Here is a 56,381-nt window from a genome sequence, read left to right as displayed (position 1 = left end):
GGCGCCGGCTATATGTCGGTCCGTGGGGACCATGTGGAGATCTATAAGGGGTTCATGGTGTGGGATGACTTCATCCGCGCGGTCCGGCGCGAGCAATTCACCGCCGCCGACCCGGTGGTTTACCATTGCCGCATCTCCACCCAGGCGGGCGTGGGGCCCGAGATGACCCACCCATTCCCGCTGACTTCTCACATGGAGGACTGTAAATTATTGGACGTGTCCTGTCCTGTGGGCGTGGCTCATAACGGCGTGATCCGGCTGACCAGCGATTGGACGGACCGGGAGTACAGCGACACCGCCCACTATATCACGGAGTTTCTGCGGTTCTTCCTGCGCAGCCGGGAGGACCTGGATGACCCGGCGGTCCTGGAGGCCATCCGGCGCACTACAAATAGCCGGTGGGCCTTCCTGGACCGTGACGGGACCATCGCCACGGTGGGGGAGTTCATCAATGACCGGGGCCTGCTGTTCTCCAACGGGACATTCCGGGAGCAGCGGACGCCACGCAGCGCAAGCCGCAATAATTCCATGGTACAGTGTAGTTTTTCGGACTGACATGATCGAATAATTCCATGAAGGGGTGTAAAAATATGAAGAGAAGCGAATACATCAAAGCGGCGCTGACCTGGGCTGCGGTGTTGGTCCTGGCCGCCGGCGCGGAGGGCTGGGCCACTCTGATCCTCGGCTGACCATAAACCATAACAGAACAGAAAAAGCGGTGGTCATCAGATGAAGATGACCACCGCTTTCATATGCCACATTCTCGGCACAGTATAGCACTTTCCCTATTGATATTACTAGATTTTAATTTACGAATTTCTTAGAATGGCGGCTCGGGCCCTCCCGCCGCTGTATGGGGTCCGCTTCCTTCTTGCGAAAACCCGGCGGCTGGGTTACACTGTAAAGGGAAAAGGAGGCGGGAGCATGGACCACCAATACTACATGGGGCTGGCCCTGGAGCTGGCCCGGCAGGCGGCGGCGGAGGGGGACGTGCCCGTGGGCTGCGTCATCGTGAAGGACGGCCAGGTCATCGGCCGGGGCCGGAACCGCCGGGAGGAGCGGGGGGACGCCACCGCCCACGCGGAGCTGGAGGCCATCCGGGACGCCTGCGCCCGGACAGGAAGCTGGCGGCTCCACGGCTGCACCCTGTACGTCACTCTGGAGCCCTGCCCCATGTGCGCCGGGGGCATCATCAACGCCCGCATCGACGCCATCCGCTACGGGGCCCGGGATGAGAAGGCCGGGTGCTGCGCCTCGGTGCTCAACCTCTTTGAGGAGCGGTTCAACCACCGCCCCCGGATCTACCAGGGGCCGCTGGAGCAGGAGTGCGAGGCCGTCCTCCAGGACTTTTTTGAGTCCCTGCGGGGAAAACCGGACTGGGCGCCGCCGTCAAAGCCGCCAAAAAAGATTTAAATCTTTTGTAACATTTGGAGTTAACTTTTTTAATAACCCTTGGGTATACTCATACTCGCAAGGCAAGAACATCTTTTCATTCTATCCTCCAATTTTTGAAAGACTGGCGGTCCTCCCGCCGGTCTTTCTCTCTTTTCCGCCGTCCCGGAGGGTGCGGGGGCCGGGCCAAATTTCCCGCGCGCCCCAAAGATTTAAAACTTATGTAACAATTCCGGTTGGATTTTTTAATAACTCTCCTTTATCATAAAATCTGCAAGAGACAGTTCGTTTCATTTTAATCCTCTTTTTCAACAACAAGACCCGGACGCTTTGGAGCTGGCGTCCGGGTCTCGTTGTTTGATTGGGGCCGGCGGTTTTCCGCGGCCCTCTTTTATTGCTCTTCCTTCATGGCCAGCAGGGTCCGGGCCACGTTGTCCGCCCACAGCCGCGCCCCGGCGATGGCCTCAGACAGGGTATTTCCGTGGCCCCCTACCTCCACCAGGAGGGAGCCGGGGGAAAGCTGCTGGTTATAGCGGCTGTTGCGCAGGACGATGGGCCGGGCCAGACTGCTGTACCCCCGGACCAGCCCCTGCTGGAGCTTCACCGCGAAGGCCAGATTGTCCTTCCAGCGGGGGTGCTCCGCCCCGGAGCCGCTGCTGCCCACCACCAGCATCACCTGGGCCACCTTGTTCCCAGCCTCCTCGCTGACCAGCTTGTAGACCTCTCCGTTACTCCCCACCAGGGCGTCCCGGTGGACGTCCAGCACAATCCGGATGGTAGGGTACTGCTCCAGCCACTGCTCCACCGCCGCCTTGGAGCGGTCATAGGCCCCGTTGTAGGCGGGGTAATCAAAGAGAGTGGTGTCGTGGACCACCTGGAAGCCGTGGGCCCGGAACACGGTGGCTATCTCCTCCCCCACCTTCACCACATTGTGGGTGCAGTCGGTGGTCCGGTAGGGGTCGCTCTCCTCGTAAAAGTCCCCGTCGGTCTGGGAGTAGGCCTCGCTGCCGTGGGTGTGGACGATGAGGATCTGGGGCCCCTCCCCCAGGGGCACGTCCACGGCGCCCTGGGACAGCACCGAGGCATCCAGGTCCAGGTCAGTACGGTTATACAGGTACACGCCCTCGCCCCAGAGGTACTTGCCCTCCTGCTTCCCCCGGGCGGTCATCTCCACGACGCCGTCCTCCTCGGCCTGGGGCTGGAGGTCGGGCTCTTCCTGGTCGTCTCCGTCCCCGTCGTGGGCCTCCTCTCCGGGCAGCTCCTGGCTCCCGCCCCCCTCCGCCCGCAGGCGGAGGACCTCCTCCTCCCCGGCGGCCAACGGGGCCGACTGGGCCAAGATCAGCCGCCCCCAGCCCTCCAGGGCCCGGGGCTTCTCCTCCGCCCCGCCCAGCTGCCGGGCCAGCAGGGCTGTCTGCAGTCCGGCCGGCTCCTCCAGCCTGTCCCTCAGCCAGGCCGGGTCCACCAGGCGGCTCCCGCCCCACAGGGCCGTCAGCACCAGCCCTAAGGCCACTCCCCGGCGCAGGGCCGTGAGATACAGCCGCTCTCCCCTCATGGTACCACCCCTTGTCCCGCGCATGCTTGTACCCACATCCTATGCGGGGAACAGGGCGGTTATGACCGGAGTCCGCACCGGCGGCTTTGCCGCGGACAGAAAAAATGCCTGACCGGGTCCGGTCAGGCATTTTTTCTCTTAAAGTTACCGCTCCTCGCGGAAGTAGTTCAGGCCCAGGGAGGCGGGCAGGCCGGAGCCCTCCCGTTTCCGCACCGAAGTGGCCACCAGGACCACGGCAGTGATGACGAAGGGCAGCGCCTGATACACCTGGGTGGGGATGGCGGCCAGCCAGCCCAGGGTGCCGGGGAAGGCGGCGGCCAGGCTGGAGCCAGACACCCGCAGGGTGTTGAAGAAGCCGAAGACGAAGGTGCCCAGGATAGCCAGGGCGGGGTTCCAGTTGGCGAAGATGACCAGGGCCACCGCGATCCAGCCGTAGCCGTTGATCCAGCAGGTGCTGTTGAAGGAGCCGGACATATTCAGGGCCATATAGTAGCCGCCGATGCCCATGATGCCGCAGCCCAGCATGGTGTGGACGTACTTATACCGCTTCACGTTGATGCCCACCGAGTCGGCGGCGCCGGGGTTTTCGCCCACAGCCCGCAGCCGCAGGCCGGGGGTGGTGCGGTTGAGATACCACCACATGGCCAGGGCCACCGCCACGGCCAGATAGACCATCACATTGTGGCTGAACAGGCCCCGGCCGATGACGGGGATTTGGGACAGGCCGGGGATGGCCAGGTCGGCAAAGCCGTTTTTGATGTTGGCGTAGTCGTTCATGGCGGGCCAGGCCACCGCTTTCAGGCCGTTGCCCACGAAGAAGTAGACGCCCAGGCCGAAGGTGGTCAGGGTCAAGCCGGTGATGTTCTGGTTGGCCTGGAGGGAGACGGTGAGGGCGGCGAAGAGCAGGCCGCACAGGGCTCCGAACAGGAAGGCGGTGAGGATGCCCACTGCCATGCTGTTGGTATAGCAGCCGATGATGTAGCCGAAGATGGCGCCCACGGCCATGATGCCCTCCACGCCCAGGTTCAGGCTGCCGGATTTCTCCACCACGATCTCGCCCACGGTGCCGTAGAGCAGGGGGATGTTATAGACCACGATGTTGTGAACAAAGGTGGTGACCACCCCTAATTGATTCATTTCCATCAGTTTTTGCCTCCCTTCTGGACAGGGACCACCCGGAAACGGGTATAGAAATCGGCGGCCAGCACCAGGAACAGAATGGCGCCCTGGAGCATGTTGGCAAAGCTGGAGTCCACCTGGGAGAAGGTGGCCGCGGCGATGGTGGAGCCGTAGCGCAGCATGGAGATGAGGGCGGACACCAGGAAAATGACGGCGGTGTTCATCTGGGACAGCCAGGCCACGATGATGCCCGTCCAGCCCACGTCGTCGGTGATGGCGGTGGACAGGATGCCGGCGGTGCCCACCTTGAAGGCGGCGGCCAGACCGATGAGGCAGGCGGAGAGAAAGACGGTGCGCAGCACGATGGTGTTCACCTTCATGCCCGCGTAGTGGGCGGTGCCGGCGCTGTCGCCCACCACGGCGATCTCATAGCCATGCTTGGTGTACTTGAGGTAGATAAAGACCAGCACCCCGATGACCAGGGTGAAGATAACGCATACGTTCAGGCTGAACTTGCCCACCAAGGGGATCTTGGGGAAGGATACGATATCGGCGAAGCTGGCGAAGATGGGACGCACCGACTTGGGGTCCAGATAGAAGTTCCAGTCCGCCTTGGTCTCCCCCAGGAAGGTGATAAAGTACAGGGCGATATAGTTGAGCATCAGGGTCATCAGCGTCTCATTGGTGCCGAACTTCACCTTCAGCACCGCCACAAAGGCGCCGTACAGCCCGGCGCACAGCATGGCGGCCAGACACATGAGCACCAGGGTGACCGCTCCGGGCAGGGAGGGCCCCAGCTTGAAGGCCACGGTGGCGGCGGCCACGGCGCCCAGGATGAACTGGCCCTCGCCGCCGATGTTCCAGAAGCGCATCTTGAAGGCCAGGGACAGGGCCACCGAGGTCAGGGCCAGGGGGACGAACACCTTCAGGTAGTTCTCAAAGGTCTTGTAGGCGATCTTGTTGCCCACCATGCCCATGGTGAACATCCGGTAGTAGTAGGCGGCCGGGTCGACCCCCATGGCCAGCAGCACCAGGGCGCCCAGCCCCAGGGCGGCGGCCACCGCCAGCACATAGAGGCACAGCTTTTTCCACAGGGGACAGTTGTCCCGCTTTACCACATGAAATCTCACGGCTGCTCCTCCTCCCCTTCCCGCTGCTCCAGCTCCCGGAGCTCCTCGTCGGTGATGTTGGTGTCCTTGGCGTAACCGGCGGGCTTGTCCTCATACTTGTTGGTCAGGTCCAGGGCGCCGGTCATCATCAGGCCCAGCTCCTCCTTGGAGGTCTTGTGGGCGTGGACCACGCCCATGACCTTGCCGTGGCACAGCACCATGATCTTGTCGCACAGGGCCAGCATCACGTCCAGGTCCTCGCCCACGAAGAGGATGCCCACCCCGGCCTCCTTCTGCTGGTTGAGGATGTTGTAAATGGCGTAGGAGGAGTTGATGTCCAGGCCCCGCACCGGGTAGGCGGTGACGATGACGTTGGGGCCGGCCTTGATCTCCCGGCCCAGCAGCACCTTCTGGACGTTGCCGCCGGACAGGCGGCGCACCGGGGTCTCGGTGGAGGGGGTGACCACCTCCAGCTCCTCAATGACCCGCTGGGCGTCCTCCCGGCCGCCCTTCCGGTCCACGAAGGGGCCCCTGGCCTCGGAGTAGTTCTTCAGGATCATGTTGTCCGTGATGGACAGGGAGGGCGCCAGGCCCATGCCCAGCCGGTCCTCGGGGATGAAGGACATGGAGATGCCTTTCTCCAGGATGGCCTTGGGGGACAGGCCCACAATGTTGTCCCCCTTGTGGATCATCAGGCCGGACTGGATGGGCCGCAGGCCGGCGATGGCCTCGCACAGCTCCTTCTGGCCGCAGCCGGCGATGCCCGCCACGCCCAGGATCTCGCCCCCGCGGATGTAGAAATTCACATGGTCGATGGCTACGGCGCCCTCGTCGTTTTTGATGGTCAGGTCCCGGATCTCCAGCAGGGGCCGGGTCTTCTCCACCACCGGGCGGTCGATGTTCAGGTCCACCTTCCGGCCCACCATCCACTCGGTGAGCTCCTGCTCGTTGGTATCGGCGGTGTTGACGGTGGTGATATACTCCCCTTTCCGGAGGATGGCCACCCGGTCGGAGATCTCCATCACCTCGTTGAGCTTGTGGGTGATGATGATGATGGAGTGGCCGTTCTCCTTCATACGGCGTAGGACCTCAAAGAGCTTTTCGATCTCCTGGACGGTGAGCACCGCGGTGGGCTCGTCCAGGATGATGACCTTGGCTCCGTAATACAGCACCTTGATGATCTCCAGGGTCTGCTTCTCAGAGACGGCCATGTTCCGGACCTTCTTCTTGGGGTCGATGTCAAAGCCGAACTTTTTGACCATCTCCCCGATCTCGGCATAGCGGTCCCCCTTCAGGGTCAGCCCCGCCTTCTCTCGGCCCATCCAGATGTTGTCGGCGGCGGAGAACACGTCCACCAGCTTGAAGTGCTGGTGGACCATGCCGATGCCCAGCCTCTTAGCGTCCTCCGGGGAGTCGATGGACACGGTTTTTCCGTCCACCCGGATCTCGCCCTTGTCCGGCTTGTAGATGCCCGAGAGCATGTTCATCAGGGTGGTCTTGCCCGAACCGTTCTCCCCCAGCAGAGCCAGGATCTCCCCCTGCCGCAGGGTCAGGTCCACGTCCTTGTTGGCCACCACGCTGCCGAAGGTCTTGGTGACGCCCCGCATCTCGATGGCGTATTGTTCTGGCATGGCGTTCTCTCCTTTTCTCCAAAATCCAGTGGGGGCGGTCGCCGCCGCCCGCCTATGGCGCAATGGGCGGCCATTGGCCGCCCCTGTGTTCCGGTTTGGTCCTTCCTCTCCGGGCCGGGTCCGCCCGGTCCAGGGAGCAAAAACCAAACCGGGCCGGCCGGATGACCAGCCGGCCCGGTGATGCTCGGGTCTCGCGCGTGGATAAGGGGGCAGGGCCTTAGGCCTCCTCTACGCCCTCCACATAGTAGTTCATGGAGCCGGTGATGACGCCGTCCTCCACGGAGGGGCCGCCGGCGGCCACGATCTCAGCGCCGGTGTTGTCCACCAGGGCCTCGTCGGCCTTCTCCACGGTGGCCGCGCCGTCAGCCACGGTGATGTGCAGCTTCACGCCGGTGAACACATCCCAGTCGCCAGAGACGATGAGCTCCTTGACCTGGTCGATGGCGTCCTGGGTGCCGGCGGCGACAGTGGCCTCGTTCAGGGGGGACACGTCCACGAAGCCCTCCTTCAGGCCGCCGTAGTAAGCGCCGCCGCCCATGGCGGTGACGAAGTTGGAGGCGTCGCCGCAGTTCATGGCGGCCTCAATGGCGGTGTGGTAGTAGACGTTCCAGTTCCAGATGGCGGCGGTCAGGTGGGCGTTGGGAGCGTCGGGGGTCATGTCGGAGTTGTAGCCGCAGCCGAACACGCCGGCGTCCTGAGCGGCGATCTGGGGCTGGGCGGAGTCACAGTGCTGGGAGATGACGCCGCAGTTGTAGCTGTCGATCAGCTCCTTGGCAAAGGCGGACTCGTTGACCTCGTCGCCCCAGGCGCCCAGTTTCTTCACATAGACCTTGGCGTCGGGGTTGACGGACTGGACGCCCAGGGCAAAGCCGTTGATGCCGGAGCAGGTCTCGGCGTACTCGGTGCCGTAGGCGGCCACATAGCCGATGTTATTGTTGCCGGTCTCCAGGGACTTCAGACCGGCGGCGATGCCGGCCAGGTAACGGGCCTGGTAGGCGCGGCCGAAGTAGTTGTTGAAGTTGGTGTCGTTGGACATATAGCCGGTGGCGTGGGAGAACACCACGTCGGTGTACTCCTCGGCGGCCTCGGCCATGGCGTCGATATAGCCGAAGGAGATGCCGAAGATGATGTTGGCGCCCTCACCCACCAGGGTGTCGATGGCGGCCAGCACCTGCTCCTTGTCCTCAGGCACCTCGTCCACGATGACCAGCTGGGTGGCGGGGTCCATACCCAGCTCCTTCATGGCGGTGGTGATGCCGTTGTGGTGGGCAAAGGTGTAACCGGCGGTGTCGTTCTTGCTGTTGATATAGATGGCGCCCACCTTGAATTCGGCGGCGTCGGCGGTGCTGGCGGAAGCGGCGCTCCCGGCGGAACCGGCGCTGGCGGCAGAACCGGCGGAAGCGCTGGACTTGTCTCCGCCGCCGCAGGCGGCCAGGGACAGCACCATGGCCATGGCCATGACCATTGCAAGGATCTTCTTCATAACTTGCTTGTCCTCCTTAGTTTTGTTGGGTTTGATCTTTTCATTCCTTGGGATCGTTTCCCTCTTATATTAAAACCGAATTTTTCGGCTTTAATCCTCCACAAATTCCACGCTCGTCGTCGCGAGCTACGTATCACTCACCTCGCCGTATACGGCAAGGCTCGCTCACTCCGCTGCTCCTCCTCTTCACGGCAAACCCGCTTCGCTGGGCTTTGCCGTGAGGGCGGGCCTCCGGCCCGCTTTAGTCCTCCGCGAACTCCACGCCGTTCTCCTCAGACATGGACTTGATCCGGGCCAGCGATTCCACCCGGACGCCCCTGGCCCGGATGCGGTCGCCGCCGGGCTGGAAGGCCTTCTCGATGACGATGCCCGCGCCCACCAGGGTGGCTCCGGCCTGGTGCACGATGTCCATCAGGCCCTCCAGGGCCGCGCCGTTGGCCAGAAAGTCGTCGATGATAAGCACCCGGTCCTCCGGGCCCAGGAACTTCTTGGACACGATGACGTCATAGACCTTCCCGTGGGTAAAGGACTCCACCTTGGTGGTGTATACCTCCCCGGCGATGTTCTTGCTCTGGCTCTTCTTGGCAAAGACCACCGGGCAGCGGAAGGACTGGGCCGCGACGCAGGCGATGCCGATCCCGGAGGCCTCGATGGTCAGGATCTTGTTCACTCCACATCCCGCGAAGCGCCGCTGAAATTCCTTGCCGATCTCCTCAAAGAGGGCCACGTCCATCTGGTGGTTGAGGAAGCTGTCCACCTTCAATACGTCGGTTCCCTTCACGGTGCCGTCCTGGCGGATACGCTGCTTGAGCAGTTCCATGTTTTTCTCCGTCCTTCCGCAAAAATGACAATGGCCCGGAGCAATCGGGCCACGCTGTCTGATCCTATTCCCCCGCCAAAACCACGGGGCTTGGCGGGAGCGGCGGTCTCAGCGGGCCGCCCTTCTCAGCGCCTGTGCGCTGAAACGTCTTCCGGGAAATATACCGGGCGCTTTCCACAGGGGAAAACGGGCCTTATCCCGTTTCCGCAGCATACCGCCCTGGAATGACACGCATCCATTCTACAAAAAATTCCCCGGCCCTGCAATCCCTTTTTCAAAAAATTTTCCCGGTTTTTCTCCATATTTTTCCTCCTTTTCTGTCTGTTTCCTGCACCGCCTTTTTTGCCCCCGCCGGGGAGCGGTTTTTTCGCGCCGCCCCCCGGGAAACTGCGGGCGAAGATGCGTTTGAGGCGGAATATGGCTTGCAGCTTTTTTCTCCCCGGATTATAATGTACTTACTGATCAAATCGGAAGGAGTATCCCATGTCTGAATATATCGTGAACCTTCTCCCCATCCATGGGGAGGAAAAGGAAGAATTTGAAGCCATCGCCCCCGACGCTGTCCACGTCTACGCCGGTCGCAGAACGATCACTGACCAGCAGCTGGCCCAGGCCACCATCATCCTGGGCTGGCCTCGCCCCAAGGACCTGCACAAGGCGGTCCGCCTCAAGTGGCTGCAGACCATGTGGGCGGGCACCGATGAATACGAGGCCCCTGGCATTCTGCCGGAAGGGGTCATTATGACCTCCTCCAGCGGGTCCAACCGGATCAGCGTGGCGGAGCACATGCTGGCCTGTGTGATGGCCCTGTGCCGCCGCCTGCCCACCTACCGGGACAGCCAACAGGCCCACCGCTGGACGGACGAGGGCGTGATGAAGACCATCCACGGCGGTACCGTGCTGGTGCTGGGCGCCGGGAATATCGGCTCCACCTTCGCCGGAATGTGCAAAAACCTGGGGGCCCGGACCATCGGCCTGAAGCGGACAGTCAGCGGCCCCCTCCCCGGTTTTGACCAGGTCTACACCATGGACAAGCTGGAGGAGCTGCTGCCCCAGGCCGACGTGGTGGCCCTGTCCCTGCCCCACTCCCCCACTACCGCCGGGCTGATGAACGAGGCGCGGCTGCGGCTGATGAAGGATGACGCCATCCTCATCAACGCCGGCCGGGGATCGGCGGTGGACCAGGAGGCCCTGGTCCGGGTCATGGGCGAGGGCAAGCTGTGGGGCGCGGCCCTGGACGTGACGGTGCCCGAGCCCCTGCCTGAGGACAGCCCCCTGTGGGACATCCCCAACCTGCTCATCACCCCCCATGTGGCCGGCGGAATGCGCCTGGAGATCACCCGGAAGGAGTGCATCCGGATCGCTCAGGACAACCTGCGCCGCTATCTGGCCGGAGAGCCGCTGAAAAACCGGGTGCGGTAACATGAAGCAAGGCCCCGGCGGTTTCAAACCGCCGGGGCCATTCTCAATATAATCAGAACTCCGCGTTGCCCACCGTTCTGGGGTGCAGCTCCACGTCCCGGATATTGCTGATGCCGGTGAGGTACATGACCATCCGCTCGAAGCCCAGGCCGTAGCCGGCGTGGCGGCAGGAGCCGTACCGGCGCAGGTCGCAGTACCACCAGTAGTCCTCGGGCTTCATGCCCAGCTCCTTGATCCGGGTCTCCAGCACGTCGATGCGCTCCTCACGCTGGGAGCCGCCGATGATCTCGCCGATACCGGGAACCAGGCAGTCGGCGGCGGCCACGGTCTTTCCGTCGTCGTTGAGGCGCATGTAGAAGGCCTTGATCTCCTTGGGGTAGTCGGTGACAAACACCGGGCGCTTGAATACCTGCTCGGTGAGATAGCGCTCGTGCTCAGTCTGGAGGTCGGTGCCCCACTCCACCTTGTAGTCAAACTTGTCGTTGACCTTCTTCAGGATCTCCACCGCCTCGGTGTAGCTCACCCGGCCGAAGTCGGAGCCGGCCACATGCTCCAGCCGCGCCTTCAGGCCCTTGTCCACGAAGGAGTTGAAGAAGTTGATCTCGTCGGGACACTTCTCCAGCACATAGTTGATGATATACTTGATCATGGCCTCGGCGGTGTCCATGTAGTCGTTCAGGTCGGCGAAGGCCATCTCCGGCTCGATCATCCAGAACTCGGCGGCGTGGCGGGCGGTGTTGGAGTTCTCGGCCCGGAAGGTGGGACCGAAGGTGTACACATTGCCGAAGGCCATGGCGAAGTTTTCGGCGTTGAGCTGGCCGGATACCGTCAGGCTGGTCTTCTTGCCGAAGAAGTCCTTGGAGTAGTCCACCTGGCCGTCCTCGGTCTTGGGGACGTTGTTCAGGTCCAGGGTGGTCACCTGGAACATTTCGCCGGCGCCCTCGCAGTCAGAGCCGGTGATGAGGGGGGTATTGATATAGACAAAGCCCCGGTCCTGGAAGAAGCAGTGGATGGCGTGGGCGGCGGTGGAGCGGACCCGGAAGGCGGCGGAAAACAGGTTGGTCCGGGGGCGCAGGTGCTGGATGGTACGCAGGAACTCCACGCTGTGGCGCTTCTTCTGCAGGGGGTAGTCGGGGGCGGACACGCCCTCCACGGCGATGGAGGCAGCCTTCACCTCCAGGGGCTGCTTGGCCTCCGGGGTCAGGACCACCTGGCCCTTGACGATGAGGGCGGCGCCCACGTTCTGGGAGGCGATCTCCTTGTAGTTGTCCAGGACGGCCGCGTCCATGACCACCTGGAGGTTCTTGAAGCAGGAGCCGTCGTTGAGCTCGATAAAGCCGAAGGTCTTCATATCCCGGATGGTCCGGGCCCAGCCGCAGACGGTGACGGTCTGTCCGCCCAGGGCCTCCTGGTCGGCAAAGATGGCGGCGATGGTGGTGCGTTCCATAGTATATATCCTCTCCGTATCTTGAAATGATTGGGGTCCCGGTCAGGCTCCGGGTCCCCGGCGCATTTTCAGTGAATGATATTATAATGCCTTTTTTCTTTTTTTACAAGGGCGGCGGGGGATTTCCCTTGGTTTTTCCGGAAAACGCCTCGGAAGTTCTTCCTTTTTCCGGTCTTTGGCCGGACTCCGGGCCGCAAAACGGCCGCGCCTGAGGGCGCGGCCGTTTTCTTTCTTCTGTTTGGTTCAGATCTGGTGTCAGGCGGCAGGACCGGTCCCGGCTCACTTCACCGCGCCGCTGGTCCGGGCGGCCTTCCGGTCCTCCAGCTTGGAGACGATGACAGCACAGGCGGCGTCGCCGGTGATGTTCACCGTGGTGCGGCCCATGTCGAAGATGCGGTCGATGCCCGCCACCAGGGCGATGCCCTCCACGGGGATATTGACGCTCTGGAGCACCATGGCCAGCATGACCATGCCCGCGCCGGGAACGCCGGCGGTGCCGATGGAGGCCAGGGTGGCGGTGAGGACGATGGTGGCCATCTGGCCGATGGTCAGGTCAATGCCGTAGCAGGAGGCGATAAACACGGCGCAGACGCCCTGGTAGATGGCGGTGCCGTCCATGTTGATGGTGGCGCCCAGGGGCAGGACGAAGGAGGCCACCTCACGCCGGGCGCCCAGGCGCTCGGAGCACTCCAGGGTGAAGGGCAGGGTGCCCACCGAGGAGGCGGAGGAGAAGGCCATCATCATGGCGGGGGCCATGCCCTTGAAGAAGGCCGCGGGGGACACGCCTCCCAGAGCCTTCACGGTGCTGGAATAGACGATCAGGGCGTGGACGATGTAGCCCACATAGGCCACCAGCAGCACCATGGCCAGCTTGCCCAGCACTTCCGGGCCGTTCTCCGCCACCACGGGGCAGATCAGGCAGGCCACGCCGACGGGAGACAGCTTGATGATCAGGTCCATGATCTTCATGGACACCTCGTTGAAGCTGTCCACCACCTGGGCGGCCACCAGGCCCTTCTCCCCGGCCAGCAGGATGCCGAAGCCCAGCAGCAGGGAGATGACGATGACCTGGAGCATGGTGGCGTTGGCCAGGGGGGCAATGATATTGGAGGGGAAGATGTTGACAATGGTGTTCATCAGGCTCTGTCCCTCAGGGGGTGTGTACTCCAGTCCGGAGGTGGACAGGGCGGTGAACAGGTGCATGGCTTTGGCGGCGCTGGACAGGATCAGGGCCAGGATGACGGCGAAGGCGGTGGTGCACATGTAATAGATCACGGTCTTTCCGCCCACGGAGCCCACCCGGCTGATGTCCTGCATGGAGATGACGCCGGAGGCGATGGAGAACAGGACGATGGGCACCACGATGAACTTCAGCAGGTTCAGGAAAATGGTGCCCCAGGGTTTGATATAGCTCTTGGCAATGCCCACGCCGTTGGGCACCGCCATCAGGATCAGTCCGGCGGCAACACCCACTACCAGGCCCACAAAGATCCACATGGCCAGAGGCATCTTCTTCGATTTCATACGCTCTCTCCTTTCTCATGCTCCCCGCCTTAGGCCGGCCGGGAGAGACAACAAAACGGCCTCGGCCCGCCCTCCCGGCTGGACCGCTGACCGCGGGCGCTTGGGGCGTCCTTGCCCCGGGTTTGTTTCCTTTTCCGTCTGGCCCCATTATACTGTATTTTTCCATTTCTTACAAGGGGAGAAGCTGTATTTTTCAATTTATGGGCGATTTTGTCTAATTTTCTGCCTGTCCTCCCGTTCTTTTGGGCAATTGGGTTTGAAATCTGTCAAAATATTTTGACTGTCTCCGGTATTTCGACCTTTTATTTTCCATAATATGGTAAACTATAGGTGTAGCGCAACGGAAGGAGGCGGCGTTCATGGGGCTGCTGAATAAAAAAGGGATCTTTGACACGGGAAAAGTGCTCTTTCTTCCTGTAGACGCCATTGTGCCCAACCCCGACCAGCCCCGGAAGCGGTTCTCCCAGCCGGAGCTGGAGGAGCTGGCCGCCTCCATTCAAGCCCTTGGGGTGCTCCAGCCCCTGACGGTCCGCCGCCGAAACGGGGGCTGGGAGCTGGTGGCCGGGGAGCGCCGCCTCCGGGCGGCCCGTCTGGCCGGGTTGTCCCAGGTCCCCTGCCTGTCCATCCAGGCGGACAGCCAGTCCTCCTCCCTGCTGGCCCTGGTGGAGAACCTGCAGCGCCGGGATCTGGATTTTCTGGAGGAGGCCCAGGCCCTGCGTACCCTGATCGACACGTACCACCTCTCCCAGGATGAGGCGGCCCGCCGTCTGGGCAAGAGCCAGTCTGCCGTGGCCAACAAGCTGCGGCTACTGAAGCTGCCCCCCGATGTTCTCACCCTGCTGCGGGACGGGGGCTGCACCGAGCGCCACGCCCGGGCCCTGCTGCGGCTGGAGGACCCGGAGGCCCAGCGCGCCGCCGCCCGCCAGGTCACCGAGGGCTCCCTCACGGTGGCCCAGACGGAGGCCCTGGTGGAGTCCCTCCTCTCCGCCCAGCCGAAGCCGGAAAAGCGCCGCCCCACCTTTATTGTAAAGGATGTCCGCTTGTTCCTGAACACCCTCACCCGGGGGCTGGACCTGATGCGGTCCGCCGGGGTGAACGCCCAGTGCCGCCGGGAGGACACCGACGACGCCATCCTGCTCACCATCCAGATCCCCCGCCGGGCCGCCCCCTGACCCCACTGCTTTTCTCTCTTTGCTCCGCGCGTCTCGACTGGGACGCGCGGTTTTTTATCTGAGTCGGCCCCCGCTTCCCACATCTTTCCTTTCGGCAGCGCCACGTCCCTGCCGCCGCGGTTTCACGTGAAACATTTCTATCCTCCTTGTTCCACCTTAAAATAAGAAAAAACCGTGAAAACGGTTGAAATGCACAGCGGTGGTTGATATAATAATTTTCTGCCAAGCCCCGCGGGGACAGGCACAGAATTATCAAGGAGGCGCCCCATGGCCAGGATCATTGCCGTTGTCAACCAAAAAGGCGGGGTAGGCAAGACCACCACCACCGTAAACCTCACCGCCGCCCTCCATGGACTGGGCAAGCGGGTATTGCTGTGCGATTTCGACCCCCAGGCCAACGCCACCTCGGGCATGGGTGTGGACAAGAACGCCGCCTCCCCCAACGTCTACGACGTGCTCATCAACGACGCCGACCCCAAAAAAGCGGTAGTCTCCACCAAATACGGCGACGTGCTGCCCTCCAACAAGGCTCTGGCCGGCGCAGGCATCGAGATGATTGGGATCGAAGACCGGGAAAAGCTGCTGCAGCAGGCCCTGGACCAGCTCTCCCCCAACTATGATTACATCTTCATCGACTGCCCCCCCTCTCTGGAGCTGCTCACCGTCAACGCCCTGTGCGCCGCCGGGTCCCTGCTGGTACCTGTCCAGTGTGAGTATTACGCTTTGGAGGGGCTCAGCGACCTGCTGGCCACCGTCCGGCTGGTGAAGCGGAAGCTGAATCCCCGTCTGACTCTGGAGGGCGTGCTGCTGACCATGTTTGACAGCCGCACCAACCTGTCGCTCCAGGTGGCGGAGGAGGTCAAGCGCTTCTTCCCCGGCCAGGTCTACGCCACGGTGATCCCCCGGAACGTCCGGCTCTCCGAGGCCCCCAGCCACGGCAAGCCGGTGTCGGCTTACGACCCCTATTCCCGGGGCGCCGAGGCCTACGCCGCCCTGGCCAGCGAGATCGCCTCCATCCACAATAAAAACTAAGCCGCTTTCCCCTCCCCTGCCGCCCGTAGGGCAGTGCCCAACCCGGAGTCCAGCGCAGCGGGTCCGGTTTGGAGAGGAGGCGTGACGAAATGAGTGAGCTCTGCCCGCCAGGGCGGAGCGAACGATACGCAGTCCACGCCGGCGAGGTTTCACGTGAAACATCCGGCGGTCCTGCCTCACCGGCATATCTCTTACCTCATATTTTTTATCTCAAAAGGGGTGCAACATGGCAAAACGAAAAACAGAACTGGGTCTGGGCCGGGGGCTCAACGCCCTGCTGGGCGACCCGGACCTGCAGCCCCAGGGCGAGGGCGCCGTCTCCCTGCCCATCTTCCAGGTGGAGCCGGGGCTGAACCAGCCCCGGAAGCGGTTTGACCAGGACGCTTTGGACGACCTGACCGAGTCTATCCGCATCCACGGTATCATCCAGCCCCTGACCGTCCGCCGGCTGGCCACGGGCTACTACCAGATCATCGCCGGCGAGCGGCGCTGGCGGGCCGCCAAGGCCGCCGGGCTCAGCGAGGTCCCCGCCGTCATCATCGAGGCCGACGACCGGAAGGTGATGGAACTGGCCCTGATTGAAAACCTCCAGCGGGAGGACCTGAATCCCGCCGAGGAGGCCCGGGGCTACCAGACCCTGATGGAGGAATACGGCCTGACCCAGGAGCAGGTGGCCCAGCGGATGGGCAAATCCCGCCCCGCCGTCACCAACACCCTGCGGCTGCTGGCCCTGCCCGAGGATCTGCTGGTCCTGATGGAGGAGGGCCAGCTGTCCGCGGGACACGCCCGCGCCGTTCTGGCCCTCCCCTCCCCAGCCCTCCAGCGGGAGGCGGCCAAGCGGATCATAGACGGACAGCTCTCCGTGCGCCAGACCGAGGCCCTGGTCAAGGCCCTCCAGAAGGAGAAAAAGGACAAGCCCCAGCCCGACGGCCCCGACCTGTCCCTTTACCTGGGGGAGCTGGAAAAAGACCTGTCCGGCCGCCTGGGCCGCAAGGTCAAGATCGCCCACAAGGGCAAAAAGGGCCGCATTGAGCTGGAATACTACAACGACCAGGACCTGGAAGGGCTGCTGGCCCTGCTCCAGAGCCTGAACGGAGGGGAGGTGTCCAGCCATGAGTGAGGAAAAGCAGACCTCCCCCGCTCCCCAGGCCGAGTCCGCGCCCCAGGAGGAGCCCGTTTCCCGGGAGAACAGCCATCCCCAGCGCCGCTCCTCCCGCAGCCAGCAGAAGCGCCGCCAGCGGTCGGTTTTCCAGTATATCACCATCCTGTTCGCCGCGGCCTTCGTCCTGCTGCTGTTCACCTTCATCATGGAGCGCCGCCAGAACCAGCTGCTCCAGCAGGAGAATCAGGAGCAGATCGACAACCTTCAGCAGTCCGTCACCGCCGTCCAGTCTCTGGACAACCTGTACAAAGAGAACGAAGAACTGCGGGACCAGGTAGCCAGCCTGGAGCAGCAGCTCCAGACCGCCGCCCAGGACCTGCAGTCGGAGAAGACCACCCTGCTTCAGAAGGTGGAGGGCCAGGAGAAATCCCTCCAGGCCATGGATTGGTTCTGGCAGATCGACGAGGCCTACGCCAAGGGCCGCTACTCCCTGTGCCGCAGCCTGATCCAAAACCTCCAGAGCGCCGGTCTGGTGGAGTATCTGCCCAAAGAGAGCACCACCGAAAATGACCGCTTCTCCCCCTACGACCGATACCAGGAGATCTATGAGAACCTGTATTGATAGCCCCGCGTTTCCCCAAACATCCCAAACCATTCAATATCATTAAGGAGAGAATACAACCATGCTGGATATCAGATTTGTCCGGGAGAACCCCGAGATCGTCAAGGAGAACATCAAGAAGAAGTTCCAGGACGCCAAGCTGCCCCTGGTGGACGAGGTGCTGGCTCTGGACGAGGAGAACCGCGCCGCCCAGACCCGGGCCAACGAGCTGCGCTCCGCCCGCAACACCCTGTCCAAGCAGGTGGGCATGCTCATGGGCCAGGCCAAAAAGGACCCCTCCAAGCTGGCCGAGGCCGAGGCCGTCAAGGCCCAGGTGAAGGCCAACGCCGACGAGCTGGCCGCCCTGGAGGCTAAGGAGACCGAGCTGGCCGCCCGCATCCGCAAGATCATGCTCACCATCCCCAACATCATCGATCCCTCCGTCCCCATCGGTCCCGACGACTCCGCCAACGTGGAAGTGGAGCGCTTCGGCGAGCCCAAGGTGCCCGATTTTGAGATCCCCTACCATACCGAGATCATGGAGTCCTTCAACGGCATCGACATGGATGCCGCCGGCCGTGTCTCCGGCAACGGCTTCTATTACCTGCTGGGCGACATCGCACGCCTCCACGAGGCGGTGCTGGCCTACGCCCGGGATTTCATGATCAACAAGGGCTTCACCTTCTGCATCCCCCCCTTCATGATCCACGGCAACGTGGTGGAGGGCGTCATGTCCCAGACCGACATGGAGGCCATGATGTACAAGATCGAGGGCGAGGACCTGTACCTCATCGGCACCTCCGAGCACTCCATGATCGGCAAATTCATCGACCAGATCATCCCCGAGGCCTCCCTGCCCCAGACCCTTACCTCCTACTCCCCCTGCTTCCGCAAGGAGAAGGGCGCCCACGGCATCGAAGAGCGGGGCGTCTACCGCATCCACCAGTTCGAGAAGCAGGAGATGATCGTGGTCTGCAAGCCCGAGGACTCCATGGACTGGTACGAGAAGATGTGGCGGTACTCCGTGGAGCTGTTCCGCTCCATGGACATCCCTGTCCGCCAGCTGGAGTGCTGCTCCGGCGACCTGGCCGACCTGAAGGTCAAGTCCTGCGACATCGAGGCCTGGTCCCCCCGCCAGCAGAAGTACTTTGAGGTCTGCTCCTGCTCCAACCTGGGCGACGCCCAGGCCCGCCGCCTGAAGATGCGGGTCAAGGGCGAGAAGGGCACCTACCTGCCCCACACCCTGAACAACACCGTGGTGGCGCCTCCCCGTATGCTCATCGCCTTCCTGGAGAACAACCTCCAGGCCGACGGCTCCGTGGTCATCCCCGAGGTGCTGTGGCCCTACATGGGCGGTACCAAGGTGCTGACTCCCAAGAAGTGATCCCGAAGAGATCACTCTTATTCGGTGGCCCAGCGCAAGTGTCTGCCGATAACATTTAGTAATCTTTATTTAGAATTATACGATTCGTTATATCCGTTTTCAGCCGTTTTCAGGCCCCCCGGACCATCTCAGGGTCATTTCACCTCCTGAAAACGGCTCCAGAACGGTCTAAGTCTTGAAAGCCTTTTACCCCAAGGCTTTTGGGACTCATCATCCGAACGGAGACTGCCATGTCCACCGGCTAACAAAAAACGGAACAGCCCTGGCTGAATGTGACCTTCTGCGCCATGGTACTGTGGGGCCGTTGCTCTGCTCCCCATCACCCACCCGGACCATAGCAGCTGACAACCCCTGTTCGTCTATCTGCTCACCCCCCTGGGCCGCGTCCTGTGGCGGTGGTTGCACCGTCAGATCCAAACATCTCTTTCCAAAGGAAAAAGGAGGCAAACATCAAATGAAAAAGTTCATGGAAGAATTCAAGACCTTTGCCATGCGGGGCAACGTGATCGACATGGCTGTCGGCGTTGTCATCGGCGGCGCTTTCGGCAAGATCACCACCTCCATCGTCAACGACATCATTATGCCCCTGATCTCCATGCTCACCGGCGGCATCAATTTCAGCAGCTGGAAGCTGGTACTGAAGCAGGCCGTCCTGGACGCCCAGGGCGCCGTGGTCAGCGAGGAAGTGGCCGTCAACTTCGGCAACACCATCGCCGTCATTCTGGACTTTATCATCATCGCCTTCGCCGTGTTCTGCATGGTAAAGGCCCTGAACAACCTCCACCGCAAGAAAGAGGAGGAGGCCCCCGCCGAGGAGCCCGCTCCTCCCGAGCCCTCCGCCGAGGAGAAGCTGCTCATGGAGATCCGCGATTTGCTGAAGGAGAAGCAGTAAATGTCCGAGGACAAACGCCCCAAAGACCAGCCGGAGGAGGACAAGGGCTACACCCCCGCCTCCCCCGTCAAGCGGACCCTGGCCTGGATCGCCCTGGTCTATGTGCTGATTTTCCTGGCGCTGACCACCTATTTCTACTTCACTGGGACCATGCTGGGCAATCTGGCCCCCCTGCTCACCGTCCCCGGGCTGGTGGGGCTGGGCGTTCTGGTGATCGTCAGCCGGGTAACCACCGGCTCCCCCAGCCGGACAGCCGCCATCGTGCTGGCCCTGGCGTGCTTCTGCCTGGCCGCCTTCACCCTGCCCATCGGTATTCTGGGGCTGCTGTCCAACTTCGGAGGATAACGACATGAGAGACATCATCACCGCCGGCCTGGACGCTCTGGGGCTGACTTCCCAGGTCCCCGGCAATTCCCCGGAGCTGCTGGAAGAATATGGCCGGCTCCTGCTGGAAAAAAACCAGGTCATGAACCTGACCGCCATCACCCAGCCCGACCAGGTGGCCCGGCTCCACATGCTGGACTGCGCCGCCCTGTTGAACTGCGCCGATTTTCAAGGGAAGACCCTCATCGACGTGGGCACCGGGGCGGGCTTTCCCGGCCTGCCCCTGAAAATTCTGGTGCCCTCCCTGGAGGTTACCCTGCTGGACTCCCTGAACAAGCGGCTGGACTGGCTGGACGAGGTGTGCTCCTCCCTGTCCCTGACGGGCATCCGCACCCTCCACGCCCGGGCCGAGGAGCAGGCCCAGGTGAAGGGCTTCCGGGACTCCTTTGACTTGGCCACCGCCCGGGCCGTGGCCGACCTGCGGCTGCTGGCGGAGCTGTGCCTGCCCTATGTCAAGGTGGGCGGCCTGTTTCTGGCCATGAAATCGGTGGACAGCGACGGGGAGATCGAAGGAGCCGCCCGGGCCGTCAAGATGATGGGGGGCCGGGTCCGGGACCGGGTGGATTACACCATCCCCGGCAGCGGCGTCACCCACCGGATCGTGGTTATTGAAAAGGTGGCCCCAACCTTGAAGGGTTATCCCCGGCGGTGGGCAAAAATTCAAAAAGATCCCTTATGATCCCCCATTCTTTGCATTATTCTGCTAAATTGTTAAATTTTCTCAAAAGTTTGGACCAAAACCATTGACGCGACTGAGATTTGTGGTACACTTTAACTTGGTGAGATGGGAGGATATTCCATGGGAACCATTATTACAGTCACCTCCGGAAAGGGAGGAACCGGAAAAACCTCCATCACCGGCGGCGTTGCCGCCTCACTGGCCCTGATGGGCCGGAGCGTACTGTGCATCGATATGGACATTGGGCTGCGCAATCTGGACATCTCGTTGGGGCTCAACGACCGGGCTCTGATGGATTTCTCCGACGTGGCTCTGGGTCGCTGCCCCCTGGCCCGGGCGGCAGTATCCCACCCCGACCTGAAGGGCCTGTCCCTGCTGACCGCCCCCCTGTCCCTCCCCGCCAGCCTGACCGCCGACAAGGTCCGCGCCCTGCTGCGCACCGCCGGCGGCATGTATGACTATGTGCTCATCGACTCTCCCGCCGGTCTTGGCACCGGCTTCCGACTGGCCACCTGCGGGGCCGACCGGGTACTGGTGGTGGCCACCAATGACGCCTCGTCCCTTCGGGACGCCCAGCGGACGGTGGCGGAGCTGGATCACATCCGCCAGGTGCATTTGGTCATGAACCGCATCCAGCCCAGACTGCTGCGCAAGCTGCGCACCACCATCGATGACGCCATGAACACCGCCGGCCTGCCCCTCATCGGCGTGGTCCCCGAGGACCCCCAGGTCATCCTGTGCGCCAACCAGGGGCTGCCTCTGACCAGCCGGGGCCACCGGGGCGCTGCCCTTGCCTGCTGGAACATCGCCCAGCGGCTGGAAGGCCGCCAGGTCCCCATTATGCGCATCCGCTAATACCCTCCGCTTCATTACATCATAAGGAGGTACCGCCGCCATGAACATCGCAATCATGAGCCACACCAAAAAACAAGATCTGATGGTGCAGTTCTGCACCGCGTACTGCGGTATTCTGTCCAAACACTCCGTCTGCGCCACCAACGCCACCGGCCGCATGGTGGCTGACGCCACCGGCCTGTCCGTCCAGCTTTTCCTCTCCCATGAACACGGCGGCATCGAGCAGATCGGCCAGCGCATCATTTACAACGAGATCGACATGGTTCTGTTCTTCAACTCCCCCCTGGACAACGAGATGGACAAGGACATTTTGTATATCTCCCGCCTGTGCGACCAGCACTCCGTCCCCATGGCCACCAATGTGGCCACCGCTGAGCTGCTGATCCACGGCCTGGCCCGGGGCGACCTGGACTGGCGGGAGGGCATGAACCCCAACCGGGTCCCCTTCGCCCTGTAAGGCTTGACTTTTTCCCGAAAATGGGGTAGTATCACACCATTCCCCGTGATGACGGCGCATTAGTACCCGGAACGCCCTCCGACAGAGAGGGGCCCCACGGTTGAGAGGGCCCCAGGACCCGGCCCCGGTGAAGACAGCGCTACCAGCGGACCCGGAGACGGGTGCGGTCCCCTTCCCGCAACAGAAGGCGAAAGGGGCGGACCCGGAAGCCGCCCGAAATTGGGTGGCACCACGAAGCGCGGTTCGCGCTCTCGTCCCAATCATGGGATGAGAGCGCGCTTTTTTCATCTCTCGGGCAAGCAGTCCTGTCCCACGAGGACACGCCGCCGCGCCACAGTATAAATCTTCTTTCACGGATCGCGTCCCGCCCGGCGGGACCTTCCCATAAATCAAATCTTGGAGAAAGGAGCCTTTATGATGCCCATTCACGAAGTATTGCATCCACGACACCAAACCAGCCAGGAGTATCATACGCACCACCTTCCCCAAGGGGAAGGATAATGAAAACGCGGCTCCCGGAGCCCGGCGCCCCGCGCGCCCATGAACATGAATGACTTCAACAAGAGAAAGGAATTTTGACTTATGGCTAAAGTACAACCCCGTACCCTGTCCGGTTTTATGGAATTGCTCCCTGCCCAGCAGATCCAGTTTGACCGCATGGTCTCTATCATCCGGGAGAGTTACTCCCTTTACGGTTACACCCCCCTGGACACTCCCCTCATCGAGGCCAGCGAGGTCCTGCTGGCCAAGGGCGGCGGCGAGACTGAGAAGCAGATCTACCGCTTCATGAAGGGTGACACCGACCTGTCCCTGCGCTTTGACCTGACCGTTCCCCTGGCCAAGTATGTGGCCCTGAACTATAACAATCTGGCCTTCCCCTTCCGCCGCTTCCAGATCGGCAAGGTCTACCGGGGCGAGCGGGCCCAGCGGGGCCGCTTCCGCGAGTTCTACCAGGCCGACGTGGACGTCATCGGTGACGGCAAGCTGGACATCTCCAACGACGCGGAGATCCCCGCAATCATCTACCGCACCTTCACCGCCCTGGGCCTGAAGCGGTTCCAGATCCGGGTGAACAACCGGAAGATCCTCAACGGCTTCTATTCCATGCTGGACCTGACTCGCAAGTCCAGCGACATCATGCGCACGGTGGACAAGCTGGACAAGATCGGTGAGAAGAGCGTCCGGGACCTGCTCACCTCTGAGGAGATCGGCCTCACCGACCAGCAGGCCGCCGAGATCTTGAAGTTCATCGACATCAAGGGCACCAACGCCGAGGTGCTGGGCGCTCTGGAGAGCTACCGGGGCCGCGACCCCCTGTTTGACGAGGGTCTGGACGAGTTGAACACCGTGGTCCGCCACCTGTCCGCCTTCGGGGTCCCCGAAAGCAACTTCGCCGTGGACCTGACCATCGCCCGGGGCCTGGACTACTACACCGGCACCGTCTACGAGACCACCATGCTGGACCACCCCGAGATCGGCTCCATCTGTTCCGGCGGCCGGTATGATAACCTTGCGGAATATTACACCGATAAACAACTTCCCGGAGTGGGTATTTCCATCGGCCTGACCCGCCTGTTCTTCGTGCTGGAGGACCAGGGCTACCTGAACGCCCAGATGAACACCGCCCCGGTAGACGCCCTGATCCTGCCCATGACCGAGGACATGGCCCCCGCCATCGCCCTGGCCACCCAGCTGCGCAGCGCCGGCATCCGGGCCCAGATCCACGCCGAGCAGAAGAAGTTCAAGCAGAAGATGTCCTACGCCGACAAGCTGGGCGTCCCCTACGTGATCTTCCTGGGCGACGACGAGGTGAAGGAGGGCGTGGCCGCCGTCAAGAACATGCGCACCGGCGAGCAGGTCAAGCTGGCCTATGACCAGGCCGTGGCCCAGATCCAGGCCGGCCTGGAGGAGATCAATCAGGGCACGCCCATTCTGGACAAGGGGGCGGAGGGCTGAGCCTCCCCCCTGCCCAAGTCTGATTCAATACCATTTGTCGAATTTAGTTTCAGTAATACTATTAGGAGTTGATTTTCGTGGATAATCTTCAGGATTTCCACCGCAGTCATTACTGCGGTGACCTGCGCCTCAGTGACGCGGGCAAGACTGTGTCCGTGTGCGGCTGGGTCCAGCGCCAGCGGGACCTGGGCGGACTGATCTTCGTAGACCTGCGGGACCGCACCGGCCTGGTCCAGCTGTCCTTCGACGACAGCACCGACAAGGCCATCTTTGACAAGGCCGCCTCCCTCCGGGGCGAGTACGTCATCGCCGCCACCGGCCTGGTCCGGGAGCGCGAGGCCAAGACCAACAAGATCGCCACCGGCGATATCGAGATCTACGTCACCGAGCTGCGGCTGCTGGCCAAGGCGGAGACGCCCCCCTTCGAGATCGTGGAGAACTCCAAGGCCAACGACATGCTGCGGCTGAAGTACCGCTATCTGGACCTGCGCCGCCCCGAGATGCAGAAGGCCATCGCCACCCGCCACAAGATCACCAAAATTGCCCGGGACTACTTTGACGAGCAGGGCTTCCTGGAAATCGAGACTCCCATTCTCACCAAATCCACTCCCGAGGGCGCCCGGGACTATCTGGTCCCCAGCCGCGTCCACCCCGGCAAGTTCTACGCCCTGCCCCAGTCCCCCCAGCAGTACAAGCAGCTGCTGATGCTGTCCGGCTTTGACCGCTACTTCCAGATCGCCCGGTGCTTCCGGGATGAGGATTTACGCGCCGACCGCCAGCCGGAGTTTACGCAAATTGACCTGGAGATGTCCTTCCTCAACGAGGATGAGATCATGACCATCCAGGAGGGCTTCCTGAAGCGGGTCTTCAAGGAGGTCCTGGATGTGGACATCCAGACCCCCTTCCAGCGGATGCCCTGGCGGGAGGCCATGGACCGCTTCGGCTCCGACAAGCCCGACCTGCGCTTCGGATTTGAGCTGAAGGACATTTCCGACATCGTGAAGGACTGCGGCTTCGGTGTGTTCTCCGGCCCCGTGGCCGCGGGAGGCTCCGTCCGCCTCATCAACATCGAGGGGGGTGCCGCCGCCTTCCCCCGGAAGAAGATCGACAAGCTGGGCGACTTCGCCAAGACCTACCACGCCAAGGGTCTGGCCTGGGCCCGGCTCCACGAGGGGAACATGACCTCCTCCTACGCCAAGTTCCTCACCGAGGAGGAGAACCGCGCCATCCTGGACCGTGCCGGGGCCAAGGACGGGGACCTGGTCCTCATCGTGGGTGACGAGAAGAACACCGTGGTGTGGGCCGCCCTGGGCGCCCTGCGCTGCGAGATCGCCAAGCAGATGGGCCTGCTGGACCCCAAGGACTTCAAGTTCCTGTGGGTCACCGAGTTCCCCATGTTCGAGTGGTCCGAGGAAGAGAACCGCTATATGGCCATGCACCACCCCTTCACCGCCCCCATGGTGGAGGACGAGGACAAGATCTTGACCGACAAGGCCAACTGCCGGGCCCGTGCCTACGACATCGTCCTCAACGGCACCGAGCTGGGCGGCGGCTCCATCCGCATCAACACCCCCGAGATGCAGGAGAAGGCCTTCCAGGCCCTGGGCATCTCCGAGGAGGACATCCAGGAGCGCTTCGGCCACCTGGTCAACGCCTTCAAGTTCGGCGCGCCCCCTCACGGTGGCCTGGCCTACGGTCTGGACCGGCTGTGCATGCTCATGGCCGGCGCCCCCTCCATCCGGGACGTCATCGCCTTCCCCAAGGTCCAGAACGCCTCCGACCTGATGATGGCCTGCCCCGACGTGGTGGACGCTAAGCAGCTGGACGATCTAAGCATCGCAGTCACCCGTATGGAGGAGACCGACCAGGAAGCGGAATAATTACCCATATCAAAAGGGCGCCCGTAAACGGGCGCCCTTTTCCATTAATATCTATAAACTGGTATTTAACGCATGGAGGGTTATGTACTTTACCGTTATGATCATTTGTTTGGCATATTTAATTAAAAACAATACTTGCCAAGCCGCCTAAGAAAAATGCGATGAAAGCGCAAAACACGATCAGATACTTCTTTTTCCGAAGAATCAACACTGCCAGTTGGTCATCATTCAGTTTTGCCTTTTCCAGCAGCGGGCCGTCCAAATCTCCCTTCATCCGAAAACCTGTGAGCCCCACCGATAACGACACCTTGATTGCCGCCGACGGATATTTGTCTAAAAGGTGCTTGTCGCTCAGATTGCTCACAATAATGCCAAAGATAATCGTGGCAATAACCTGCCCGAAAATAATGAACACGTAGATACCGCTTGGAGGTGTCAGCAGCAAGACCAAGATTCCAGCCACAAGGCAAAGAAACTGGAAAACAAAAAAGATATTGTAGGCATTGTTGATTTTCCGCAGCATGATAAACAATCCCTTTCATAAGTCCACCGTAAAGATGATATGATACAAAAACTCTGATTGGAACCATTGTACCATACTACGGAACTGCCCGCAACAAAGCTGTTTGGTGAAATAGCTAAGAATCTCATCCTATATTTGGGACAAAAGGAAGTCCTCCCAGCCCCTTGCAGGACCAACCGGGGTATGGTAACATATTCCTATAAAACACCGCTTGTAAAGGAGCGTATCATCATGAAGCTGGTTCAAATCCGGAAGGACGGCAAGGCCGTTCTCGGTATTCAGACAGAACAGGGCATCATCGACGTCCAGGCGGAGGCCGCCCGCCGGGGAGTGCCCGCCCCTGCCGACATGAGGGAGGCCATCGCCGCCGGGGACGAGGGCCTGGCCCAGCTGGCCGCTCTGGCCGACGGTGCCCAATGCTTCACCGACGCCCCTCTGGCCCCGGTGGTCACGGGCACCGACCGCATCTTCTGCATCGGCCTGAACTACCGGCAGCACGCCAAGGAGTGCAACCTCCCCCTCCCCCCTGCCCCGGTGCTGTTCAACAAGTTTTCCAACGCTCTGGCCGCCCACGGGGACTGCGTGCGGCTGATGCCCGATTACAAAGAGTATGATTATGAGGCGGAATTGGTGGTTGTAATGGGTAAGCCCGCCCGGGACGTGTCTGAGGCGGAAGCCCTCAGCTATGTCTATGGCTACACCTGCGGCAACGACCTGTCCACCCGGGACCTGCAATTCGCCCGGGGTAACCAGTGGGTGCTGTCCAAGACCTTCGACGGCTTTGCCCCCGTGGGCCCCTACCTGGTCCCTGCCGGAGAGCTGGACCCCAACAATCTGGACATCTCCAGCGTAGTCAACGGCGAGACCCGGCAGAACTCCAACACCTCCGACATGATCTTCAACGTCCAGCAGATCATTGCCGACCTGTCCCATCACTTCACCCTACAGCCCGGGGACCTGATCTTCACCGGCACGCCCCAGGGGGTCATGCACGGCTACCCCGCCGACCAGAAAGACTGGCTCAAACCCGGCGACCGGGTGGACGTGACCATCCAGGGCATCGGTACCCTGACCACCACCTTCTGTTAAACAGAATTCCCCCGGACCTCACACCCGGTCCGGGGGAATTCTTTCGTCCTGGCCCTCCCCTGCCCCGGGGGAGCGCCCACAGATCCGCGCAGCCTGATACAGAACACTGTCACAGCACTCCATGATCCCGTCAAATTCCGCCATGCTGGCGGTGAAACGGTCGATCAGCCGGTCCTGCCAGCTGTCCAGCTCTGCTTTCAAAAACGCGACGCTCTGATACAGTTGGCGCAGCTCATTTGTATCCTTCGCCGTGGTCATCATCTCAAGGCAAATTTAGACCGAAACTATCTAAAATGCAATAGAACATTTTGTTCTAGATTATCCTGATTCCGGTGATAACTATGTATTCAAGACTGCTTGATCTCCGGGAAGACCACGACCTGTCCCAGCGGGAATTGGGTGAAGCCATCAACATCCCCCAGCGCTCCTACTCCTATTATGAATGTGGCCAGCACGTGATCCCTCCCGAGGTTCTGTGCCGTCTGGCCGATTATTACGGTACCAGCGTGGACTACCTCCTGGGCCGCACCGATGTGAAAAAACCTTATCCGAAAAAATGACCCGTCTCCGGCTTTCACCGGGACGGGTCGTTTTTATCATTGAGCGGACACGAAATTTTTCACCGAACCGGCCCATGGGGTATGCCGTAAGGTGTCCGTGGGCCTCCGGTAAGGCGGGTGCTTGCCCCCGCCGCTGCTGTAAAAACCGAATGGCTGGCGCTCCTCACCCCAACAGCAGCATGAGAATGGGAATGGTGATAAAGCTGCCCAGGGTGGACAGGCAGGCTCCGGTGGCGGCATAGCGCTCGTCTGCACCGTAGGCCCCGGCCATCACGGTCACCTGGCTGACCACAGGCAGGGCGGATTCCACAATGAACACGTCCCGGGCCAGGCCGGTGATCCCAAACAGCTGGCAGAAGACCAGGCAAATCACCGGGGCGATGCCCAGCCGGACCACCAGCATCAGCGGCAGGCCCCGCATCAGGCGGACATTTTTCAGCCCCAGCTCATAGATGATAAAGCCGCAGTAGATCAGAGCCAGGGGAGAGACGGAGTTGCTGATGTACCCGGCGAACTTCATGATGGGCCCCGGCAGCCGGAGGTCCAGCAGCAGGAGGGCAATGGAGAAGATCACCATAATGATGGGGGGTTTGCTGAACAGGCTTTTCAGTACGCCGCCCACCGTGATCTTTCCGCCGCCCTGATTTCCTGCCCGCTCCATCAGGACGAAGCCGATGGACTGGAGGAAAGTGGTATTCCCGAGGTAGTAGATCATCAGATAGGGCAGACAGGCGTCTCCAAAGAGCTGGGTACTCACCGGGATGCCGATAAACAGGGTATTGGACAGCCCCGCCATCAGCACGAACACGCCCCAGCGCTCCCGGGGCAGCTTCAGCAGGGTAGCCAGCGCCATGGACAGCAGCATGGTGACCCCCACCCCCAGCAGGGCGGACACCAGCATGACCCCCGCCTGGGCCAGCTGGTCGTGGCTCAGGTTGTTCATGAGCCCCACCAGACAGTTACAGGGCACGGCGATGTTGACGATGTACTTGCTGACGAATTTTTTCTCCTGGGCCGTCATCCAGCCCCGAACTCCCATGAAATAGCCCACCGACATCAGCATCAGCAGCACCAGAGACGCTGAAAGGGCGTTGAAAAATCCGGTCAAATCCTCACTTCCTCTTTATGTTCCTGGGAAAATCTAATAAAAAGCTTATTATCGCGGACCGCGCGTCAGGTTTTTATGAGAGGCGGCGGCGCACGCGGGCTTTCAAATCAAGCACTTTATTGGAAAGCAGCATCAATGAGACGGGCCCCGGCGTTTTCTCCCCGCCGGGGCCCGCTTTGACGTTCTTTACTCCTGTCCGCCGGACTGGGGCTTGTCCCCGCCCCCTCTGGGACGGCGGCGGCGGCGGCGGTAGGACTTCTTCTCCCCGCCCTCTTTTGAGGCGGGGGGAGCGTCGGGCACCTCGCCCCCCTCCTGGGGGGCTTTGGGCGGCCGGGCGGGGCGGCGGCGCTCCGGACGGGCCGTCTGGTTCTCCTCCCGGAGCTTCTCCCGCTTCCCGGCGGACTGGTCAGTCTTGGGAGCCTCTCCCTCGGCCTTTGGGCGGCGGCGGTTCCGGTTCCGGCGGCTCCGGGCGGGGCGCTGGGCCTCCTCCTGGGCCTCCTCCGGTTCCTCAGGGGGCTCAGACTGGGTTTTTCCACCCCCAAAGGCGGCGTCCAGCGCGGCGGTCAGAGCCTCCTCCTCGCTCATCTGAACCTCTTTCTCCTCGGGCTGGCGGCGCAGCTTGGCCAGCTCCTCCAGAGGAGGCTCCACATAATCCTCGGGCCGCTTGCCCTTGCCGTTGCGGATGACGCACAGCTCACAGTTGTGGTAGCACTTGGGGGTCTCAGGAGCGGAGTCCAGCCGGACCTGCACCGTCTGGCGCAGGAGGTTGACGCTGGACACAGTACCTGCCCCGTCGGGGGTCTCCACAAAGGAGTCCTGCTTGGGGGCCTTCTTCACCAAATCCTCATAGGCGTCCTGCTCATATTTCAGGCAGCACATCAGCCGGCCGCAGGTGCCGGAGATCTTGGTGGGGTTCAGAGACAGGTTTTGAGTCTTGGCCATTTTGATGGAGACGGGCTGAAACTCGTCCAGGAACTGGGAGCAGCAGAAGGGCCGGCCGCAGATACCCAGGCCGCCCAGCATCTTGGCCTCGTCCCGGACGCCGATCTGGCGCAGCTCGATCCGTGCGTGGATGGTGCTGGCCAGGTCCTTCACCAGGGCCCGGAAGTCCACCCGGCCGTCGGAGGTGAAGAAGAAGAGGACCTTGTTCCCCTCAAAGCTGTACTCCGCCTCCACCAGCTTCATGTCCAGACCGTGCTCGGCGATCTTCTCCTGGCAAATGGCGAAGGCCTTCTTCTCCTTCTCCTTGTTCCGCTCCACCGTCAGCTTGTCCTCCTCGGTGGCCTTCCGGACCACCGGACGGAGGGGGGCGATGAGCTCGATCTCGTCGATCATGGAATTTTCCTGGACGCACTCGCCGTACTCGGTGCCCCTGGAGGTCTCCACGATGACCCCGTCCCCCAGCTGGAACTGCTTCCCATCGGGGTTGAAGTAATATTGCTTTCCGCCGTTTTTGAAGCGGACACTGATGATCTCTACCATATGACTCTCCTTATTCTGTTCAAAGTGAAGAGGCAGGAGTTGAAGCGCCCCTACGGCGAAGCCGGATTGCAGGCGATCTTCCCAAGCGGCCCCCAAACTTCTAATTCTCAAAGAAACATTCCCGCGCACAGCCAGCCAGCCAGTTGGCCGGGATTGGCATTGAGCCGGGCAGCGGTCCGGATCTGCCGGGTCAGCTCCACCGCCCGGAACAGCCGGCGGCGGTCTGACTGTCCCGCCATCCGCTCTGTCAGCTCCCGTTCCAGGGCGTCCAGCAGCTTGGGCAGTTCCTCCCGGCTCTGCTTGTCCAGCACCATAGCCGCCTCAAAAAGCTCCAATTCCGTGCCCTGCTCCAGGGCGCCGGCCAGCTTTTCGGCCTGGTCCTCCCGGACCCGGAGGCTCTCTCCCGTTCCCTCCAGCTGCTCCACCGCCCGGCCCAACAGGCCCTGGCAGTCCAAAGCAGCCCGGCGGAGCTCCTCCTTGGTCTTTTGGGGGTATTTTCTCTCCAGCCATCCCTGGCACTCCTGTACCGGAACAGGGGCCAGGACCAGCTCCTCACACCGGGAGCGCACCGTCTGGAGCAGGCCGCCTCCGTTTTCCGCCAGCAGCAAAAAGGCGGTGTACTGGGGTCCTTCCTCCAGCAGCTTGAGCATGGCGTTCTGGGCCGAGGCGTTCATCTGGTCTGCCCCCTCCAGGAGGTAGACCTTCCGCTCCCCCTCGTTGGGACGGATGTGGGCGTCGGCCCGGAGGGACCTGATCTGATCCACCGTAATGGGCTTCCCCTCCCCCGCCCCGGAGATCACTGTCACATCGGGGTGGATGCCCGCCAACACCTTTTTGCAGGGGGCGCAGCTGCCGCAGGGCCGCTTTGCCGGAGAGGCAGTACAGACCATGGCGGCGGCCAGCAGCCGGGCCAGGGTGTGCCGCCCGGAACCGGCGGGTCCGGAGATGATATAGGCGTGGGACAGGCCGCGGCCCTCCTCCCCGTGGGAGAGCAGCTCCTTCAGGCGGCTGTTTCCCGCCAGGGATGAAAGCTCCATATATTTTCCTCGCTGACGGACCAGATTCCCGGTTATTTTACGGTCCGTATTTCCAACATAGTATTATATCCTATTTGCCGTAAATAAGAAAGTTCTTTTTTTCCGATCCGCTCGCCGGGGGCCACCACCGGCACACCCGGGGGATAGGGCGCCACCTGGACCGCGGAGACCGCCCCCTCACAGTCAGCCAATCTCCGTCCCTCGCTGGGCGCGAACAGGGCCTGCCGGGGCGAGAGCACCCGTTCCGGCAGAGGCGGGGCGGGCAGCGGAGGGCAATCCCCCATTTCTTCCCGCTTTTCCGTCAGTACCTCCTCCAGATGGCGGAAATTCTCCTCGCTGTCCGAGGCGGTGCAGATGAACACCACATGGCCCCCGTCCTCCATCTCCGGATAGATTCCCCGGGCCTCCAGGCCGCGGGCAAAGGTGGGGCCGTTTTTCACCTTGAGGGTAAACCGGCAGGGGTCCAGAGGCAGGACCGCCCCCAAACTGGGATACTTGTCCCGCAGCCCGGCCACCCGGTCTGCCGCCCGGCGGTATTCCCCCGGGTGGTCCAGCAGCCACTGGCGGGCCAGATCCAGGGAGGCCATCATGGGGTAGGAGGGGCTGGAGCTGCCGTATATGGAGGCTGTTCTCCGCACCTGGTCCGGGTCCACCCCGTTGGTGAACAGCAGGGCGGACTGACCCATGGCGGGGAGCGTCTTGTGGGCGGACACCACCACTCCGTCCGCCCCGGTAAAGGCGTCCACAGACAGAAACGGCAGGTGGGCGCCGTGGGCGCCGTCCACAAAAAGTTTTCCACCCCGGGCGTGGATCACCCGGGAAATCCCCGCAATATCAGACAACAAACCGGAATAAGTAGGGGATGTAATACAAACAGTTTTGATTTCCGGGTGGATGTCCAGCATTTTTTCCACATCTTCCGGGAAAAACGGGCCGGTCAGATTGTGCTCCGGCAGCCAGGGACGTTCCAGAAAAACAGGCTCCAGGTCCAGCAGGGCCAGGGCGTTGTACACCGCCCGGTGACAGCCCCGGTCCACCAGCACCTGATCCCCCGGCCGGCAGAACAGGGCCAGTCCCGTGTGGATACCCATGGTGGACCCTCCGGTGAGGAACTGGCAATGCTCAAAACCGAAGACCTCCGCCCACAGCTTCTGGGCGGAATCGAAGGGCTCCCCCGCCTCGTACAGGTTCCCGGTGCCCGGGATCTCCGTCACGTCGATGGCGGACAACCCCGCCAGCTCCGGGGCGGGCAGAGAAGTTCCCTTGTGCCCCGGCATATGGAACCGGGCGGGATTTCGGGCGGCGTATTTCACCAGAACATCGTAAAGGGGAGTGGGCATGGGACACCTCCAAAAATCAGAGTCAGTAAGATATATAATTTTTCGTTGATAGGACAACGGTCTACGCTCTGTGGGGTTCCAATGGGGGTTGCCGCTGAATCAAGCTGACGCAGTGGAGCGGACCGTACAGTCAAGAACCACGCTGCACAGTTAGGAAACGCAGGCGCTGGTGGGCAGTGGCAGTTCAAATCCAAGTTTTCCCCACCCAGGGCCAAAAGCCCGGAAGGTGGGGCAGCAAAACCAGAGGATGGGCGCCGGATGAAACCGCGACAGAACAGAAGTGCGTTCCCCGTAACAGGGGGACCGGGGGAAAGGCGGCATGAAAGCACGGAAAAATTTCTCTCGCTGGAAATTTTTCGTGTTTTCTTTGGCCGCCGTCCCCCGGAGATTTTTTGGGTACTTTTTCATCTCTGCAAAAGTACCTCGCCCGGGGGCGAAACATCCCTATCTCCCGTCCCGCCCGCAGGCGAAGTGTTCAAGTGCACAAATTTCTCCCAGTATTTGGTGCACCTGGAAAGGCAAGGGCAGAGCCCTTGCCCTACATGACCTGGACTTTAAGTACATGGGCCACGAAAGAAAAAATCGTGGCTTGATAAAACCTGATGTGCAGGGAACCACTTTGCGGCGGGGGCAAGCCTCCGCCCTACCCGGAATTATCCGGGCGTGTAACCAAAAATTGAACCCTCACAGCTTATCAGTCACACAAAGAAAAGGCGGCGGGAGGAACTTCCTCCCGCCGCTGATCCGTGATTCTTATTTCTGACCGGGAGCATAAGCCACCACGGTACGGCGGTTGGGCTCCACACCGGTGGAGTAGGTGGTGACGTTGGGATAATCCTGGAGCGAGGTATGGATCACATGGCGCTCATAGGCGTTCATGGGCTCCAGGGTCATATTCTTGCGGTACTTGACCACCTTGCCCGCCACCTTGACGGCCAGGCGCTGGAGGGACTCCTCCCGCTTTGCCCGGTAGCCCTCAGCGTCCACATGGATGCGGACCCGCTTGGACTGGCCGTGGTTGACGGAGTAGTTGGTCAGCTGCTGGATCGCGTCCAGGGTCTCGCCCCGGCGGCCAATGATGGCGCCCAGCCCCTTGCCCTGGAGGATGACCTTATAGCCCCCCTCATCGGTGACAAAGATCTCGGGGGTGGCCTGGACGTCCAGATGCTCCATCAGGCCGGCCAGGAACTGGCTGATCTTCTGGGCCTTCTCGTCGTCAGCGGGGGCGGGGGTCAGGGTGACCTCCTTGGCCGCGGGACGCTGGCTGCCGCCGATCAGCACCTCGTCGCCCTCCTGAAGCTGGGCGGCGCGGGCCTTTCTGGGCTGTTCCCGGCGCTCGGGGCGGGGCTGGTTCTTCTTGGGGGGCTGCCAGCCGGGCTTGGCGGCCAGGATGGTCTCCTCCACCACAGGGGCGGCGGGAGCCGCTTCGGCCTTCTCCACGGGCTTTTCCGCAGGGGCCTCGGTCTTCTTCTCCACAGGAGCGGCGGGGGTGGGAGCCGCCTTGGGGGCAGGCTTTTCCGCCGGCTTCTTGGGTTCCTCCTTGGCAAAGACGTCGATTTTGAACTCGTCGCGGGTCTTGGCCTTGGGGACGCCGTTCTCCTCCTCATAGCTGACCCGCACCTTGGCGGGGTTGCTGCCGAAGCCCAGGAACCCGGACTTGGCCCGCTCGATCACTTCCACGGACACGTCGTCGCGCTCCAGACCAAGCTGGAACAGGGCGGCGGCAATTGCGTCTTCCTCAGAGCGTCCGGTGGTTTCGATCCACTTGATCATGGTCAGACACCCTCCTTGTTCTCATCCTCGTTCACTTCCACCTCGACCTGCTCCACTTCCACTTCGACCTCCTCGGTCTCCACGGGGGCGTCGACAGTCTGGACCGCTTCTTCGGCGGGAGCGGCCTCAACGGCTTCCACAGTCTCGGCAGGCAGCTGGGCGGGGGTTTCCGCCTTCTCCTCCTGCTTCTTTTCCTCGGCAGGAGCGGAGTTGGCCTTCTTCTTGTTCTTCTTCTGCGCCTCGGCTTCAGCCTGGGCGCGGATCAGATCGCTGGGGTCGGTATAAGGGGTGACACCGCCGAACCGGCCGGGGATATAGGAGCGGCCCCGGGCATAGGCACGGATGCCCTCCCGGCTGTCATCCTTGTTGACGCCCTCCTGGTCGGGCTCCACGTCTTTCTTGACGGCGCCCTTCTTTTTCTTGCCCTTGTTCTGCTTTTCTTCCTCGATGCGGCGGGCCTTCTCCAGACGGGCTTCTTCCTTGCGGCGCTTTTCTTCCTCTTTCTCCTCCTGCTCCCGCTTCTCGGCGGCGATGCGGGCGGCCTCATAGTCCTTCTTCAGCATCTTGGAGCAGATGACCTCCTGGGCCATGGTGATCACATACTGGGCGATCCAGTACACACACAGGCCGGCGGGCAGGGTGAAGCCGATCCACAGAGACATGAGGGGCATCATATACATCATCATCTTGTTGGTCTGGTCCATCTGGGCGTTCTGGCTCTGCTTGTTGATCTGGTTGGTGGCCATGGACACCTTCATGGACAGGAAAGAGACGACGGTGGAGATCAGGACCATGAGGAACAGGCCCACGGAATTCCAGGTGATACCGCCCGCCCAGAACTTCCAGTTGGGGATGGCGGACAGGTCCAGACCCAGGAAGGAGAAGTTCATGGCGAACAAGCCGGAACCGGCCTCACCCAGCTTGGACTGGACGCTGGCCATTACGGAAGAGTCGTTGAGGGCCTGCGCCATGGCGATCTGGGGGAAGCCGCCGGTGTTGGCGATGCCGGTGACCTCAGCCACTTGGGCCACCTGGTCAGCATTCAGGCCCATGAAGTAGGTCAGGGGCTCACGGATGATGCCGTACAGAGCGATGAGCACCACCATGGGGATCAGGGACCAGAGACAGCCGCCCATGGGGTTGACTTTCTCCTTCTCGTAGAGCTTCTGGACCTCCAGGTTATAGCGCTCCCGGTCCTTGCCGTACTGCTTCTGCAGCTGCTGCATCTTACCGGAGAGCATGGTGGTCTGGATCATGCTCTTTTTGCTCTTCAGGGTAACAGGGAACAGGATCAGTTTGACCACGACGGCAAACAGGATCAGGGCAATGCCATAGCTGTTAAAAAACTCATAGAAGAACAGCAGCAGCCAGGCAAAGGGTTTCAGGATAATACCCACGTTGTTACCTCCACAATTCAAAATGGGGCGGCAGACCAGCCCTCTCAGGGCACCGGGTCATACTGAACGGACTTCTGCCGGTGGAACGGATGGCACTTCAGCACGCGCCGCAGGGCCAGCCAGCCCCCCTTGAGGGCGCCGTACTTCTCCACCGCCTCCTGGGCATACTGGGAACAGGTGGGAATAAAGCGGCAGCAGGGGGGGCGCAGGGGAGAGATGTTTTTCTGGTAGAACCGGATCAGAGAGAGCAGAACATGTTTCATGGGACACCCTCACTTGGGCGCCAAGATCCCCAGCTTTTTCATCAGCTGGAGAAAGCTGCGCTCCAGGTCGGCATACCGGCCGTAGATGGCCCGGGTCCGAGCCACCACCACGATGTCAAACCCCGGCAGGAACTTCTCCTCATTGGTGCGGTACAGTTCCCGGATGCGGCGGCGGACAAAGTTGCGTTTGACGGCCTTTCCCAGCTTTACGCCGGTGGTGATGCCAAGGCGGCTGTATGGCCGCCGGGTCTGACGGCAGTAGACGGCGAAGTAGGGGGACACCGCGCTCTTTCCCTTGTTGTACAGGCGGCGGAACTCGTGATTTTGTTTCAGAGAAACGGTATATTTCATTCCTTGGCCTCCTGAAAACCGGGTCTGCGGCGAAAAAGATCCGTATGCACACATGGGGCGGGGGAAAAGCTCCCACGCCCCTTCTGCGCGATCTATACCGACTGTGTCCTCTCGTCGTGTCTCAACGATCTGGTCTTGTCCGATCTTCTGACAGAGTAAGGGCCAAAGCCCCTATCCTCAGTGGGTCAGACGAGCGCGGCCCTTGGCGCGGCGGCGAGCCAGCACCTTGCGGCCATTGGCGGTGGCCATGCGCTTGAAGAAGCCATGCTCCTTGGAACGCTGACGCTTCTTGGGCTGATAGGTACGAACCGTAGACATAGGGGACACCTCCTCATCAGATTTCAAGCCGGCTTTTCCGGCCCAACAACAGCCCCTTCGGGCTGCGGTCTGTATCCTTCCGGCCGGTGTTCCGGCCGGTGCTCCCCGGAAAAAGGGCACAAAGTCCCCTTTCCTTTGAGAACGTAATGCTCATTATAGACGATAAAATACCGGAATGTCAACCATCTTTTTCGTCCTTTTCCCCGGAATTTTTTTGTTTTTTCCACCGTTTCAATATCTTGTGTGGTTTCTCTGCGGAACACACAAATTATCCGGCCGGCACATACACATTTAAAATAAAAAATAGGGTAAAATCCTTGCGGTACAGTCCCTTTTTTGGTATAATAAATGGGTGGGAATTTTGCTTTTTCAGCGTTTTGGAAGACGCCTTCTCCCCATTCGGGAGAAGGCGCTTTGAAAGTTTAGACCACGAGAAGGAGGTTCCGGCATGAACCCTGCCGCCGACATATGGACCAAGCTGGTGGAGCTGATGCAGTCGGAGATGACCGCCACCACCATCCATACCTGGTTCGATGACGTGACCCCGGTGGCCCTGGAGGAGGACCGCTTCGTCCTCTACTCCCCCACCCACTTCAAGCGGGACATCATCGCCACCCGGTACGTCCAGTTTATCAAAAAAGCCCTGTATGAGCTGTTTTCCGCTGATTTCGATGTAACCGTCCTCACCGAAGGAGAGCTGGACAGCTATCAGAAGCCAGTCAAGAACAATTTTCTCCCCGGCACCGAGGAATATACCTTCGAGCGCTTCGTGGTGGGTTCCTCTAACAAATTCGCCCACGCCGCCGCCCGGGCAGTGGCCGATAACCCGGGGCAGAGTTACAATCCCCTGTTCATCTACGGGGAATCCGGCCTGGGCAAGACCCATCTGCTCTACGCCATCGCCCACACCATCCACGACACCCATCCCGACTACAAGGTGGTGTACATCAAGGGCGACGCCTTCACCATCGACCTGATCCAGGCCATCCGGGAGGGCCGGAACCAGGAGTTCCGGGAGAAGTACCGGGGGGCCGACGTGTTCCTCATGGACGACGTACAGTTCATCGCCGGCCGTGACTCCACCCAGGAGGAGATGTTCCATACCTTCAACACCCTGTACGAGCTGAAAAAGCAGATCGTCTTCACCTCCGACCGTCCCCCCAAGGAGCTGCTCCGGCTGGACGACCGTCTGAAGACCCGGTTCGAGTGGGGCCTGCTGGCGGATATTCAGCCCCCGGACTATGAGACCCGCATGGCCATCATCAAAAATAAGGCCATCCGCATGGGGGTGGAGCTCCCCGAATTCCTGCTCCAGCTCATCGCGGAGAACATCACCGCCAACGTGCGGCAGATCGAGGGCACCGTCAACAAGATCATGGCCTATCAGGACCTGATGGGAGACACGGTGGACAAGGAGACGGTGGTCCGGGCGGTCAAGGACATGTTCAAGGACAAGTCGGACATCGTGCCCACCGCCGACGTGATCATCGACGAGGTCTGTAAATATTACAACATCGAGCCCGCCATCCTCCGGGGCCAGGGCCGGGCCAAGGACATCTCCCTTGCCCGCCAGATCGCCATGTACCTGATCCGCCGGATGACCAACCTGTCACTGAAGGAGATCGGCAAGGAGTTCGACGGCCGGGACCACACCACCGTCCTTCACTCCATCGAGCGCATCGAGGACCTGTCCAAAAACGACCCGGAAAAGAGCGAGGTCATCAAGGACATCACCGCAAATATCAATATCCGTTACGAATAGGCACAAACGGGCTTTGCAGTCACGCAGACAGGTTTCGCAGCAGCCACCCTGATTGGAAAACTCAGGCGCCAATCTTCAGCGGTTGTCTCGTTCAAGTTTTATCTGCCCAGGGCCGAAGGCCCGGAAGGCGAGGCAGCAAAACCAGATATTGCACGCCGGACGCGAGGAACACTTTACAAATAGAACCCTCATCGGGTCCGGGCCCGCAGGCCCGGGGAACTCGAGGTGAATTGCCCCGAAGGGGCAAGAGAAGGCGGCCTGGGCCGTTTGCTACTTTCCTTCCCTGGAAAGTAGCTCGCCCGGGGGCGAAACATCCCCGCCCCCCGTCCCGCCCCTATGGGATTTGACGTACGGTTCCGTTTCGGCCCGGTGAGGGCACCTGCCCCTACAGGGAGAGCATGCACGGACCCGCGCTCCGGTCCAGGCTCACTGCTCACGACGGCTCAGCACTTCTTATTTTCCACATCCAATTGTGGAATGTTCGTGTAACCATGTGGAAAACTTTCCTCTCAAAAATACGCTGTGGAAAACCCCCGAATTTTCTTCACACCCCCTGTGGACGGTCTTTTCCTTGCCGCTCTAAGGTTCGTGCTCTTTTTCCACATTTTTTTCGCCTACGACTATTATCACTAAAAGAAACCTATCCTCTCCCCACCTGAGAGAGAAAACGATTGGAGGTATCCTCATGAAATTTTCCTGTGAAAAGGCGCTGCTCTCCGCGGCGGTGTCCGTCACCTCCCGGGCGGTAGCCGCCAAAAGCTCCATTCCCGCCATGGAGGGCATCCTCATCGAAGCGGGGAGCCAGCTCCGCCTCACCGGCTACAATCTGGAGACGGGCATCCAGGCCACTGTCCCCTCCGAGATCACAGAAAAGGGGTCTCTGGTCCTGTCCGCCCGGCTGTTCGGGGAGATCGTCCGGAAAATGCCCGACGACATGGTGGTTTTCTCCTCCAACGGATATATGGTCAACATCAAGTGCGGCCTGTCTGAGTTCAACATTCTGGGCACCGATCCCGAGGAGTTCCCTGAATTGCCCACCGTGGACCAGGTCAACGGCCTCACCCTTCCCCAACCTGTCCTTCGCTCCATGATTTCCCAGACCCTCTTTGCCATCAGCGACAACGAGAGCCGCCCCGTCCACACCGGCTCCCTCTTTGACGTGGAGGGGGACACTCTCACCGTAGTCTCGGTGGACGGCTACCGGCTGGCCCTGCGGCGGGAGCAGGTGGCGGAGAAGCGGGGGGCCGACGCCTTCTCCTTCGTGGTGCCCGGCTCCGCACTGGGAGAGGTAGAGAAGATCTGCGCCGGGGAGGAGGACATCACCGTCACCCAGGGCGCCCGGCACATCATGTTCAAGACCGGGGAAATCGTCCTGGTCTGCCGCCGGCTGGAGGGCGAGTTCCTGCCCTATAAGAACGCCATTCCCCGGAACAACTCCATAAAAGTGGAGTGCGACACCCGGGCCCTGGCCGCCTCCATCGACCGCGTCTCCCTGATCATCAGCGAAAAGCTCAAGTCCCCCCTGCGCTGCGTCTTTGGGGACGGCCTGGTGTCCATCACCACCAAGACCGCCATCGGCGACGCCGCCGACCAGTGCCCCATCCGGGGCGACGGCCAGGGGCTGGAGATCGGCTTCAACAACAAGTATCTGATGGACGCCCTGAAATACGCCCCCGCCGACAAGCTGCGGCTGGAATTCACCTCCGGGGTGGCTCCCTGCGTCATCCTGCCCGCCGAGGGGGAGGAGAAGTTCATCTATATGGTGCTGCCCGTCAGATTGAAAGCAAACTGAGATCAAACAAGGGGCAAAGCCACTTGTTTGAGAAGGCTGCGGCCCGCTGCAGCGCGCTTGCTGCGCTCGCACGTTTGCGAGCCGAGAAGTGTTTTTTCCGAGGCACATGTCCCCGGAAAAAACAGATTAAAATTTCTTTCGCCGCTGCGGCGGCGAAACTCTGCGAGGCTGATTATGGAATCACATGAGATCAAAATTCACACCGAATTTATCAAGCTCCAGGACCTGCTGAAATTCGCGGGGGCGGTGGAGACCGGTGGCGACGCCAAGCTCATCATCCAGGAGGGCCGGGTGGCCGTCAACGGAGAAGTGTGCACCATGCGGGGCAAGAAAATGCGCTCCGGAGACCGCTGCTCCATCGACAACGAGCTGGAACTGGTGGTCCAATGATCGTCAAGACCCTGGAACTGGACTTTTTCCGGAATTATGTCCACCTAGAGGCCGCCTTTGATCCCCGGGTCAACCTGATCTATGGGGACAACGCCCAGGGCAAGACCAATCTGCTGGAGGCCATCGCCTACCTGTCCTCCGCCCGGTCCCACCGGGCCCGGTACGACAAAGAGATGATCCAGATGGGCATCGACTCCGCCTTTCTCAGGGGGGAGGTCAGCAGCCGGGACCGGGACTTCACTCTGGAGGCCAAACTGTTCCGGGGCCGGGGACGGCAGCTCTTTTCCAACGGGGTCCGGCTCAAGACCGCGGGAGAGCTGGCTGGCATCCTGACCACCGTGCTGTTCTGCCCCGAGGACCTGTACCTCATCCGGGAGGGGGGCGCGGCCAGGCGGAAATTCCTGGACGGAGCCATCTGCCAGCTGCGGCCGAGGTACGCCCAGGCCTTGGCGGAATATAACCGCCTCTATGAGCATAAGACACGGATTTTGCGGGATTGGCCGGAGAACCCCTCCCTGCTCCAGACCCTGGACGACTTCAACCTGCGCATGGCCCAGACCGGGGCCATCCTCATCCACTACCGGGCCCACTTTGTCAAGCGGCTGCGGGACCACGCCCCCGCCATCCACGCCGACTTCTCCGGGGGCCGGGAGACCATGGAGCTGGGGTATGAGACGGTGTCCACCGTGGACGACCCCCTGAAAACGCCCCGGGAGATCCTGCCCATGCTCCTCAGCCACCAGGAGTCCCACCGGCAGGCGGAGCTGGACTCCCGCCAGTGCCTGTCCGGACCCCACAAGGATGATCTGACGGTGGATGTCAACGGGGTGTCCGCCAAGACCTACGGCTCCCAGGGCCAGACCCGTACCGCCGCCCTGTCCCTGAAGCTGGCCCAGCGGGAGATCTTCCAGGAGGAGACTGGGGAGTGGCCCGTCCTTCTGTTGGACGACGTGCTGTCCGAGTTGGACCCGAAACGGCAATCTTTCGTTCTCAACCGCATTCAGGGAGGACAGGTTTTCATCACCTGCTGCGAGGAGGAGAAGCTGGAGGGGCTGGAGGGGGGAAAAGCCTTTCACATCCAGGGAGGACGGCTGGTATAAAGAAGGAGAAAGTATGTTTCATGTCATGTTGGTGGCCCCTGTTCTGGGACTGATGGCGGTATATGGGGTCATTGTGCTTGTGATACTCAGCGTTCCGTTTTGTGTGGGAATGTTTCTCCAGCTTGTGCTCACCGTTTTCGGACAGAAGGGCTGGGTCCGCTGGGTCCCCGCCGGGCTGGGAGCGCTGGGGATGGCAGGGTCGCTGGCTTTCTTTCTGCCCGACGTTCCGGTTTCGTATATCCTGGTCTACTGGGCCCTCTACTTTCTGGCCCTGTGGCTCACCTGGCTGGTGGTGGACCAGATCAAAAAGTTCATCGCCCGCCGCCGTCATAAGGAGTAAGCCGCCATGTATCTGCACTTGGGCCAATCCGTCGTGGTCCCCCACAAGGAGATTTTGGGTATTTTCGACCTGGACAACGCCAGCTGGGCCTACAAGACCCGGGAATTTCTGGAACGGGCCGAATCTGAGGGCCGGGTGGTCTGGCTGGGAGACGACCTGCCCCGTTCCTTTGTGGTGGTGGGACAGGGGGACCGCCCTCCCACCGTCTACATCTCCCAGCTCTCCTCCTCTGCCCTGCTGAGCCGGGCGGAGAAAAACAGTTTTGAGTAAAAAGAAGCGCGGAGGCGTCGTGAGCAGCGGCATAAGGCCCGAAGCGAATGGGCAAAGCCCAGGGAGGCCGCGGGCCGCACCGGGTTTGCCCGCAGTCGGAGGGACTTATGACCGCGTCGCGAACAGCCGCAGCGTGACAAGAAAAAGTGTCCGAGCCGCCGCGAGCAGGCAGGACGTAAAAAGGATTCTTTATTATGGAATTTCATCTGATCGACGCCTTCAATACCATCTTTGCCATGCTGGACGCCTGGGACTGGTCCAGCCCCTTCCATCTGGTGACGTTGGGCTACTTCATCATCGGAGCCGTGGCCCAGTTTGTGCTGCTCCAGAAGAAGTGGAAGCCCTGGCTCATCCCCCTGGTCCTTCTGGTGGTCATCGTCCTCAGCGAGCTGGGGATGTACCTGGTCACCGGAGAGGCTGGGATGCTCTTTGCCTGGATCGAGGTGTTTTTCGCTGCCTGCGCCCTGGGGGCCGCCGCCGGCTGTATCGCCCTGATCTTCTGGGACGTGGTAAAGAAGAAAAAGGACTGACTTTGTCCTATGTGTTTCGCGCCAGGGCAAGGAGAACCGGGCCGGAAGGCTTCCGGCCCGACTCTGATTGCCTTGGTTTTTGGGATGACCTTTGGAACATCCCCTATCAACCCATTGGAGGTAAATTATGTCTGAAGAACTGAACGAATTGACTTCCACCCAGGTGGACCATGAGTATGGCGGCTCTGAGATCCAGGTCCTGGAGGGCCTGGAGGCCGTCCGGAAGCGCCCGGGCATGTATATCGGCTCCACCAGCGAGTCGGGCCTGCACCACCTGGTCTATGAGATCGTGGACAACTCCATCGACGAGGCCCTGGCGGGCTACTGCACCGACATCACCGTGACCATCAATCCCGGGGACACCATCACCGTCACCGACAACGGCCGGGGTATCCCCGTGGACATCCAGCCCCAGACCGGCAAGCCCGCCCTGGAGGTGGTCTTCACCATCCTCCACGCCGGCGGCAAGTTCGGCGGCGGCGGGTACAAGGTGTCCGGCGGCCTCCACGGCGTGGGCGCCAGCGTGGTCAACGCTTTGTCCGAATGGCTGGAGGTCCAGGTCCACAAGAACGGCCAGATCTACGAGATGAAGTTCTCCCGGGGTAAGATCACCCAGGAAATGAAGGTGGTGGGCAAGACCAACCGCACCGGTACCACCGTCACCTTCAAGCCCGACCCGGAGATGTTCGACACTCTGGAGTATAACTACGAGACCCTCCACACCCGCATGCGGGAGGAGGCCTTCCTCAACGCCGGCCTGCGCATCCAGACCGTGGACCTGCGTCCCGGCAAGGAGCAGGAGGATGACATGTGCTATGAGGGCGGCATCCGGGAATTTGTCACCTTCATCAACAAGAACAAGGACCCCCTCCATGAGCAGGTCATTTATATGTCCGGGGCCAAAGAGGACTCCATGGCCGAGGTGGCCATGCAGTACAATGACGGGTACAACGAGATCATGGTGTCCTTTGCCAACAACGTCCACACCCCCGAGGGCGGCATGCATGAGGAGGGCTTCAAGCGAGCCCTGACCTCGGTGCTCAACGCCTACGGCCGGAAGATCAAGCTGCTGAAGGACGACGAGAAGGTGTCCGGCGAGGACTGCCGGGAGGGTCTGACGGTGGTCATCTCGGTGAAGCTCACCGAGGCCCAGTTCGAGGGCCAGACCAAGGCCAAGCTGGGCAACAGCGAGATGCGCACCCTGGTCAACGCCATTGTGTCCGAGAAGCTGGAGACCTTCCTGGAGGAGAACCCCGCCGTGGGCCGGGCCATTCTGGACAAGGCCCTCACCGCCAACCGGGCCCGGGAGGCCGCCCGGAAGGCCCGGGAGTCCATCCGCCGCAAGACCGCCCTGGGCGGGGCGGCCATGCCCGACAAGCTGCGGGACTGCAACGAGAATAACCCGGAGCTCACTGAAATCTATATCGTCGAGGGCGACTCCGCAGGCGGCTCCGCCACCCAGGGCCGGGACTCCCGGTTCCAGGCCATCCTCCCCCTGTGGGGCAAGATGCTCAACGTGGAGAAGGCCCGGGCGGACAAGGTCTACGGCAACGACAAGCTCCAGCCCGTCATCACCGCCCTGGGGGCCGGCATCGGGGACGAGTTTGACCTGGCCAAGCTGCGCTACCACAAGGTCATCATTATGGCCGATGCCGATGTGGACGGCGCCCACATCCGGACTCTGCTGCTCACCTTCTTCTTCCGCTTCATGCGGCCCCTCATTGAGCAGGGCTACGTCTACTCCGCCGTGCCCCCCCTGTACAAGCTGACCCGGGGAAAGACCACCCGGGTGGCCTTCTCCGACGAGGAGCGCGACGCCATTTCCGCCGAAATGCGGGGCGGCAATCCCAATGTGAAGATCGACATCAGCCGGTTCAAGGGCCTGGGCGAGATGAACCCCCACGAGCTGTGGGAGACCACCATGGACCCGGAGAAGCGCACCCTGCGCCGCATCGAGCTGGACGACGCCGTGGCCGCCGACGCCACCTTCAACGTCCTCATGGGCGAAAAGGTGGAGCCCCGGAAGGAGTTCATCGAGAAAAACGCCAAGTACGCGGTGAACCTGGATTATTAAAAAACGTACTCTTCCATAAGGAGGAACACCATAAATGAGCAAAAAGCCCCAATACGATCCCGAGGAGATCCGTTACCCGAACCAGACCATCGTCACCTCCCCCCTGGTTCCGGAGATGGAGCAATCCTATATTGAATACGCCATGTCCGTCATCGTGGGCCGGGCCCTGCCCGACGTGCGGGACGGTCTGAAGCCCGTCCACCGCCGCATCCTCTACGCCATGTACGAGGACAACCTGACGGCGGACCGGCCCTTCAAGAAGTCGGCCACCTGCGTGGGCGACGTGCTGGGCCGCTACCACCCCCACGGCGACCAGTCGGTCTACGACGCCCTGGTCCGTCTGGCTCAGGACTTCTCCATGCGCTACATGCTGGTGGACGGCCACGGCAACTTCGGTTCCGTGGATGGCGATCCCCCGGCCGCCTACCGTTACACCGAGGCCCGCCTGTCCAAGATCTCCGACGAGATGCTCCGGGACATCGACAAGGACACGGTGGACTGGGACCCCAACTTTGACGAGACCCGGAAGGAACCCAAGGTGCTCCCCTCCCGGTTCCCCAACCTGCTGGTCAACGGCTCCAGCGGCATTGCCGTGGGCATGGCCACCAATATCCCGCCCCACAACCTCACCGAGGTCATCAACGCCACCATCTGCGTTCTGGACAACCCGGAGTGTACCCTCTCCGACCTGATGGAGCATATCAAGGGCCCCGACTTCCCCACCCGGGGCATCATCATGGGCCGGTCCGGCATCCGGGCGGCCTACGCCACCGGCCGGGGCCGTCTGGTGGTCCGGGCCCGGCATGAGTTTGAGGAGTTCGGCAAGGACCGCACCCGCATTGTCATCACCGAGATCCCCTACCAGGTGAACAAGCGCATGCTCATCAAGAATATGGCCGAGCAGGTGGAGGACAAGCGGCTGGATGGCATCTCCGACATCCGGGACGAGTCCGACCGCAACGGCATGCGCATCGTCATCGAGCTGAAGCGGGACGCCAACCCCCAGGTGGTGCTCAACCGCCTATTCAGCCAGACCCAGCTCCAGACCACCTTTGCCATCAACATGCTGGCTCTGGTGGAGGTCAACGGCAAGCTCCAGCCCCGCATCCTGTCCCTGCGCCACATTCTGGACGAGTATATCGCCTACCAGGAGCAGGTCATCATCCGCCGCACCAAATACGACCTGAAAAAGGCCCAGGAGCGGGCCCATCTGCTGGAGGGCCTGCTCATCGCCCAGGACAACATCGACGAAGTCATCAAGATCATCCGGGAGAGCTACGACGACGCCAAGCAAAACCTGATGACCCGCTTTGACCTGGACGACGTCCAGGCCCAGGCCATTCTGGACATGCGCCTGAAAGCCCTCCAGGGTCTGGACCGGGAGAAGCTGGAAAACGAGTACAAGGAGCTGGAGGCGCGCATCGCCTACTTCCAGCAGCTGCTGTCCGACGAGGGGATGCTCCGGGGCGTGCTGAAGGACGAGCTGTCCGCAATCCGGGACAAGTACGGCGACGAGCGAGTCACCGAGATCCAGGACGTGGAGGACGAGATCGACATCGAGGACCTGATCGAGGAGGAGCAGTGCGTCTTCACCCTGACCCAGGCGGGTTATATCAAGCGCACCCCGGTGAGCGAGTACACCGCCCAGTCCAAGGGCGGCATGGGCAAGAAGGGTATCACCACCCGGGAGGAGGACTATGTGGTGGACGTGTTCACCGCCTCCACCCACGACTACCTGTTCTTCTTCACCGACACGGGCAAGGTCTACCGCAAGAAGGGCTACCAGATCCCTGAGAGCGGCAAGACCGCCAAGGGCACCAATATCGTCAACATCCTCCAGGTGGAGCAGGGCGAGCGGGTCCAGACCATGATCCACACCCGGTCCATTGAAAACGAGGACCTGTTTTTGATGATGGTCACCCGGGACGGCACCGTCAAGCGCCTGCCCGTCACCGCCCTGAAAAATATCCGCCAGAGCGGCATCCGGGCCCTGACGTTGGACGAGGGGGACGAGCTGATCTCTGTCCGGGAGACCGACGGAAACCAGAAGATCCTCATCGCCACCCATGACGGCATGGCCATCTGCTTCGACGAAAACGACGTCCGGCCCATGGGCCGCACCGCCGTGGGCGTCCGGGGCATACGCCTCCGGGAGGGGGACTATGTGGTGGGGGCCGCCCGGGCCACCGCCGGCAAGACCGTCCTGACCATCACTGAGAAGGGCTACGGCAAGCGCACCCCTGTGGAGGAGTACCGGATCACCAACCGGGGCGGCATCGGCATCAAGAACTATATGGTCACCGGGAAGACGGGCAAGATCGTGGGGATCAAGGTGGTGGACGGCTCGGAGGACCTGCTGCTGGTCACCCAGAGCGGCATCCTCATCCGTACCCATGTGGACACCATCAAGGAGACCGCCAACCGGGCCACCCAGGGCGTCATCGTCATGCGCTTCAAGGAGGAGGGGGACCGGGTCATCTCCCTGGCCCTTGCAGACCGGGAGGAAAGCGAAGAAGTGCAGACCGCGGAAGCGGATGGAAATCCAGAGGCAGACTGATCCCCGGGGGCGGTCCCGCGGGGCCGCCCGGTAAAAAGGAGCATTTATGAAAAAAAGAGTGACCTACCGGCCCGGTAAGGCCCAGGGCGTTTTCGGAATCGTGTGGGGCGGCATCTTCATTCTCATCGGCCTGTTTGTGGTCATCCCCATCTTTGGGGCTTTCGGCGTCCTGTGGACTCTGGCCGCGATCGCCATCACCGTCATGAACGGATTTCAGGCGTTTGGCAAAAAGTACGCCGGTCCGGAGATCCACATCGAGGAGGACGGGCCTACCCAGGTGGAGGCTCCCTTCTCCCCCGCCGCCCAGGCCCACGACCATATCCCCTCCACCGCCCTCAGCACCCAGAAACGGCTGGAGCAGCTGGAGACCCTGAAAGGCGCCGGGCTGCTCACCGACCAGGAGTATAAGCAGAAGCGCCAGGAGATTTTGAGGGACCTTTGAAAAGCCTTCCCCCACAGGGGGAAAGGCAGGGACGGAGAACCAAATGAAAACTGTTACCATATACACCGACGGGGCCTGTTCCGGCAATCCCGGTCCCGGAGGATGGGGGGCCATCCTCATGTACGGTCCTCACAAGAAGGAGATGTCCGGGGGCGAACGGCAGACCACCAACAACCGCATGGAGCTCACCGGCGTCATCACTGCCATGGAGGCCTTGAAGGAGCCCTGTGTGGTGGAGCTGTGGTCCGACTCCAAATATGTCATCGACGGTCTGGGCAAGGGCTGGGCTAAGGGCTGGCGGGCCCGGGGCTGGGTGAAGTCGGACAAGAAGCCCGCCCTGAACCCCGACCTGTGGGGCAGGCTGCTGGACCTGTGCGACTACCACACCGTCCACCTCCACTGGGTCAAGGGCCATGCGGAAAACCCCTACAATAACCGCTGCGACCAGTTGGCTGTAGCGGAGAGTCAGAAGTACAAGTGACTGAAGCACCTGATCCGATTCAGAGGCCCCATTTGCGATCCAGCGATGCCCCATTCATCCATGTTGTTTTCAGGGCCAGAGGGCCAGAAAATATACAGAAAGAAAGAAGGCAAACAGACATGGCAAGCAAATTCGAGATCAAGCAGACCAAGAACGGAGGGTTCCGGTTCAACCTGATCGCCACCAATGGACAGGTCATCGCCACCAGCGAGACCTACTCCAGCCTGGACAGCTGCAAGAACGGCGTGGAGAGCGTCCGGAAGAACTGCGCCGCCCATGTGGAGGACCAGACCAAGGAGGGCTTTGAGACGCTGACCCACCCCAAGTATGAGGTGTACAAGGACAAGGCGGGCGAATTCCGCTTCCGTCTGAAAGCCAAGAACGGGGAGATCATCGCCACCGGCGAGGGCTACAAGGCAAAGGCCAGCTGCCTCAATGGCATCGACTCCATCGGCCGGAACGCCCCTGAGGCCCCTGTGGTCCAGGTGGAGGAGTAAACTCTTTATTCCATCAAAAAAGGCCGCCCAGCCGGGCGGCCTTTTTGTATGCAGCAGGGACAGGTCTTGTGGGGTCCGTTGGGCGGCCACATGGGGCCCTCAAGAAAGCGGAAGCGATAGGTAGGGTAGGTCACAGCGCGTCTGAAGCCGGGCCCCCGGTCTGCTCCTCCCGCAGAGAGCCGTTCAGAGAGAACAGCACCGAGCAGATCCAGACCGCCGCCGCCATGTAGACCAGGGCGACGACCACGGTGAGGAACTGGTGCCGCTCCCAGGGAAAGGGCAGGGCCAACAGGGTGACCAGCAGGGTCCGAGCCGTCCGCAGGCGGAGAATGCGCTTCTCCTGGGGACACTGGTGGTTCCGGGCGGCGATAGCCAGGTCGGTGAGCAACTGAAAGTGGAAATAGAGGGTGGCCGCGGCGGCGGCGGCGTTCAGGAGGGGAAAAGAGAACTCCTGCTTGAAAACGGCCATGACCCAGCACAGCCCCTCCCACCCTGCCAGCAGTTGGCCCAGGGGCCGCAGGAGGGCGGCGGAGGGCTCCTCCTGGCTGAGGGCGGACAGGGCCTCCACCATCAGCAGGTACCCCAGCCAGTTGGGGAGCATGTTGAAGGTCCCCAGGTTGATATTGAAGTGAAGGAGGACATACCCCCAGGCGATCTGCTTCACCGCCATGCACAGGTCCAGCTTGTTCTCCTCGTTCATAGGGCGCCCTCCTCCGTCAAGGTCAGTTCCTCCACCATGTTTCCGTCCCAGTACAGCCGCACCCGGTAAGCCGGCGGAAGGGAGACGGGGCCGTCTCCCCACTGGTCCGCATAGGTGCCGCCCCCTCCGGAGACCGCGCCGCCCCAGTCCTCTCCGGTCACCGGGACGCTGTTCCAGTCAAACTCCCCGTTGGGTCCGCTGCTGGCGCCCCCCTGGCTGCCCACAGGCATGGCCGGGAACTCCACCTCCTGGTCCGGGTCGTCCAGCTCCGCCACCATGATGCCGGCGTACTCCCGGGGCTGGGAGGAAAGGGAATCTCCCGGAATATAGTGGTAGGAAAGATAAATCCACGCCTCTTGCCACTGGGCGTCCACCATGGGGGTCAAATTGAAGGAAGTCCAGCCGAAGAAGCCGTCGGCCTGGTTCTGGTTGTCGATGGTATAAACCGTCCGGTTCTGGATGGTGACCGTCCCGTGGGGAGACTGGGCGGTCAGCTCCCGGAGCCAGGGGATGGCGTCGCCGTAATATTGGACCTGGCCGTAGCTCCGGTAGGAGCACACCCGCTCCCCCGCTTCCTCCACCACCCAGCCGTCTTCTTCCCAGACAGAGACGGGGACCAGGACGGAGCCGCCCAGGGTCTCTCCGCCCTCATTTTTGACAAAGCCTTCTCCGCTTTCAGACAGAAAATAGCTGACGGGGAATTCCAGCCAGGCGTGAAACCTGCCGTCCTCCGCCGGGGTGATGTCGCAAATGGTGTAGCCTTTCATTTTTTCAATGCCGTCCAGCCAGGGGCCACGGTCCAGGTGGTAGGCCACCCAGCCCTCCTCCTCCGCGCTGCGGCGCATCTCCGCCTCCAGCTGCTGATGCCTGGACAGGGGGGACGCGGTGGCGATGTAGACGCCGTTGGCCTCGATCAGCCCCTTGGCGTAGGTGTCCAATGCCCCGGCCAGGGTGGTGCAGCGGTTGATCCGGGCCATGGCCATGGCTCTGTCCAGCTCTTTGGCCCAGGCGGGGGAAAAATCGGAAAAGCCGTAGGCCGCCGCCGTCCCGTAGAGGGCGGGGCTGGCCAGCACCAGCGCCGCGCACACTGACACCAGAGCCATCCCCCGGGGGTACTTCTTGAACCGGACGATGGCGGTGATGCGCCGGGCGATGTTCTTCCCGCCGTTGGAGAGGGAGGTGGTGCCGGGGGCCCGGGGGTAGCGGTCGTTGGCCATGGAGAGGAGAATTTTCCCGTACTCCCGCCGCTCCTCCCCCTCCAGCTGCTCCAGCACCCGCTGGTCGCACAAGGACTCCATGTCGTTGCCCACCCGGTCAAAGACATACCACAGAAAGGGGTTGCACCAGTGGAGGGAACGGAGCAGGGCCCAGCCCAGGCTCTGGAGGGCGTCGCGGTGTTTCAGATGGAGCAGCTCGTGGAGGAGGACCTTGTCATCCACCGCCTCCCCCTCGGGGACCGCCAGCACCGGGCGGAGCACCCCGCACACAAAGGCGGAGGGCAGACCCCGGACCCGGACCGCCCGGCAGGGCCGCAGGCCGTACCGCTCCCCCACCCGGGCCAGCTGAGCCTCCAATTCCGCCCCGGCGGGGGTACCCCGGGCCAGCAGCCGCCGCAGCCGGAGGTAGGAAAACAGGTACCAGGCCAGAAACAGGACCACCCCGGCGGCGTAAACCACCAGCAGCCAGTCGGTGAGGCTGACGGGGGGTCCGGAGAGAACGGGAAACACGTGGTCCAGGTGGATGGGCCGGTAGACGGCGGAATAGGCGGAGGAGAGCCGCCCCTCCGCCATGCCCTTCCCGGTCTCCAGCCACAGGGGCAGGGCGGGAAGCAGACTCCGGGCCGTCCCCGCCGGGATCAGGGCCCGAAGGGTCAGAACAGACCACACCCCGTACTGCCACCGGGGGGATAATTTATCCGCCAGCAGCCACTTCACCGCCAGCAGCAGGGCCGCCGTCAGGGACACAGACAGCGTTTGGAGCAGAAATCCCCAGATATTGCTCACGGTCACACCTCCATGTCGTCCAGCATCTGCCGTAACCGCTCCGCCTCCTGGCGGGACAGGGAGGAGTCCTTCAAAAAGGCGGCGATCAGGTCCCCCGCCGCCCCGCCGTAGACCTTGGACAGCAGCTCCTCACGCTCCGTCCGGGCGCACTGCTCCCGGCTCACCGCCGCCCCGTAGGGCTTGGGGTGGCTGCGGTCGATGGACACCAATCCCTTCCCCTCCATCCGGGTGAGGTAGGTGTACACCGTGTTTTTGTTCCAGCCCTTGATGGGCTTCAGGGCGCCGGTGAGCTCCCCCAGGGAAAACCGCTCCCCCGTCCAGAGCACATCCAGTACCGCCCACTCCGCTTCCGTCAGCTTCATGGAAAAACCTCCTGTCCTACAGATGTAGTATAATCACATCTTACACTTGTAGGACACCGCTGTCAAGAGGAAGTTTGGAGCAGGCCGAAAGGAAGCAAGAGGCGACGCGGCCCGATGGGGGCATCGGGCCCTACTGGAGCGGCGTCCAGGGCGTGATCAACCTCCACCCGTTCAGGGGGGGGGCTCGGAAACCGCCTCGAAAAATGAAGAAACCGGGACGTGAAGCAACACGTCCCGGTAAAATGTGGAAAAGGGCTTAGTAAGCCAGCTTCTCCTCCAGCCAGGCCTTCAGCTCGGAGATAGGTACGCGGACCTGCTCCATGGTGTCCCGATCCCGGATGGTGACGGCGTTGTCCGCGGGGGTCTTGTCGTCGCCCACGGTCTCAAAGTCCACGGTGATGCAGTAGGGGGTGCCGATCTCGTCCTGGCGGCGGTAGCGCTTGCCGATGGAGCCGGCGTCGTCGTAGTCCACCATGAAATACTTGGACAGCTCGGTCTGGATCTCCCGGGCCTTGTCGCCCAGCTTCTTGGACAGGGGCAGCACGGCGCACTTGAAGGGAGCCAGGGCGGGGTGCAGGCGCAGGACGGTGCGCACGTCGTTCTTCTCGGCGTCCACCACCTCCTCGTCATAGGCATCCACCAGGAAGGCCAGGGTGACGCGGTCGGCGCCCAGGGAGGGCTCGATGACGTAGGGGATATAGTGCTCGTTGGCCTCCTGGTCGAAGTAGGACATGTCCTTGCCGGAGGTCTTCTGGTGGGCGGTCAGGTCGAAGTTGGTGCGGGAGGCCACGCCCCACAGCTCGCCCCAGCCGAAGGGGAAGACAAACTCGAAGTCGGTGGTGGCGTTGGAGTAATGAGAGAGTTCTTCCGGTTCATGGTCGCGCAGGCGTAAATTCTCGTCCTTCATGCCCAGGTTCAGCAGCCACTGGTGGCAGAACTGCTTCCAGTAGGCGAACCACTCCAGCTCGGTGCCGGGCTTGCAGAAGAACTCCAGCTCCATCTGCTCGAACTCGCGGGTACGGAAGGTGAAGTTGCCCGGGGTGATCTCGTTCCGGAAGGACTTGCCCACCTGGCATACGCCGAAGGGCAGCTTTCTCCGGGTGGTGCGCTGGACGTTCTGGAAGTTGACGAAGATGCCCTGGGCGGTCTCGGGCCGCAGGTAGACGGTGTTCTTGGCGTCCTCAGTGACCCCCTGGAAGGTCTTGAACATCAGATTGAACTGGCGGATGTCGGTCCAGTTGTGCTTGCCGCAGGTGGGGCAGCAGATCTCGTGCTCCTCGATGAACTCCTTCATCTGGGCCTGGCTCATGGCGTCCACGCTGTGGCCCAGGTCAAACTTGTTCTCCTGGCACCAGTCCTCGATGACCTTGTCGGCGCGGAAGCGCTCCTTGCACTCCTTGCAGTCCATCAGGGGGTCGGAGAAGCCGCCCACGTGGCCGGAGGCTACCCAGACCTGGGGATTCATCAGGATGGCGGCGTCCAGACCCACGTTATAGGGGTTCTCCTGGACGAACTTCTTCCACCAGGCCTTCTTCACGTTGTTCTTCAGCTCCACACCCAGAGGGCCGTAGTCCCAGGTGTTGGCCAGGCCGCCGTAGATCTCGGAGCCGGAGAAGATGAAGCCGCGGCCCTTGCACAGGGTCACGATTTTTTCCATGGTCTTTTCGGTGTTTTTCATGTCGGTTGTCTCCTTTTCAAATTGAGTTTTGGCTCAGAGACACTCATTCACGCCTCGGCACGTTCGCGACCGGGTCGATAACTTCTCCGCCTCCGGCGTTATCTCCCCTGCTCACGGCCTCAGACGCTATAAACAAAAACGCCCTGAGCCGGCTGTGTCGGCTCAGGGCGAACATAAAATGTCCGTGGTTCCACCTGAATTCGCATCTGGCTGATGCGCACTCTTTCCCGGTAACGGCGGGGACCGGCGGGCCATTTCCTGCCCGCGCTCCAGAGGGCCTTTCCCACCATGCCGTCGTAGGGCTTGCACCAACCGCCCTCTCTCTGCCGCCCGGACATGGGGTACTGTTCTCTGTCAACGCTGTTATGGGCCATTTTAGTACAGAAAACCGGGGTTGTCAAGGGGAAAACCGAGTTTTTAGAGTGGTTTTGCCCTATTTTTCCCGGTCTAGAGTCTCCAAGTGGGCTTTCAAGACCAGATTGATATAGCTGGACAGGGAGCGGTCCTCCAGGTCGGCCAATTCTTTGATCTGGTCTAAAACAGGGTCGTCCAATGTAATGCTGATTTTGGTTTTCAGTGGTTTCATCTTCATTTGATCTCACCCAACCCAACTATACCATTTAGTAGGATTGAATATTGACGAATCCGACCTTATCGCCTATAATCGCTTTAAGGAGTGATGGTATGTACTCCAATGAGTTTGAGGACGCCTTCGCCAGTTTTCTAGACCGTCATGAGTACGACGAGGCGGAAAATTACCTGTTTTCCATGGTTCGGCTGGCCTTCGCCGCTGGATGGAAGGCGGCGGGTGGGGAGCCTCCCAAGGCAGAGCGAATCTATGAACTCATCCCCGGCGGAAAAGGGGAAAAAGAGTAAGACCGGATGACCGAAGAATGTCGGCCATCCGGTTTTTATATGGTTGCGGGAAGGAGAAAACGGCGGGCACCGGCGGGTCACCTTGCCAGCAGCTTTTTCATGCCCTCCTCTAGGCCGTCCACGGTGAGGGGGAACATAGGGAACTCCCGGGCGATGGTGTCGTAGGTGTCGGACCAGTAGGCCCCCCACTGGGGGCGGCGGCTGGGGTTGAGCCAGATGACGTTCTGGTACCGGCTGCGGAACATGCGCAGCCAGTCCAGGCCGCACTGGGGACCGTCGGGGTTGCTGCGGCCGTAGTAGCCCCCCATCAGCTCATAGGGGGCCATCTGGGCGTCCCCCACGAAGATCACCTTCCAGTCGGTGGCGATGTTGGACAGCACCCAGTCGGTGGTGACGCTGTTCCGGCTCATGAGGGTGGGGTCGTTGTACAGCCGGGCGTAGACGCAGTTGTGGAAGTAGTACACCCGCAGGTCCTTGAAGTGGCCTGATTTGCTCACCGCCTGGAACAGGGCGGAGCACAGCTGGGAGTAGTAGTCCATGGAGCCGCCCGAGTCCATGAGCAGCAGCACCTTCACCGTGTTCTCCCGGGGGCGCTTGTAGCGGACCTTTAAAAGTCCGCCGTTTTCCGCCGTGTCCTGGATGGTGTTGTCCACGTCGAACTCCGTGGGGGGCAGGTCCACCAGGCCGGAGAACTGCCGCAGCTTCCGCAGGGCCACCTGGAACTGCCGGGTGTCCAGGGTATTGTCTCGGCGGAAATCCCGGAATTTCCGCTCCCCCGCCACCCGGAAGGCCCGCTTGTACATGGACTGGCCCCCCACCCGGATGCCCTTGGGGGACAGGCCAGCGTTGCCGAAGGTGGACATGCCGTGGGTGCCCACCCAGTATTTGCCGCCGTTGTGTTCCGAGTCCTGCTCCTCCATCCGCTCCCGGAGCATCTTTTCGATCTCGTCCTCGGACAGGCCCATGTTTTTCAGGGCCTGCTCCTCGTCCCAGTTGGCGTAGTCGTTCAGTACGTCGGGGCGGTTGAGCCAGTCCAGCAGCTCCTGGGACACCTCCTGCTGGAAGGGTACGTCCTTAAAATATTCCAGAAAGGCCCGGTCAAAGCGGTCAAAGTCCGCCTCGCTTTTCACCAGCAGACAGCGGCACAGGTGATAGAACCCGGTGAAGCTGGAGTTGTGGAGGCCCTTGTCCAGGGCCTCCATCAGACTCATCCACTCCGTCAGGGAAATTTTAAGGCCATTTCTCCGCAAAAGGTAGAGAAAATCCTCGAACATATTTTATCTCCAGTTGCGCCGCAGGGCGTCCATGTCCTCGTTCTTCTTCAGCAGCACCCCAAGATAGGGGACCTCCTTCACGATGCGGTCGGGGTCCACGCCTCCATGGACCAGAGCCT

At 61.6% G+C, this 56,381-nt stretch carries 54 protein-coding genes, 1 pseudogene and 1 other annotated feature (1 of these 56 running past the window's edge); of the genes and pseudogenes, 30 read left to right on the top strand and 25 right to left on the bottom strand.

From position 1 onward, the window contains the following. Together I6E42_RS10475 and I6E42_RS10470 are read left to right on the top strand one after the other, a co-directional pair. Window positions 1-555, top strand: partial view of a class II glutamine amidotransferase domain-containing protein gene (locus I6E42_RS10475; RefSeq protein WP_235371885.1) — the 3' portion only. It extends 84 nt beyond the left edge of the window; the window shows 555 of its 639 coding nt (coding positions 85-639); the start codon falls outside the window, past its left edge; the stop codon is at window positions 553-555. 369 nt (window positions 556-924) lie between these two features. Beyond that, window positions 925-1,413 carry a nucleoside deaminase gene (locus I6E42_RS10470; protein WP_235371884.1) on the top strand — a complete coding sequence of 163 codons (489 nt, stop codon included), beginning with the start codon at window positions 925-927 and terminating at the stop codon, window positions 1,411-1,413. Between the two features lie 370 nt (window positions 1,414-1,783). Here the strand turns inward: I6E42_RS10470 and spoIIP are convergent, their stop codons facing one another. The 6 genes from spoIIP to I6E42_RS10440 all read right to left on the bottom strand — a co-directional run bounded on the left by spoIIP (window position 1,784) and on the right by I6E42_RS10440 (window position 9,106). Next, window positions 1,784-2,968, bottom strand: coding sequence for a stage II sporulation protein P (spoIIP, locus tag I6E42_RS10465; protein ID WP_268841968.1), 1,185 nt, complete (start codon window positions 2,966-2,968; stop codon window positions 1,784-1,786). Window positions 2,969-3,088: 120 nt separating this feature from the next. Continuing rightward, window positions 3,089-4,087, bottom strand: coding sequence for an ABC transporter permease (locus I6E42_RS10460; RefSeq protein ID WP_235371883.1), 999 nt, complete (start codon window positions 4,085-4,087; stop codon window positions 3,089-3,091). Further along, complete coding sequence (locus I6E42_RS10455) at window positions 4,087-5,193, bottom strand: ABC transporter permease (protein WP_235371882.1); 1,107 nt, start codon at window positions 5,191-5,193, stop codon at window positions 4,087-4,089. The genes I6E42_RS10460 and I6E42_RS10455 overlap by 1 nt, the downstream gene beginning before the upstream one ends. Next, the gene (locus I6E42_RS10450) at window positions 5,190-6,803 is read right to left on the bottom strand and encodes an ABC transporter ATP-binding protein (protein WP_235371881.1); all 1,614 of its coding nucleotides are present in this window, start codon (window positions 6,801-6,803) and stop codon (window positions 5,190-5,192) included. The genes I6E42_RS10455 and I6E42_RS10450 overlap by 4 nt, the downstream gene beginning before the upstream one ends. A 217-nt stretch (window positions 6,804-7,020) precedes the next feature. Further along, a complete protein-coding gene (locus I6E42_RS10445; RefSeq protein WP_235371880.1) occupies window positions 7,021-8,286 on the bottom strand; it encodes a BMP family ABC transporter substrate-binding protein in 1,266 nt (421 codons plus the stop codon). Window positions 8,287-8,527: 241 nt separating this feature from the next. Next, a complete protein-coding gene (locus tag I6E42_RS10440; RefSeq protein WP_235371879.1) occupies window positions 8,528-9,106 on the bottom strand; it encodes a xanthine phosphoribosyltransferase in 579 nt (192 codons plus the stop codon). Between the two features lie 483 nt (window positions 9,107-9,589). Between I6E42_RS10440 and I6E42_RS10435 the strand changes: the two genes are divergently transcribed. Then, complete coding sequence (locus I6E42_RS10435) at window positions 9,590-10,528, top strand: D-2-hydroxyacid dehydrogenase (RefSeq protein ID WP_235371878.1); 939 nt, start codon at window positions 9,590-9,592, stop codon at window positions 10,526-10,528. A 52-nt stretch (window positions 10,529-10,580) separates the two neighbouring features. Here I6E42_RS10435 and asnS read toward each other — a convergent pair whose 3' ends face one another. Beyond that, window positions 10,581-11,975 (bottom strand): asparagine--tRNA ligase, encoded by a 1,395-nt coding sequence (asnS, locus tag I6E42_RS10430; protein ID WP_235371877.1) that lies wholly within the window; start codon window positions 11,973-11,975, stop codon window positions 10,581-10,583. Between the two features lie 279 nt (window positions 11,976-12,254). After that, entirely contained in the window at window positions 12,255-13,499 is a 1,245-nt protein-coding gene (locus I6E42_RS10425) for a dicarboxylate/amino acid:cation symporter (RefSeq protein WP_235371876.1), read from the bottom strand. A 359-nt stretch (window positions 13,500-13,858) separates the two neighbouring features. Between I6E42_RS10425 and I6E42_RS10420 the strand changes: the two genes are divergently transcribed. The 12 genes from I6E42_RS10420 to aspS all read left to right on the top strand — a co-directional run bounded on the left by I6E42_RS10420 (window position 13,859) and on the right by aspS (window position 25,893). Next, window positions 13,859-14,671 (top strand): ParB/RepB/Spo0J family partition protein, encoded by an 813-nt coding sequence (locus tag I6E42_RS10420; RefSeq protein ID WP_235371875.1) that lies wholly within the window; start codon window positions 13,859-13,861, stop codon window positions 14,669-14,671. A gap of 267 nt (window positions 14,672-14,938) precedes the next feature. Beyond that, window positions 14,939-15,703, top strand: coding sequence for a ParA family protein (locus tag I6E42_RS10415; RefSeq protein ID WP_235371874.1), 765 nt, complete (start codon window positions 14,939-14,941; stop codon window positions 15,701-15,703). Window positions 15,704-15,929: 226 nt separating this feature from the next. Then, window positions 15,930-16,823 (top strand): ParB/RepB/Spo0J family partition protein, encoded by an 894-nt coding sequence (locus I6E42_RS10410; RefSeq protein WP_235371873.1) that lies wholly within the window; start codon window positions 15,930-15,932, stop codon window positions 16,821-16,823. Further along, window positions 16,816-17,427, top strand: coding sequence for an MreC domain-containing protein (locus I6E42_RS10405; protein WP_235371872.1), 612 nt, complete (start codon window positions 16,816-16,818; stop codon window positions 17,425-17,427). Before I6E42_RS10410 ends, I6E42_RS10405 begins: the two co-directional genes overlap by 8 nt. A gap of 61 nt (window positions 17,428-17,488) precedes the next feature. Then, window positions 17,489-18,790 carry a serine--tRNA ligase gene (gene serS, locus I6E42_RS10400; protein ID WP_235371871.1) on the top strand — a complete coding sequence of 434 codons (1,302 nt, stop codon included), beginning with the start codon at window positions 17,489-17,491 and terminating at the stop codon, window positions 18,788-18,790. 454 nt (window positions 18,791-19,244) lie between these two features. Then, entirely contained in the window at window positions 19,245-19,682 is a 438-nt protein-coding gene (mscL, locus tag I6E42_RS10395; RefSeq protein WP_235371870.1) for a large-conductance mechanosensitive channel protein MscL, read from the top strand. Continuing rightward, entirely contained in the window at window positions 19,683-20,027 is a 345-nt protein-coding gene (locus tag I6E42_RS10390) for a hypothetical protein (RefSeq protein ID WP_235371869.1), read from the top strand. It begins immediately after the preceding gene. A 4-nt stretch (window positions 20,028-20,031) separates the two neighbouring features. Then, window positions 20,032-20,745, top strand: a complete 714-nt coding sequence (rsmG, locus tag I6E42_RS10385) for a 16S rRNA (guanine(527)-N(7))-methyltransferase RsmG (RefSeq protein WP_235371868.1) — start codon at window positions 20,032-20,034, stop codon at window positions 20,743-20,745. A 120-nt stretch (window positions 20,746-20,865) separates the two neighbouring features. Beyond that, window positions 20,866-21,600, top strand: a complete 735-nt coding sequence (locus tag I6E42_RS10380; RefSeq protein ID WP_235371867.1) for a nucleotide-binding protein — start codon at window positions 20,866-20,868, stop codon at window positions 21,598-21,600. A 40-nt stretch (window positions 21,601-21,640) separates the two neighbouring features. Then, the gene (locus tag I6E42_RS10375; protein WP_235371866.1) at window positions 21,641-22,057 is read left to right on the top strand and encodes a methylglyoxal synthase; all 417 of its coding nucleotides are present in this window, start codon (window positions 21,641-21,643) and stop codon (window positions 22,055-22,057) included. Between the two features lie 582 nt (window positions 22,058-22,639). Next, window positions 22,640-24,013 carry a histidine--tRNA ligase gene (gene hisS, locus I6E42_RS10370; RefSeq protein ID WP_235371865.1) on the top strand — a complete coding sequence of 458 codons (1,374 nt, stop codon included), beginning with the start codon at window positions 22,640-22,642 and terminating at the stop codon, window positions 24,011-24,013. Between the two features lie 77 nt (window positions 24,014-24,090). Further along, window positions 24,091-25,893, top strand: a complete 1,803-nt coding sequence (gene aspS / locus I6E42_RS10365; protein ID WP_235371864.1) for an aspartate--tRNA ligase — start codon at window positions 24,091-24,093, stop codon at window positions 25,891-25,893. Window positions 25,894-26,011: 118 nt separating this feature from the next. Here the strand turns inward: aspS and I6E42_RS10360 are convergent, their stop codons facing one another. Next, on the bottom strand, window positions 26,012-26,416 hold the full coding sequence (locus I6E42_RS10360) for a hypothetical protein (RefSeq protein ID WP_235371863.1): 405 nt from the start codon (window positions 26,414-26,416) through the stop codon (window positions 26,012-26,014). 231 nt (window positions 26,417-26,647) lie between these two features. Here I6E42_RS10360 and I6E42_RS10355 point away from each other — a divergent pair, with 231 nt between their 5' ends. Further along, window positions 26,648-27,505, top strand: coding sequence for a fumarylacetoacetate hydrolase family protein (locus I6E42_RS10355; protein WP_235371862.1), 858 nt, complete (start codon window positions 26,648-26,650; stop codon window positions 27,503-27,505). An 18-nt stretch (window positions 27,506-27,523) separates the two neighbouring features. Here the strand turns inward: I6E42_RS10355 and I6E42_RS10350 are convergent, their stop codons facing one another. Continuing rightward, window positions 27,524-27,706, bottom strand: coding sequence for a hypothetical protein (locus I6E42_RS10350; RefSeq protein ID WP_235371861.1), 183 nt, complete (start codon window positions 27,704-27,706; stop codon window positions 27,524-27,526). Between the two features lie 140 nt (window positions 27,707-27,846). Here I6E42_RS10350 and I6E42_RS10345 point away from each other — a divergent pair, with 140 nt between their 5' ends. Next, window positions 27,847-28,065, top strand: coding sequence for a helix-turn-helix domain-containing protein (locus I6E42_RS10345; RefSeq protein ID WP_235371860.1), 219 nt, complete (start codon window positions 27,847-27,849; stop codon window positions 28,063-28,065). Window positions 28,066-28,228: 163 nt separating this feature from the next. On the opposite strand, the gene I6E42_RS10340 is transcribed toward I6E42_RS10345, so the two are convergent. The 9 genes and pseudogenes from I6E42_RS10340 to rpmH form a co-directional block, all read right to left on the bottom strand. Then, a complete protein-coding gene (locus I6E42_RS10340) occupies window positions 28,229-29,173 on the bottom strand; it encodes an AEC family transporter (protein WP_235371859.1) in 945 nt (314 codons plus the stop codon). A gap of 615 nt (window positions 29,174-29,788) precedes the next feature. After that, window positions 29,789-30,655: pseudogene (locus tag I6E42_RS10335) on the bottom strand (PSP1 domain-containing protein); the annotation flags it as partial. Between the two features lie 107 nt (window positions 30,656-30,762). Beyond that, entirely contained in the window at window positions 30,763-31,692 is a 930-nt protein-coding gene (locus I6E42_RS10330; RefSeq protein ID WP_235371857.1) for a DNA polymerase III subunit, read from the bottom strand. Between the two features lie 32 nt (window positions 31,693-31,724). Continuing rightward, window positions 31,725-33,032, bottom strand: a complete 1,308-nt coding sequence (locus I6E42_RS10325) for an aminotransferase class I/II-fold pyridoxal phosphate-dependent enzyme (RefSeq protein ID WP_235371856.1) — start codon at window positions 33,030-33,032, stop codon at window positions 31,725-31,727. Between the two features lie 753 nt (window positions 33,033-33,785). Further along, entirely contained in the window at window positions 33,786-34,805 is a 1,020-nt protein-coding gene (gene jag / locus I6E42_RS10320; protein WP_235371855.1) for an RNA-binding cell elongation regulator Jag/EloR, read from the bottom strand. 2 nt (window positions 34,806-34,807) lie between these two features. After that, the gene (locus tag I6E42_RS10315; protein ID WP_235371854.1) at window positions 34,808-36,202 is read right to left on the bottom strand and encodes a YidC/Oxa1 family membrane protein insertase; all 1,395 of its coding nucleotides are present in this window, start codon (window positions 36,200-36,202) and stop codon (window positions 34,808-34,810) included. 44 nt (window positions 36,203-36,246) lie between these two features. After that, complete coding sequence (gene yidD, locus I6E42_RS10310; RefSeq protein WP_235371853.1) at window positions 36,247-36,465, bottom strand: membrane protein insertion efficiency factor YidD; 219 nt, start codon at window positions 36,463-36,465, stop codon at window positions 36,247-36,249. A gap of 9 nt (window positions 36,466-36,474) precedes the next feature. After that, complete coding sequence (rnpA, locus tag I6E42_RS10305) at window positions 36,475-36,816, bottom strand: ribonuclease P protein component (protein ID WP_235371852.1); 342 nt, start codon at window positions 36,814-36,816, stop codon at window positions 36,475-36,477. 177 nt (window positions 36,817-36,993) lie between these two features. Next, complete coding sequence (gene rpmH, locus I6E42_RS10300; protein ID WP_235371851.1) at window positions 36,994-37,134, bottom strand: 50S ribosomal protein L34; 141 nt, start codon at window positions 37,132-37,134, stop codon at window positions 36,994-36,996. Between the two features lie 448 nt (window positions 37,135-37,582). Between rpmH and dnaA the strand changes: the two genes are divergently transcribed. The 12 genes from dnaA (at window position 37,583) to I6E42_RS10240 (ending at window position 49,369) form a co-directional block, all read left to right on the top strand. Then, a complete protein-coding gene (dnaA, locus tag I6E42_RS10295; RefSeq protein ID WP_235371850.1) occupies window positions 37,583-38,896 on the top strand; it encodes a chromosomal replication initiator protein DnaA in 1,314 nt (437 codons plus the stop codon). Between the two features lie 685 nt (window positions 38,897-39,581). Next, complete coding sequence (dnaN, locus tag I6E42_RS10290; RefSeq protein ID WP_235371849.1) at window positions 39,582-40,688, top strand: DNA polymerase III subunit beta; 1,107 nt, start codon at window positions 39,582-39,584, stop codon at window positions 40,686-40,688. A 174-nt stretch (window positions 40,689-40,862) separates the two neighbouring features. Further along, a complete protein-coding gene (locus tag I6E42_RS10285) occupies window positions 40,863-41,078 on the top strand; it encodes an RNA-binding S4 domain-containing protein (RefSeq protein ID WP_235371848.1) in 216 nt (71 codons plus the stop codon). Beyond that, window positions 41,075-42,178, top strand: coding sequence for a DNA replication/repair protein RecF (gene recF, locus I6E42_RS10280; RefSeq protein ID WP_235371847.1), 1,104 nt, complete (start codon window positions 41,075-41,077; stop codon window positions 42,176-42,178). Before I6E42_RS10285 ends, recF begins: the two co-directional genes overlap by 4 nt. Window positions 42,179-42,191: 13 nt before the next feature. Next, window positions 42,192-42,518, top strand: coding sequence for a hypothetical protein (locus I6E42_RS10275; protein WP_235371846.1), 327 nt, complete (start codon window positions 42,192-42,194; stop codon window positions 42,516-42,518). 6 nt (window positions 42,519-42,524) lie between these two features. Further along, entirely contained in the window at window positions 42,525-42,788 is a 264-nt protein-coding gene (gene remB, locus I6E42_RS10270) for an extracellular matrix regulator RemB (protein WP_235371845.1), read from the top strand. A gap of 194 nt (window positions 42,789-42,982) precedes the next feature. Next, on the top strand, window positions 42,983-43,318 hold the full coding sequence (locus I6E42_RS10265; RefSeq protein WP_235371844.1) for a hypothetical protein: 336 nt from the start codon (window positions 42,983-42,985) through the stop codon (window positions 43,316-43,318). A gap of 127 nt (window positions 43,319-43,445) precedes the next feature. Beyond that, the gene (gyrB, locus tag I6E42_RS10260; protein WP_235371843.1) at window positions 43,446-45,392 is read left to right on the top strand and encodes a DNA topoisomerase (ATP-hydrolyzing) subunit B; all 1,947 of its coding nucleotides are present in this window, start codon (window positions 43,446-43,448) and stop codon (window positions 45,390-45,392) included. 34 nt (window positions 45,393-45,426) lie between these two features. Beyond that, window positions 45,427-47,949: a DNA gyrase subunit A gene (gene gyrA, locus I6E42_RS10255; protein ID WP_268841966.1), complete on the top strand. Its 2,523-nt coding sequence runs from the start codon at window positions 45,427-45,429 to the stop codon at window positions 47,947-47,949. A 46-nt stretch (window positions 47,950-47,995) separates the two neighbouring features. Continuing rightward, window positions 47,996-48,391, top strand: a complete 396-nt coding sequence (locus tag I6E42_RS10250; protein WP_235371842.1) for an SHOCT domain-containing protein — start codon at window positions 47,996-47,998, stop codon at window positions 48,389-48,391. A 43-nt stretch (window positions 48,392-48,434) separates the two neighbouring features. Next, window positions 48,435-48,872, top strand: coding sequence for a ribonuclease HI (gene rnhA, locus I6E42_RS10245; RefSeq protein WP_235371841.1), 438 nt, complete (start codon window positions 48,435-48,437; stop codon window positions 48,870-48,872). A gap of 119 nt (window positions 48,873-48,991) precedes the next feature. Next, the gene (locus I6E42_RS10240) at window positions 48,992-49,369 is read left to right on the top strand and encodes a YegP family protein (protein WP_235371840.1); all 378 of its coding nucleotides are present in this window, start codon (window positions 48,992-48,994) and stop codon (window positions 49,367-49,369) included. Between the two features lie 130 nt (window positions 49,370-49,499). Here the strand turns inward: I6E42_RS10240 and I6E42_RS10235 are convergent, their stop codons facing one another. The 5 genes from I6E42_RS10235 to I6E42_RS10215 all read right to left on the bottom strand — a co-directional run bounded on the left by I6E42_RS10235 (window position 49,500) and on the right by I6E42_RS10215 (window position 54,704). Beyond that, the gene (locus I6E42_RS10235) at window positions 49,500-50,069 is read right to left on the bottom strand and encodes a hypothetical protein (RefSeq protein ID WP_235371839.1); all 570 of its coding nucleotides are present in this window, start codon (window positions 50,067-50,069) and stop codon (window positions 49,500-49,502) included. Beyond that, window positions 50,066-52,072: a M56 family metallopeptidase gene (locus I6E42_RS10230; RefSeq protein ID WP_235371838.1), complete on the bottom strand. Its 2,007-nt coding sequence runs from the start codon at window positions 52,070-52,072 to the stop codon at window positions 50,066-50,068. The genes I6E42_RS10235 and I6E42_RS10230 overlap by 4 nt, the downstream gene beginning before the upstream one ends. A 2-nt stretch (window positions 52,073-52,074) precedes the next feature. After that, complete coding sequence (locus I6E42_RS10225; protein ID WP_235371837.1) at window positions 52,075-52,434, bottom strand: BlaI/MecI/CopY family transcriptional regulator; 360 nt, start codon at window positions 52,432-52,434, stop codon at window positions 52,075-52,077. Between the two features lie 256 nt (window positions 52,435-52,690). Beyond that, window positions 52,691-54,112, bottom strand: coding sequence for a glycine--tRNA ligase (locus I6E42_RS10220; RefSeq protein WP_235371836.1), 1,422 nt, complete (start codon window positions 54,110-54,112; stop codon window positions 52,691-52,693). 160 nt (window positions 54,113-54,272) lie between these two features. Further along, window positions 54,273-54,479 (bottom strand) — a binding site (T-box leader). Window positions 54,480-54,545: 66 nt separating this feature from the next. Then, the gene (locus tag I6E42_RS10215; protein WP_412761305.1) at window positions 54,546-54,704 is read right to left on the bottom strand and encodes a ribbon-helix-helix protein, CopG family; all 159 of its coding nucleotides are present in this window, start codon (window positions 54,702-54,704) and stop codon (window positions 54,546-54,548) included. Window positions 54,705-54,796: 92 nt separating this feature from the next. Here I6E42_RS10215 and I6E42_RS10210 point away from each other — a divergent pair, with 92 nt between their 5' ends. Next, window positions 54,797-54,988 carry a hypothetical protein gene (locus tag I6E42_RS10210; protein ID WP_235371835.1) on the top strand — a complete coding sequence of 64 codons (192 nt, stop codon included), beginning with the start codon at window positions 54,797-54,799 and terminating at the stop codon, window positions 54,986-54,988. A 77-nt stretch (window positions 54,989-55,065) separates the two neighbouring features. On the opposite strand, the gene I6E42_RS10205 is transcribed toward I6E42_RS10210, so the two are convergent. Further along, window positions 55,066-56,262, bottom strand: a complete 1,197-nt coding sequence (locus tag I6E42_RS10205) for a vWA domain-containing protein (protein ID WP_235371834.1) — start codon at window positions 56,260-56,262, stop codon at window positions 55,066-55,068. Window positions 56,263-56,381: the final 119 nt, after the last annotated feature.

This window comes from Pseudoflavonifractor phocaeensis, from assembly GCF_021531815.1.
Lineage (GTDB): Bacteria > Bacillota > Clostridia > Oscillospirales > Oscillospiraceae > Lawsonibacter > Lawsonibacter phocaeensis_A.
The sequence above is the reverse complement of the archived record's forward strand: the minus strand, read 5'-3'. Positions and strand labels throughout refer to the sequence as shown.

Bases quoted from the DNA above. Each gene is read 5' to 3' on its own strand.
- I6E42_RS10470 (WP_235371884.1), top strand. From the start codon at position 925: ATGGACCACCAATACTACATGGGGCTGGCCCTGGAGCTGGCCCGGCAG.
- spoIIP (WP_268841968.1), bottom strand. From the start codon at position 2,968: ATGCGCGGGACAAGGGGTGGTACCATGAGGGGAGAGCGGCTGTATCTC.
- I6E42_RS10460 (WP_235371883.1), bottom strand. From the start codon at position 4,087: ATGGAAATGAATCAATTAGGGGTGGTCACCACCTTTGTTCACAACATC.
- I6E42_RS10450 (WP_235371881.1), bottom strand. From the start codon at position 6,803: ATGCCAGAACAATACGCCATCGAGATGCGGGGCGTCACCAAGACCTTC.
- I6E42_RS10445 (WP_235371880.1), bottom strand. From the start codon at position 8,286: ATGAAGAAGATCCTTGCAATGGTCATGGCCATGGCCATGGTGCTGTCC.
- I6E42_RS10440 (WP_235371879.1), bottom strand. From the start codon at position 9,106: ATGGAACTGCTCAAGCAGCGTATCCGCCAGGACGGCACCGTGAAGGGA.
- I6E42_RS10435 (WP_235371878.1), top strand. From the start codon at position 9,590: ATGTCTGAATATATCGTGAACCTTCTCCCCATCCATGGGGAGGAAAAG.
- asnS (WP_235371877.1), bottom strand. From the start codon at position 11,975: ATGGAACGCACCACCATCGCCGCCATCTTTGCCGACCAGGAGGCCCTG.
- I6E42_RS10425 (WP_235371876.1), bottom strand. From the start codon at position 13,499: ATGAAATCGAAGAAGATGCCTCTGGCCATGTGGATCTTTGTGGGCCTG.
- I6E42_RS10420 (WP_235371875.1), top strand. From the start codon at position 13,859: ATGGGGCTGCTGAATAAAAAAGGGATCTTTGACACGGGAAAAGTGCTC.
- I6E42_RS10415 (WP_235371874.1), top strand. From the start codon at position 14,939: ATGGCCAGGATCATTGCCGTTGTCAACCAAAAAGGCGGGGTAGGCAAG.
- I6E42_RS10410 (WP_235371873.1), top strand. From the start codon at position 15,930: ATGGCAAAACGAAAAACAGAACTGGGTCTGGGCCGGGGGCTCAACGCC.
- I6E42_RS10405 (WP_235371872.1), top strand. From the start codon at position 16,816: ATGAGTGAGGAAAAGCAGACCTCCCCCGCTCCCCAGGCCGAGTCCGCG.
- serS (WP_235371871.1), top strand. From the start codon at position 17,489: ATGCTGGATATCAGATTTGTCCGGGAGAACCCCGAGATCGTCAAGGAG.
- mscL (WP_235371870.1), top strand. From the start codon at position 19,245: ATGAAAAAGTTCATGGAAGAATTCAAGACCTTTGCCATGCGGGGCAAC.
- I6E42_RS10390 (WP_235371869.1), top strand. From the start codon at position 19,683: ATGTCCGAGGACAAACGCCCCAAAGACCAGCCGGAGGAGGACAAGGGC.
- rsmG (WP_235371868.1), top strand. From the start codon at position 20,032: ATGAGAGACATCATCACCGCCGGCCTGGACGCTCTGGGGCTGACTTCC.
- I6E42_RS10380 (WP_235371867.1), top strand. From the start codon at position 20,866: ATGGGAACCATTATTACAGTCACCTCCGGAAAGGGAGGAACCGGAAAA.
- I6E42_RS10375 (WP_235371866.1), top strand. From the start codon at position 21,641: ATGAACATCGCAATCATGAGCCACACCAAAAAACAAGATCTGATGGTG.
- hisS (WP_235371865.1), top strand. From the start codon at position 22,640: ATGGCTAAAGTACAACCCCGTACCCTGTCCGGTTTTATGGAATTGCTC.
- I6E42_RS10360 (WP_235371863.1), bottom strand. From the start codon at position 26,416: ATGCTGCGGAAAATCAACAATGCCTACAATATCTTTTTTGTTTTCCAG.
- I6E42_RS10355 (WP_235371862.1), top strand. From the start codon at position 26,648: ATGAAGCTGGTTCAAATCCGGAAGGACGGCAAGGCCGTTCTCGGTATT.
- I6E42_RS10345 (WP_235371860.1), top strand. From the start codon at position 27,847: ATGTATTCAAGACTGCTTGATCTCCGGGAAGACCACGACCTGTCCCAG.
- I6E42_RS10330 (WP_235371857.1), bottom strand. From the start codon at position 31,692: ATGGAGCTTTCATCCCTGGCGGGAAACAGCCGCCTGAAGGAGCTGCTC.
- I6E42_RS10325 (WP_235371856.1), bottom strand. From the start codon at position 33,032: ATGCCCACTCCCCTTTACGATGTTCTGGTGAAATACGCCGCCCGAAAT.
- jag (WP_235371855.1), bottom strand. From the start codon at position 34,805: ATGATCAAGTGGATCGAAACCACCGGACGCTCTGAGGAAGACGCAATT.
- yidD (WP_235371853.1), bottom strand. From the start codon at position 36,465: ATGAAACATGTTCTGCTCTCTCTGATCCGGTTCTACCAGAAAAACATC.
- rnpA (WP_235371852.1), bottom strand. From the start codon at position 36,816: ATGAAATATACCGTTTCTCTGAAACAAAATCACGAGTTCCGCCGCCTG.
- rpmH (WP_235371851.1), bottom strand. From the start codon at position 37,134: ATGTCTACGGTTCGTACCTATCAGCCCAAGAAGCGTCAGCGTTCCAAG.
- dnaA (WP_235371850.1), top strand. From the start codon at position 37,583: ATGAACCCTGCCGCCGACATATGGACCAAGCTGGTGGAGCTGATGCAG.
- dnaN (WP_235371849.1), top strand. From the start codon at position 39,582: ATGAAATTTTCCTGTGAAAAGGCGCTGCTCTCCGCGGCGGTGTCCGTC.
- I6E42_RS10285 (WP_235371848.1), top strand. From the start codon at position 40,863: ATGGAATCACATGAGATCAAAATTCACACCGAATTTATCAAGCTCCAG.
- recF (WP_235371847.1), top strand. From the start codon at position 41,075: ATGATCGTCAAGACCCTGGAACTGGACTTTTTCCGGAATTATGTCCAC.
- I6E42_RS10275 (WP_235371846.1), top strand. From the start codon at position 42,192: ATGTTTCATGTCATGTTGGTGGCCCCTGTTCTGGGACTGATGGCGGTA.
- remB (WP_235371845.1), top strand. From the start codon at position 42,525: ATGTATCTGCACTTGGGCCAATCCGTCGTGGTCCCCCACAAGGAGATT.
- I6E42_RS10265 (WP_235371844.1), top strand. From the start codon at position 42,983: ATGGAATTTCATCTGATCGACGCCTTCAATACCATCTTTGCCATGCTG.
- gyrB (WP_235371843.1), top strand. From the start codon at position 43,446: ATGTCTGAAGAACTGAACGAATTGACTTCCACCCAGGTGGACCATGAG.
- gyrA (WP_268841966.1), top strand. From the start codon at position 45,427: ATGAGCAAAAAGCCCCAATACGATCCCGAGGAGATCCGTTACCCGAAC.
- I6E42_RS10250 (WP_235371842.1), top strand. From the start codon at position 47,996: ATGAAAAAAAGAGTGACCTACCGGCCCGGTAAGGCCCAGGGCGTTTTC.
- rnhA (WP_235371841.1), top strand. From the start codon at position 48,435: ATGAAAACTGTTACCATATACACCGACGGGGCCTGTTCCGGCAATCCC.
- I6E42_RS10240 (WP_235371840.1), top strand. From the start codon at position 48,992: ATGGCAAGCAAATTCGAGATCAAGCAGACCAAGAACGGAGGGTTCCGG.
- I6E42_RS10235 (WP_235371839.1), bottom strand. From the start codon at position 50,069: ATGAACGAGGAGAACAAGCTGGACCTGTGCATGGCGGTGAAGCAGATC.
- I6E42_RS10225 (WP_235371837.1), bottom strand. From the start codon at position 52,434: ATGAAGCTGACGGAAGCGGAGTGGGCGGTACTGGATGTGCTCTGGACG.
- I6E42_RS10220 (WP_235371836.1), bottom strand. From the start codon at position 54,112: ATGAAAAACACCGAAAAGACCATGGAAAAAATCGTGACCCTGTGCAAG.
- I6E42_RS10215 (WP_412761305.1), bottom strand. From the start codon at position 54,704: ATGAAGATGAAACCACTGAAAACCAAAATCAGCATTACATTGGACGAC.
- I6E42_RS10210 (WP_235371835.1), top strand. From the start codon at position 54,797: ATGTACTCCAATGAGTTTGAGGACGCCTTCGCCAGTTTTCTAGACCGT.
- I6E42_RS10205 (WP_235371834.1), bottom strand. From the start codon at position 56,262: ATGTTCGAGGATTTTCTCTACCTTTTGCGGAGAAATGGCCTTAAAATT.